Annotated in this window: 68 protein-coding genes and 1 pseudogene (1 of these 69 running past the window's edge); 43 read left to right on the forward strand and 26 right to left on the reverse strand. The window is 62.1% G+C overall.

Going from position 1 to position 53,352, the window contains the following annotated elements:
* The 8 genes from GTP44_RS03905 to GTP44_RS03940 all read right to left on the reverse strand — a co-directional run.
* Positions 1-76 carry the 5' portion of a hypothetical protein gene (locus GTP44_RS03905; RefSeq protein WP_371867139.1) on the reverse strand. 149 nt of this gene lie to the left of the window's left edge, so the window shows 76 of its 225 coding nt (coding positions 1-76); the start codon lies at positions 74-76; its stop codon lies beyond the left edge, outside the window.
* Positions 73-897, reverse strand: coding sequence for an ATP-binding protein (locus GTP44_RS03910; RefSeq protein ID WP_229256767.1), 825 nt, complete (start codon positions 895-897; stop codon positions 73-75). Before GTP44_RS03910 ends, GTP44_RS03905 begins: the two co-directional genes overlap by 4 nt.
* Complete coding sequence (locus GTP44_RS27390; RefSeq protein ID WP_161018401.1) at positions 839-1,687, reverse strand: YdaU family protein; 849 nt, start codon at positions 1,685-1,687, stop codon at positions 839-841. Before GTP44_RS27390 ends, GTP44_RS03910 begins: the two co-directional genes overlap by 59 nt.
* Entirely contained in the window at positions 1,684-1,869 is a 186-nt protein-coding gene (locus GTP44_RS03920; protein WP_160990294.1) for a hypothetical protein, read from the reverse strand. The genes GTP44_RS27390 and GTP44_RS03920 overlap by 4 nt, the downstream gene beginning before the upstream one ends.
* Positions 1,870-2,029: 160 nt before the next feature.
* Positions 2,030-4,672 (reverse strand): DNA methyltransferase, encoded by a 2,643-nt coding sequence (locus GTP44_RS03925; RefSeq protein ID WP_161018402.1) that lies wholly within the window; start codon positions 4,670-4,672, stop codon positions 2,030-2,032.
* A gap of 33 nt (positions 4,673-4,705) precedes the next feature.
* Positions 4,706-5,401, reverse strand: coding sequence for a recombination protein NinG (locus GTP44_RS03930; RefSeq protein ID WP_202423968.1), 696 nt, complete (start codon positions 5,399-5,401; stop codon positions 4,706-4,708).
* Positions 5,398-5,790 (reverse strand): hypothetical protein, encoded by a 393-nt coding sequence (locus GTP44_RS03935; RefSeq protein ID WP_161018403.1) that lies wholly within the window; start codon positions 5,788-5,790, stop codon positions 5,398-5,400. Before GTP44_RS03935 ends, GTP44_RS03930 begins: the two co-directional genes overlap by 4 nt.
* Positions 5,787-7,016: a phosphoadenosine phosphosulfate reductase domain-containing protein gene (locus tag GTP44_RS03940; protein ID WP_161018404.1), complete on the reverse strand. Its 1,230-nt coding sequence runs from the start codon at positions 7,014-7,016 to the stop codon at positions 5,787-5,789. Before GTP44_RS03940 ends, GTP44_RS03935 begins: the two co-directional genes overlap by 4 nt.
* Before the next feature lie 35 nt (positions 7,017-7,051).
* Here GTP44_RS03940 and GTP44_RS27130 point away from each other — a divergent pair, with 35 nt between their 5' ends.
* Positions 7,052-7,219 (forward strand): hypothetical protein, encoded by a 168-nt coding sequence (locus GTP44_RS27130; protein ID WP_202423969.1) that lies wholly within the window; start codon positions 7,052-7,054, stop codon positions 7,217-7,219.
* Between the two features lie 14 nt (positions 7,220-7,233).
* Here the strand turns inward: GTP44_RS27130 and GTP44_RS03945 are convergent, their stop codons facing one another.
* From GTP44_RS03945 to GTP44_RS03990, 10 genes are all read right to left on the reverse strand, one after another.
* Positions 7,234-7,671, reverse strand: coding sequence for a hypothetical protein (locus tag GTP44_RS03945; protein ID WP_161018405.1), 438 nt, complete (start codon positions 7,669-7,671; stop codon positions 7,234-7,236).
* A gap of 267 nt (positions 7,672-7,938) precedes the next feature.
* The gene (locus tag GTP44_RS03950; RefSeq protein ID WP_161018406.1) at positions 7,939-11,406 is read right to left on the reverse strand and encodes a hypothetical protein; all 3,468 of its coding nucleotides are present in this window, start codon (positions 11,404-11,406) and stop codon (positions 7,939-7,941) included.
* On the reverse strand, positions 11,403-11,612 hold the full coding sequence (locus tag GTP44_RS03955) for a hypothetical protein (protein WP_160990287.1): 210 nt from the start codon (positions 11,610-11,612) through the stop codon (positions 11,403-11,405). Before GTP44_RS03955 ends, GTP44_RS03950 begins: the two co-directional genes overlap by 4 nt.
* 47 nt (positions 11,613-11,659) lie before the next feature.
* Complete coding sequence (locus tag GTP44_RS03960; RefSeq protein ID WP_161018407.1) at positions 11,660-11,806, reverse strand: hypothetical protein; 147 nt, start codon at positions 11,804-11,806, stop codon at positions 11,660-11,662.
* Positions 11,803-12,051 carry a hypothetical protein gene (locus GTP44_RS03965; protein WP_161018408.1) on the reverse strand — a complete coding sequence of 83 codons (249 nt, stop codon included), beginning with the start codon at positions 12,049-12,051 and terminating at the stop codon, positions 11,803-11,805. The genes GTP44_RS03960 and GTP44_RS03965 overlap by 4 nt, the downstream gene beginning before the upstream one ends.
* Before the next feature lie 53 nt (positions 12,052-12,104).
* On the reverse strand, positions 12,105-12,866 hold the full coding sequence (locus tag GTP44_RS03970; RefSeq protein ID WP_202423970.1) for a KilA-N domain-containing protein: 762 nt from the start codon (positions 12,864-12,866) through the stop codon (positions 12,105-12,107).
* A gap of 49 nt (positions 12,867-12,915) precedes the next feature.
* On the reverse strand, positions 12,916-13,203 hold the full coding sequence (locus GTP44_RS03975) for a hypothetical protein (RefSeq protein ID WP_161018409.1): 288 nt from the start codon (positions 13,201-13,203) through the stop codon (positions 12,916-12,918).
* Between the two features lie 79 nt (positions 13,204-13,282).
* Positions 13,283-13,624, reverse strand: coding sequence for a hypothetical protein (locus GTP44_RS03980; protein WP_161018410.1), 342 nt, complete (start codon positions 13,622-13,624; stop codon positions 13,283-13,285).
* A 272-nt stretch (positions 13,625-13,896) separates the two neighbouring features.
* Positions 13,897-14,445, reverse strand: coding sequence for a hypothetical protein (locus tag GTP44_RS03985; protein WP_161018411.1), 549 nt, complete (start codon positions 14,443-14,445; stop codon positions 13,897-13,899).
* Entirely contained in the window at positions 14,432-14,671 is a 240-nt protein-coding gene (locus tag GTP44_RS03990) for a transcriptional regulator (protein ID WP_161018412.1), read from the reverse strand. The genes GTP44_RS03985 and GTP44_RS03990 overlap by 14 nt, the downstream gene beginning before the upstream one ends.
* Before the next feature lie 81 nt (positions 14,672-14,752).
* Between GTP44_RS03990 and GTP44_RS03995 the strand changes: the two genes are divergently transcribed.
* The 31 genes and pseudogenes from GTP44_RS03995 to infA all read left to right on the forward strand — a co-directional run bounded on the left by GTP44_RS03995 (position 14,753) and on the right by infA (position 34,426).
* Positions 14,753-15,436 carry a S24 family peptidase gene (locus GTP44_RS03995; RefSeq protein WP_161018413.1) on the forward strand — a complete coding sequence of 228 codons (684 nt, stop codon included), beginning with the start codon at positions 14,753-14,755 and terminating at the stop codon, positions 15,434-15,436.
* 344 nt (positions 15,437-15,780) lie between these two features.
* On the forward strand, positions 15,781-16,182 hold the full coding sequence (locus tag GTP44_RS04000; RefSeq protein ID WP_161018414.1) for a hypothetical protein: 402 nt from the start codon (positions 15,781-15,783) through the stop codon (positions 16,180-16,182).
* An 83-nt stretch (positions 16,183-16,265) separates the two neighbouring features.
* Complete coding sequence (locus GTP44_RS04005; RefSeq protein ID WP_161018415.1) at positions 16,266-17,003, forward strand: hypothetical protein; 738 nt, start codon at positions 16,266-16,268, stop codon at positions 17,001-17,003.
* 336 nt (positions 17,004-17,339) lie between these two features.
* Complete coding sequence (locus GTP44_RS04010) at positions 17,340-17,819, forward strand: hypothetical protein (RefSeq protein WP_161018416.1); 480 nt, start codon at positions 17,340-17,342, stop codon at positions 17,817-17,819.
* 175 nt (positions 17,820-17,994) lie between these two features.
* Complete coding sequence (locus GTP44_RS04015; RefSeq protein WP_161018417.1) at positions 17,995-18,276, forward strand: hypothetical protein; 282 nt, start codon at positions 17,995-17,997, stop codon at positions 18,274-18,276.
* A gap of 217 nt (positions 18,277-18,493) precedes the next feature.
* Entirely contained in the window at positions 18,494-18,838 is a 345-nt protein-coding gene (locus GTP44_RS04020) for a hypothetical protein (RefSeq protein WP_161018418.1), read from the forward strand.
* The gene (locus GTP44_RS04025) at positions 18,835-19,239 is read left to right on the forward strand and encodes a hypothetical protein (RefSeq protein ID WP_161018419.1); all 405 of its coding nucleotides are present in this window, start codon (positions 18,835-18,837) and stop codon (positions 19,237-19,239) included. Before GTP44_RS04020 ends, GTP44_RS04025 begins: the two co-directional genes overlap by 4 nt.
* Before the next feature lie 157 nt (positions 19,240-19,396).
* On the forward strand, positions 19,397-19,573 hold the full coding sequence (locus tag GTP44_RS04030; protein WP_161018420.1) for a hypothetical protein: 177 nt from the start codon (positions 19,397-19,399) through the stop codon (positions 19,571-19,573).
* A 286-nt stretch (positions 19,574-19,859) separates the two neighbouring features.
* Positions 19,860-20,306: a hypothetical protein gene (locus GTP44_RS04035; protein ID WP_161018421.1), complete on the forward strand. Its 447-nt coding sequence runs from the start codon at positions 19,860-19,862 to the stop codon at positions 20,304-20,306.
* The gene (locus tag GTP44_RS04040) at positions 20,303-20,659 is read left to right on the forward strand and encodes a hypothetical protein (protein ID WP_161018422.1); all 357 of its coding nucleotides are present in this window, start codon (positions 20,303-20,305) and stop codon (positions 20,657-20,659) included. Before GTP44_RS04035 ends, GTP44_RS04040 begins: the two co-directional genes overlap by 4 nt.
* 29 nt (positions 20,660-20,688) lie before the next feature.
* Complete coding sequence (locus GTP44_RS04045; RefSeq protein WP_161018423.1) at positions 20,689-20,997, forward strand: hypothetical protein; 309 nt, start codon at positions 20,689-20,691, stop codon at positions 20,995-20,997.
* Positions 20,994-21,128: a hypothetical protein gene (locus tag GTP44_RS27805; protein ID WP_267875220.1), complete on the forward strand. Its 135-nt coding sequence runs from the start codon at positions 20,994-20,996 to the stop codon at positions 21,126-21,128. The genes GTP44_RS04045 and GTP44_RS27805 overlap by 4 nt, the downstream gene beginning before the upstream one ends.
* 130 nt (positions 21,129-21,258) lie before the next feature.
* A complete protein-coding gene (locus GTP44_RS04050) occupies positions 21,259-22,092 on the forward strand; it encodes an ERF family protein (protein ID WP_161018424.1) in 834 nt (277 codons plus the stop codon).
* A gap of 26 nt (positions 22,093-22,118) precedes the next feature.
* On the forward strand, positions 22,119-23,993 hold the full coding sequence (locus GTP44_RS04055; protein ID WP_161018425.1) for a YqaJ viral recombinase family protein: 1,875 nt from the start codon (positions 22,119-22,121) through the stop codon (positions 23,991-23,993).
* A gap of 24 nt (positions 23,994-24,017) precedes the next feature.
* A complete protein-coding gene (locus tag GTP44_RS04060; RefSeq protein ID WP_161018426.1) occupies positions 24,018-24,731 on the forward strand; it encodes a KTSC domain-containing protein in 714 nt (237 codons plus the stop codon).
* Positions 24,728-24,967, forward strand: a complete 240-nt coding sequence (locus tag GTP44_RS04065; RefSeq protein WP_161018427.1) for a hypothetical protein — start codon at positions 24,728-24,730, stop codon at positions 24,965-24,967. The genes GTP44_RS04060 and GTP44_RS04065 overlap by 4 nt, the downstream gene beginning before the upstream one ends.
* Positions 24,964-25,662: a hypothetical protein gene (locus tag GTP44_RS04070; RefSeq protein ID WP_161018428.1), complete on the forward strand. Its 699-nt coding sequence runs from the start codon at positions 24,964-24,966 to the stop codon at positions 25,660-25,662. The genes GTP44_RS04065 and GTP44_RS04070 overlap by 4 nt, the downstream gene beginning before the upstream one ends.
* Before the next feature lie 28 nt (positions 25,663-25,690).
* A complete protein-coding gene (locus GTP44_RS04075) occupies positions 25,691-26,152 on the forward strand; it encodes a DUF1367 family protein (RefSeq protein WP_229256768.1) in 462 nt (153 codons plus the stop codon).
* Positions 26,149-26,541: a hypothetical protein gene (locus tag GTP44_RS04080; protein WP_161018429.1), complete on the forward strand. Its 393-nt coding sequence runs from the start codon at positions 26,149-26,151 to the stop codon at positions 26,539-26,541. Before GTP44_RS04075 ends, GTP44_RS04080 begins: the two co-directional genes overlap by 4 nt.
* 27 nt (positions 26,542-26,568) lie before the next feature.
* Positions 26,569-27,459 (forward strand): annotated as a pseudogene (locus GTP44_RS04085) (recombination-associated protein RdgC); the annotation flags it as partial.
* Positions 27,460-27,777, forward strand: coding sequence for a DNA translocase FtsK (locus tag GTP44_RS27990; RefSeq protein WP_308494310.1), 318 nt, complete (start codon positions 27,460-27,462; stop codon positions 27,775-27,777). It begins immediately after the preceding pseudogene.
* Positions 27,774-28,472 (forward strand): hypothetical protein, encoded by a 699-nt coding sequence (locus GTP44_RS04090; protein ID WP_161018431.1) that lies wholly within the window; start codon positions 27,774-27,776, stop codon positions 28,470-28,472. The genes GTP44_RS27990 and GTP44_RS04090 overlap by 4 nt, the downstream gene beginning before the upstream one ends.
* On the forward strand, positions 28,465-29,181 hold the full coding sequence (locus GTP44_RS04095; protein ID WP_161018432.1) for an ASCH domain-containing protein: 717 nt from the start codon (positions 28,465-28,467) through the stop codon (positions 29,179-29,181). The genes GTP44_RS04090 and GTP44_RS04095 overlap by 8 nt, the downstream gene beginning before the upstream one ends.
* Entirely contained in the window at positions 29,178-29,618 is a 441-nt protein-coding gene (locus GTP44_RS04100; protein WP_161018433.1) for a hypothetical protein, read from the forward strand. Before GTP44_RS04095 ends, GTP44_RS04100 begins: the two co-directional genes overlap by 4 nt.
* Before the next feature lie 388 nt (positions 29,619-30,006).
* Positions 30,007-30,249, forward strand: coding sequence for a hypothetical protein (locus GTP44_RS04105; RefSeq protein WP_161018434.1), 243 nt, complete (start codon positions 30,007-30,009; stop codon positions 30,247-30,249).
* Entirely contained in the window at positions 30,246-31,400 is a 1,155-nt protein-coding gene (locus GTP44_RS27400) for a hypothetical protein (protein ID WP_229256769.1), read from the forward strand. The genes GTP44_RS04105 and GTP44_RS27400 overlap by 4 nt, the downstream gene beginning before the upstream one ends.
* On the forward strand, positions 31,397-31,891 hold the full coding sequence (locus GTP44_RS27135) for a hypothetical protein (RefSeq protein ID WP_202423971.1): 495 nt from the start codon (positions 31,397-31,399) through the stop codon (positions 31,889-31,891). The genes GTP44_RS27400 and GTP44_RS27135 overlap by 4 nt, the downstream gene beginning before the upstream one ends.
* Complete coding sequence (locus tag GTP44_RS04120) at positions 31,891-32,142, forward strand: hypothetical protein (RefSeq protein WP_161018435.1); 252 nt, start codon at positions 31,891-31,893, stop codon at positions 32,140-32,142. Before GTP44_RS27135 ends, GTP44_RS04120 begins: the two co-directional genes overlap by 1 nt.
* 2 nt (positions 32,143-32,144) lie before the next feature.
* Entirely contained in the window at positions 32,145-32,474 is a 330-nt protein-coding gene (gene xisR, locus GTP44_RS27140; protein ID WP_503826637.1) for an excisionase family protein, read from the forward strand.
* 5 nt (positions 32,475-32,479) lie between these two features.
* Positions 32,480-33,586, forward strand: coding sequence for a site-specific integrase (locus tag GTP44_RS04130; protein WP_229256770.1), 1,107 nt, complete (start codon positions 32,480-32,482; stop codon positions 33,584-33,586).
* A 573-nt stretch (positions 33,587-34,159) separates the two neighbouring features.
* Positions 34,160-34,426: a translation initiation factor IF-1 gene (gene infA / locus GTP44_RS04140; RefSeq protein WP_090180237.1), complete on the forward strand. Its 267-nt coding sequence runs from the start codon at positions 34,160-34,162 to the stop codon at positions 34,424-34,426.
* Positions 34,427-34,444: 18 nt separating this feature from the next.
* Here the strand turns inward: infA and GTP44_RS04145 are convergent, their stop codons facing one another.
* A complete protein-coding gene (locus tag GTP44_RS04145) occupies positions 34,445-36,094 on the reverse strand; it encodes an alpha-L-fucosidase (protein ID WP_161018437.1) in 1,650 nt (549 codons plus the stop codon).
* Positions 36,095-36,291: 197 nt separating this feature from the next.
* On the opposite strand from GTP44_RS04145, the gene GTP44_RS04150 reads away from it, so the two are divergent.
* From GTP44_RS04150 to GTP44_RS04180, 7 genes are all read left to right on the forward strand, one after another.
* Entirely contained in the window at positions 36,292-36,768 is a 477-nt protein-coding gene (locus GTP44_RS04150; RefSeq protein ID WP_161018438.1) for a DUF4124 domain-containing protein, read from the forward strand.
* A gap of 63 nt (positions 36,769-36,831) precedes the next feature.
* Positions 36,832-37,860, forward strand: coding sequence for an HTH-type transcriptional regulator GntR (gene gntR, locus GTP44_RS04155; protein ID WP_160990248.1), 1,029 nt, complete (start codon positions 36,832-36,834; stop codon positions 37,858-37,860).
* A gap of 82 nt (positions 37,861-37,942) precedes the next feature.
* Complete coding sequence (locus tag GTP44_RS04160; RefSeq protein WP_229256771.1) at positions 37,943-38,446, forward strand: gluconokinase; 504 nt, start codon at positions 37,943-37,945, stop codon at positions 38,444-38,446.
* A 93-nt stretch (positions 38,447-38,539) separates the two neighbouring features.
* The gene (locus GTP44_RS04165) at positions 38,540-39,883 is read left to right on the forward strand and encodes an MFS transporter (RefSeq protein WP_229256772.1); all 1,344 of its coding nucleotides are present in this window, start codon (positions 38,540-38,542) and stop codon (positions 39,881-39,883) included.
* An 11-nt stretch (positions 39,884-39,894) separates the two neighbouring features.
* The gene (locus GTP44_RS04170; protein WP_161018440.1) at positions 39,895-42,264 is read left to right on the forward strand and encodes a GH36-type glycosyl hydrolase domain-containing protein; all 2,370 of its coding nucleotides are present in this window, start codon (positions 39,895-39,897) and stop codon (positions 42,262-42,264) included.
* A gap of 35 nt (positions 42,265-42,299) precedes the next feature.
* Positions 42,300-44,558 carry a beta-glucosidase gene (locus GTP44_RS04175; protein WP_161018441.1) on the forward strand — a complete coding sequence of 753 codons (2,259 nt, stop codon included), beginning with the start codon at positions 42,300-42,302 and terminating at the stop codon, positions 44,556-44,558.
* A gap of 132 nt (positions 44,559-44,690) precedes the next feature.
* A complete protein-coding gene (locus tag GTP44_RS04180) occupies positions 44,691-45,911 on the forward strand; it encodes an esterase/lipase family protein (RefSeq protein ID WP_161018442.1) in 1,221 nt (406 codons plus the stop codon).
* Here GTP44_RS04180 and GTP44_RS04185 read toward each other — a convergent pair.
* Positions 45,892-46,185, reverse strand: a complete 294-nt coding sequence (locus GTP44_RS04185) for an RnfH family protein (protein WP_161018443.1) — start codon at positions 46,183-46,185, stop codon at positions 45,892-45,894. The genes GTP44_RS04180 and GTP44_RS04185 overlap by 20 nt on opposite strands.
* A complete protein-coding gene (locus tag GTP44_RS04190; protein WP_160990242.1) occupies positions 46,175-46,609 on the reverse strand; it encodes a type II toxin-antitoxin system RatA family toxin in 435 nt (144 codons plus the stop codon). The genes GTP44_RS04185 and GTP44_RS04190 overlap by 11 nt, the downstream gene beginning before the upstream one ends.
* Before the next feature lie 75 nt (positions 46,610-46,684).
* Between GTP44_RS04190 and smpB the strand changes: the two genes are divergently transcribed.
* The 3 genes from smpB (at position 46,685) to GTP44_RS04205 (ending at position 48,542) form a co-directional block, all read left to right on the forward strand.
* On the forward strand, positions 46,685-47,134 hold the full coding sequence (gene smpB, locus GTP44_RS04195; protein ID WP_161018444.1) for an SsrA-binding protein SmpB: 450 nt from the start codon (positions 46,685-46,687) through the stop codon (positions 47,132-47,134).
* Positions 47,135-47,295: 161 nt separating this feature from the next.
* Positions 47,296-47,988 (forward strand): hypothetical protein, encoded by a 693-nt coding sequence (locus tag GTP44_RS04200; protein WP_161018445.1) that lies wholly within the window; start codon positions 47,296-47,298, stop codon positions 47,986-47,988.
* The gene (locus GTP44_RS04205) at positions 47,988-48,542 is read left to right on the forward strand and encodes a FlgO family outer membrane protein (RefSeq protein WP_160990239.1); all 555 of its coding nucleotides are present in this window, start codon (positions 47,988-47,990) and stop codon (positions 48,540-48,542) included. Before GTP44_RS04200 ends, GTP44_RS04205 begins: the two co-directional genes overlap by 1 nt.
* Here GTP44_RS04205 and GTP44_RS04210 read toward each other — a convergent pair.
* From GTP44_RS04210 to GTP44_RS04230, 5 genes are all read right to left on the reverse strand, one after another.
* Positions 48,539-49,375, reverse strand: a complete 837-nt coding sequence (locus GTP44_RS04210) for an NAD-dependent protein deacetylase (RefSeq protein WP_161018446.1) — start codon at positions 49,373-49,375, stop codon at positions 48,539-48,541. The two genes, GTP44_RS04205 and GTP44_RS04210, sit on opposite strands and share 4 nt — an antisense overlap.
* A gap of 255 nt (positions 49,376-49,630) precedes the next feature.
* On the reverse strand, positions 49,631-50,326 hold the full coding sequence (locus GTP44_RS04215) for a phage tail protein (RefSeq protein ID WP_161018447.1): 696 nt from the start codon (positions 50,324-50,326) through the stop codon (positions 49,631-49,633).
* 141 nt (positions 50,327-50,467) lie between these two features.
* On the reverse strand, positions 50,468-51,169 hold the full coding sequence (locus tag GTP44_RS04220) for a phage tail protein (protein WP_161018448.1): 702 nt from the start codon (positions 51,167-51,169) through the stop codon (positions 50,468-50,470).
* A gap of 98 nt (positions 51,170-51,267) precedes the next feature.
* Positions 51,268-51,963 carry a phage tail protein gene (locus GTP44_RS04225; protein ID WP_161018449.1) on the reverse strand — a complete coding sequence of 232 codons (696 nt, stop codon included), beginning with the start codon at positions 51,961-51,963 and terminating at the stop codon, positions 51,268-51,270.
* Positions 51,964-52,143: 180 nt separating this feature from the next.
* Positions 52,144-52,629 carry a GNAT family N-acetyltransferase gene (locus GTP44_RS04230; protein ID WP_161018450.1) on the reverse strand — a complete coding sequence of 162 codons (486 nt, stop codon included), beginning with the start codon at positions 52,627-52,629 and terminating at the stop codon, positions 52,144-52,146.
* A gap of 79 nt (positions 52,630-52,708) precedes the next feature.
* Here GTP44_RS04230 and GTP44_RS04235 point away from each other — a divergent pair, with 79 nt between their 5' ends.
* On the forward strand, positions 52,709-53,011 hold the full coding sequence (locus GTP44_RS04235; protein ID WP_161018451.1) for a DUF6916 family protein: 303 nt from the start codon (positions 52,709-52,711) through the stop codon (positions 53,009-53,011).
* Positions 53,012-53,352: the final 341 nt, after the last annotated feature.

Raw genomic sequence — 53,352 nt, forward strand, 5'->3', positions numbered from 1 at the left:
ACTCCGCCCGCCGTGCATCCTTCTCCGCCTGCGGCATCAGCGTCACCACTGCCATGTTGTCGTCTTTGCTGCTCACGCTACCACCTCCCGTCGTCCACGATACGATTCCCAATCGAACACCACAACCTTGCCGCCGCCCTCGCGCAGCCGGTCGACCGCGCGCGCGCCGAGGTACTTCTCCAACTCGCCGATCGCCAGGTTGCTGATGATGATCGTCGGCCGACGCGACTCGTAGCGGCCGTTGATGATCTCGAACAGGATCAGCTTCTCAGCGTCGGTGCCGAACTGCACGCCCACCTCATCGAGGATCAGCAAGTCCGGCTCCACCAAGTCGCGCAGGGCCTGCGCTTCGGTGCGCTCGACGCCCTTGCCGAAGGTTTCCTTCACCGACCGCACGGCGCGGATGACCGAGGTGAACACCGCCTGACCACCCTGCTCCAGCACGGCGTGCGCGATCCCGACGGCCAAGTGCGTCTTGCCGGTCCCGACGTCGCCGCAAAAAATCAGGCAAGCACCCGACCTGCGAACAGCCCCGAAGTTGTCGGCATATCGCTGAGCTACGGAGAGCGCCTGTGTGGCCTCCGGGCAAGTCGGTTGATACGTGGACAGCCTGTGATCCGAAAAGCGCTCTGGAATCGCCGCACGGCCCAGCCTGGCGTCCCACGCACGGGCCGCGAGCTGACCGCGCCATGCAACCTGCGCCGCAGCGGCGTCAGCCATTTCGGCGTCCTTGGCGCAGTCTATGCAGGTCGACCAGTTGCCGGCCACCAGCATCGAAGCGAACTCGCCGTGGCGCTCGCAGTGCTCCAGCAGCGCGCTGAAGTAGCGAGGGCGGCCGTCAGAACGAGCCATCGGCGCCAACCCCTGCGCGGTAATCTTGCGTGGCGAAGTTGTCATGTTTTTGTCCTTTCTGCGGCGTGCCGCGTTTGATCGTCAGTTGGTCCCATTTCTCCCGCAGCTTCGCCGGCGACAGGATGTTCGCGCGCCAGAAGGCGTCCTCCTGCGCCCAGCCAAACAGCTCGCAGATTTCGCGGTGCGCCCGGCCGTCGCGCTCACGCATCAGGCGCACGTCACCAGCCCAGGTGCCGATGTTCGGCGGCTTGTGGTCCGGGTTTCCCTTCCTGATGCGGTCGAACAGCCACTGCGCGCACGCTTCGTCTGCGGGCGTGTGCTTCGGCTTTTTCGCGGCCTTGCCGTTACCCATGTCGGCATCAGCCTGGCTGTCGGGACTTTGTTCCGACGAAGAGGTTTTAATATGGTTATTGGTTATTGGTTTATGGTTAGTTGGAGTGCCGTTCAACGTTTGTTCAACGTCCGTTGCAACGCCCGTTGAACTCGCGTTCAACATTTGCTGCCGTTTTATTTCTCTTTTGGCAGCAGATGCACGCCCAGCGGCCGATTTTTGGCTTGTGTTGGTACGGTAGTCCTCGATCACCTCTTCGCAGCGGAAATGCATCCACCCGCGTTCGGTTTTCGTAAAGAACTCGTTCAACACCTGTTCAACGGCCGTTCGTTCCTCGTTGGTACGGGCGATGATGCGGCGGCACAACGAGTCCACATCGAGCGTCAGCGGGTGCTCGGTGTCGTAGTAGATGTCCATCATGTCGCGGTACACACTTCGCTCCAGCCTAGTTAGGTGCCTGGTCGCGCGGTCGAAGTCCCCAATGTGGTGTGGGTAGTGGTTCACTGCCGCACCTCCGATACTGCGGCCGGATAGGCGGTGCGGCCGGTCAGTGCGTCGCGGACAGTCGAGACTGCGACGCCCAGCTGGCGCGCGACCGACTCGTAACCGGCGCCACGGACACCGGGCTTATACGCCGCGCGCGCGGCGCGGACCTGATCGTCGGTGAGTGCGTGTCGGCGTGTCATGTATTCTCCTTTGACGTGTATCGATATTCTGCTTGGGTCGACCGCGACCGTGGTGTGGTCGAGACCGGCGCGGGGCCGAAAACCGAAGATGCGCCAACGCGCTGCGCTATGGAGTGCGCTGGGAATTCGCCACCCATCTCGTCCGAGAAGGTTTTGGACGTCATTGCTCATTCTCCTGATCAAGCGCCGCCAGATCGAACAACGTAGGCATACTGACCTCGCGCTCCGCCAGCTGCAGGTAGTGCACCTGGTCGCGGAAATAGCCGGTGTTGAGCTCGGAGCCGGCGCCGTAGCGGCCGAGCTTCACGGCGCGCACGCCGACGGTGCCGAGGCCGTGGAACGGATCGTAGACCGTTTCGCCCGGATTCGTGTAGCGGTTGATCAGGCGGTCAACGACTTGAATCTGGAAGGGGCAAACATGTTTCTCCACGGCGCGCGCCGACTGCTCGCCATTGAGCGTCTGCATGCGCACGATGTCGTGCCAGACCATCGGGCTTTTGCTACCCGGCGCCAGACTGAGGTAGTCGGCCGGCAGCGCCTTGTTCGCCAGCATATGCTCGCCGACAGAAACGTGGAACTCGTAGTCGTAGACGTTCTGGAGTGACTGCTCGGTGAACAGTTTGGCGAGCTTCTTAGGCCCGTAGCTGGCCAACTCAGCGGCGCCAACCAGGCGGTTGCCGTCGGTGGGCCAGAAGGCGTGCGCATCGACCTGCCAGCGCGCGACGCTGTAGCCGGTGCCGGGGATGGGTGGCAATTTGCGGTCGAACGGCACGGCGGCGCCGGCCTCGTCAAGGCACAGCGGCTTCGCCTTGGTCACCGGCACGTCGGCGTAGCCCTTGCTGCGGTCCGTCTGCGGCTTATGGAACAGCAGCACGTACTCCGGCATGCCGACGCCCATCTTCGTGCCGTCCTTGCACACCTCCGAGTAGCCCAGGCGGTAGGTCTGATTATTCTCGCGCACGACGTCGGTCACGATGGTGATCATGCCCATGTAATCGAAGCCGTGCTCACGCGCGTGGAAGATCGCCTCAGCGTGGAATGGGCTGACGGTTGGCACGCCGGCACCGGTGACGTTGCCGAACAGGATGCGGTCCTTGACGTGGCAGGCGTAGATGCGGCCGGGCCGCAGGATGCGCAGCAGTTGTGGCGTCAGGAAGTCCATCTGGGCCCAGAAGTGCTTGTTGTCCTGCGTGTGGCCGAAATCGTTGTAGCTCGGCGAATACTCGTAATGGTTGGCGAACGGGATCGACGTCAGGATCATGTCCACCGAGTTGTCGGGCTGCTCCAGCGCTTCCAGCACGCAGTCGTTGTTCGCAACGGTGAAATGCTCGCCGACGGCGACCTGGCGCTGCACGCCGATGGTGCGCGCCAGCGAATCTTGCATCTGCAGCTGATCCAGCCCGTATTCGCGAATGATCTCGCCCATCATGGCCACTGCACCATCGTGCAGCCGCCATTTTTCCATCAGCGTCGCCAGCACCGCGCGCTCGACCTCAGTGTGGATCAGGTGCACGCTGCAGGTGCCGGCCTGGCCGAACCGGTAGATACGGTGGACGGCCTGGATGAAGTCCGCGAACTTGAAGCCGATGCCGGCGAAGATCATCAGCTGGCACTGTTGCAGGTTCGGGCCGGCGCCGTACATCACCGGCTTCGACAGGAAGATGTCGGTGCGGCGTTCGCGCCAGTCGTCCATCAGTTGCTCGCGCACGTCCTGATCCTGGCTGCCGTCCAGCGACGACAACGTCCAGCCGGCCGCCGCGATGGCCTTCTCCAGCGCGCGCTGCTCGTCGTTCAGGTCGCACCAGACGATGGCCTGCGCGCCGACCGGCCGCTGGTGCAGCAGGTCGACCACCTTGGCGACGCGGTCGGCTAGGCTCTCGCGCTTCTCTCCGGCCGCGGCCGAAAGGCCCATCGCGACGTTCGGGATCAACAGGCCCTGCCCGCTCTTCTCGTTGCCGGCGGCCTGATAGTTGCTGACCAGCTCGTGCACCCGCAGGTCCAGTGGCGGCAGCGTGTAGCACTCATCGGGGTGTCCCAGGTCGCTGGGTTTTTGCAAGTACAGCGCCCAACTGGCCACCCACAACCAAAACTCTTGCACCTTATGGGGATAGAGCGTCAGGTCACCCGCCTTCTCGCTGTTGCGCTGGAAGAAGCGGGTCAGCGCCTGTCCGGTGTCCATAACGCCCAGGAACCCGGCGTAGTGGATCAGCTCCTTCAGGCGGTTCGGGCTCGGCGTGGCCGTATAGACGAACTTGAACTCGATACCCTCAAAGATGTGCAGGAACTCTTGGAAGGTCTTGCTGCCGTAGCTGCGCAGCACTGCTGCCTCGTCCAGCGCCACCGCGCCGAACAGCTTCGGATCGATCTTGCCGTCGCGGACTGGCTCGTAGTTCGTCACGTAGATCACGTCATCGCGGTCAACCTCGCTGCTCGACTTGATGAACTTCAGCTCGATGGCCTGATCGCCGGTGAAGCGCTGGCGCACCTCGCGCGCGAACTCTTGGCGCACGCCCAGCGGCATGATGATCAGGCGGCGCACGCCGGCGCGGTGGACGCCGATCTGGCGCATGACCTCCAGATTGGTGGCGGTCTTGTGCAAACCAAAGCTGGCGAAGATGGCGCGCTGGCCACCAGCGAGCGCCCAGCGCACGATATCGCGCGTGTGGGGCTTCAGGTGCGGGTTAATCTGCGCAAGCGGCACATCGAAGCCTCTCTTCGGTGCCAGCTTGATCTTCTGGCGCAGGAATTCACCGTATTCGGCCTGCACCAGCAATTTCAGTTCTTCAGGGCTAAATGCGCTCATTGTTTCTCCGTTTCAGTAGTTATGGACCGGCCGTCAGGCGGCGGCCGCTTTCAGTTCTTTCAGTTTTTTCTTGTAGTGCGCCGTCAGGGCGATCAGTTGGTCGACCGTGTAGTGGCGTGGCTCTTGATCACGCTCCAGGGCCTCCACGCGCGCTAGGCCGATCCGCGCGATCAAACCAATGCGGTAATCGACCGCCCGGCCGGCGCCGTACCGGTTGCAGACGGTCAGTTGGCGGTGCGCGTTGTCTTCGTGGAAGCGCAGGTGCGGCGCGCTGCCGGTGCTGCGGTAGTGGCCGCAATCCCAGTTGGTGCCGGTGAGGTACTGCTTTTCCGACGTGCGGTCGCAGCAGATGCACGGCAGGTGCGCGTCGCGGGCGCGGATATAGGCGTTGAAGGCGACCTGAGCCAGCTTGACGTAGTCGCGCTTGGTGCGCAGCTTGATCAGCTGCTCGCGGTGATTCTTGCGTTCGGCGGCAGCCGTGGCCTGCCTCTGCTTCTCCAGCTTCGCCATGGCCAGCACCGTGCCGCATTCCGGCGAGCACCAGGTGACGAACGGCGCCAGCCGGACGAACTCGGCGCGGCAGGTGCGGACGGCGCACTTGTGCTTCTTTTCGCGCGCGGCCTTGGTCTTGATCTTGCTGACCTCGCGGTCCTCGATGCGGGCGGCGCGGGCGAAGCCGCCCTGCTTCATCGGCTTGGTGCCGGGCTTGAGGGGTGTGCGGCGCATCATGGCTTCACCGCGCTCGCAGAACCGTTGATCTCCAGCATCAGGCCGACCATGGCGCGGGCGCGCGCCTGCGCCGGCGTAGCGCCGCTGCCGCCGGCCATTTCCATGTGCGAATCGGAGATCGCCCATGCATGACACTGAGCTGGCAGGCCGGCGATGTCCAGCCGATACGCTTCGTAGCTTTCGTTGAAGCGAATATCGGCCGGCACCGGAACGCCGGCACCGTATTGGCTCAGCAGCGTAGCGCGGTGCCGCAGAAGCAATGCACGAATGAATCCAGCGCGGCCAGTCGACCACTCTGGAAAGTGTCCCAGTGAGTCATCGATCGCAGCTAGATCCTCCGTTGTGCACGCCGGCGCCAGCTGCTCGATCCAGTCGAGTTGCACCGTCATAATTCGCTCTCCGAAAACAGCCTCGGCTGCACGGCGCCGTTCGCATATACTGTGTCCATCACTGTCGTGGCCAGCGGCTCATCACCATCCCATCCATCCGGCCAAGTTTCCAGTGCGATCAGCTCGCGAATGCGCGCTTCCTCCTCGGCGTTGATCAGGTCGACCTCTGGCCTGCGCTGGACGCGCGCGGCGGCATTCACCTCAGCCTGGATGCTGAGGATGGTTTCAAGGCCCATGAGGCGCGCCTCGAACGTCAGCGGCCCCATCCGCTGAGGGTTGGCCGCCGCCTTGCCGCTTCTCAGGATCTCCAGGCCAGCCTTGCGTAGACGGTGCTGTGGTAGCCGCAGCTCTCGCCACAGCGGCTTGATGCGCTTCAGCGGTGCCAGGTAGGCCCAATGCGGGTTCGTCAGCAGGTTGTCGAGCGCCATGTCGCTGTCGACCAGCGGACACCCGGTACAGCCTGTGCGCGCGTTGATTTCTTCAGCCTCATCGCCACCGTAGGCTTCGGCGATCGCCGCCGTGCTCCAGTCGCCAAATTCAGCTTCCGGCGCCCAGTGGCGCAGCCATTCCCACACATGGCAGACGCGCCAGTGCAGTAGCGGCGCCAGAGTGGCGAGTCGGCCGCGCAGGCCTTTGGCCTCCGGCAGCACCTTCTGATACCAGCCCTGCCCGCACTCGGCGCCGTCCTTGCTACAGCTCATTTCGATGCGCTGGTCGCGGATAGCGCTCTCGCCCTGCCGCACGCCGGTGATCATCAGCACCTGGCCGTCCAGCTCGGCCAGGCGCTGCTCCAGCGCGTGCTGCATCGGGTCAATCTTGATCTGGCGCGTGCACCAGCGCAGCGTGTTGTTATTCGGAGGTGGCACGCCACGGCCGAGAATGTAGACCATGAAGCGCTTGTCGAGAGGCGCCGTCACCACCTGCACGTCGATGCCGCGCTCGCGCAGCTCGTCCATGATCTGGTGGGCGGCGTGCGCCAGCGGCAGCAGCTCTTGTCGGGTATCGGCGTAAAACACCGTCAGGGTCTTGGGGCGTGGCACGCGGTCGGTGTCGAGCAGCCACATCACGAGCGTGAGCGTCGCGCTGCTGTCCTTACCGCCAGACCAGGCAATTCCCCAGTGATCGTGCGAGGCGCCGTAGGCGATCAGCGACTGCGCGGTCATTTCGATGGCGTCGGTCATTTGCAGGCGCCTGGCGCCGGCTGCGAAGATGTCGATCTGGTTCATGCTACGATTGCCTTCTCTGCCATTAGGAGGTGAACATGTGGACTTGCAAACGCTGCACGATCAACCTGAAGTTCCCCGAGTGCGAACCGGCAATCGACCATTTCGGCGTCTACTTCCTCTGCCCTCGATGCGGCTATCGCAACAAGCTGGCCAACGCTGGTAAGCCGGGCGGCCCAGTCGAGTTGGTACAAGTCGGCGAATAAATTAAACAGCCGCGTCATGGTCGAGCTACCAGCGACAGCGCCACTGCGGTGCGCTTTGCCGACAAGCCGGCCAGCTTGCAACCAGCGGAAGTGACATGGAAGTACTGCAGTTGCAGCAGATGATTGCCAGCGAGAACGAATCCGGCTGCGGCCAGGCGCTCCAGTGATGCACGGTCGCGGCGGTTCACCAGATACTCGTTGCGGAAGCCCCAGCGCACTTGCGCATGGTGCGGCGTCGCGCCCAGCATGTGGTGCAGGATCTCCAGATCCTCCGGCAGCAGCGCGGCGGCGCGGTCGGTGGACTGGCAGGCCTCGCATTTGCCGTGCTGGGCAAGTTGTTTGGCGAAAGCCTTTTTGCCACAGGCGCAGCGCTTCGATTGGAGCACTGGGGCGGGCTTTTCGTTGACGATGGCGCGGTGCTGGCGCTCCGGGCGGCTCAAGTCATTCATCATGGTAACATTTCCTTTTGTTTAATATTGGGCAGCCATGAAAAATCCAATCACGCATCGCGGATTCGTAATATGGGCGAAGCTTTGTGCGACGCAGGAGAATGGGGAAGATCGATTTCACTGCGAGGTAATCGTGCAAAGCAACGCCACAAGCCGAAGCGAAACTTTTGATTCGCAACCACCAGTACCGACGCAAGAGGAAGCGATTGAGCAAGGCCTGACATATGGGAAATGGCGCGTTGATCAGAAGCTCGACGGCTAATTCGCATGTCATGCAGCCACCATCCCTATCTCACGCTCGTGCGTGAAGTTGGCGCGGATCAGCGCTTCCGATAGTGGCGGGCAGACGCTGTTCCCGCACATGCGCACCTGGGCTGACTTCGTCAGCGGCACGCGCGGCAGCAGCAGTGGATCGCCGGCGGCTTGCTCACCATCCTTGAACAGCACCGCCGGGTCGGGGATTTCTTTGATGACGTAGTCGGCCGGGAAGCCTTGGGCGCGGTACAGCTCGGGCGGCTCCAGCATGCGCAAGCCGATATCGACAATCTGGTAGTCGATACCTTCGATGGTCACCAGGCCGTAACGATCCTTGGTGGTGACGGTGTGTAGCGGCTCTTCGAGGCGCGGGTCTTGGTCGGTGCCGTAGTACTTCACCAGAAAGGCGCGGACCTCGGCGTGATGCTGACCGCCGGCGCTGACCGTGTGCAGCGGCTCATCCATGCCGGCCGTGCTGCTGGTGCCGCGCAACTTGACGAGGCTACTGGCCACCAGTGCCGATTTTCCACCGCCGCCGGCCATCACCGTGCCCAGCGGCGCGTCGGCGGCGTGACCTGTGCTTTGACCCATGTCGCGCTGAATGTGCGCAGTCACGATGCCCAACGCGTGCGGGCAGCCTGCTGGATTCTCTTTCGGTCCGGCGGTGATTGTCGGCAGCGGATCGGCCATATCACTGCCGGTGGCGCCGGTGCGGAACTTGGTGATGTGCGCAACTGCGATAGCCTGATTTCCGCCGCTCGCCGTAACCGTGTTCAAGGGAACCGTCACGGATTTGGCGCCCTGCCCCCATCGCTTAACTCCCGACGGCGACACCTCGCCGTGAGCGGCATCGACCATTACGGCCGTAACTAACGCGGTGTCGCCCTTTGCGGTGATCGTGGCGGCCGGCTCATCGGCGCCGCGCGGTCGGCTTTCACCAGCGCGGCCACCGACGCCCACCAAGGTGGCCGACACGGCGCTAAAGTGGCCGCCCGGCACCTGGGCGCAGATCGTGCGCAGCGGCTCGTCAATGGGCATCACTCGCTGATTACTGGCATTGGCGTGCTCGTTCAGAAACGCCGTCACCAGCGCCGCCTTTGCGCTGCCAGCTACCACAGTGCCGAGCGGCTTCTCGATGTCGAGCGTGCGAGGTTCTTGAGCGGCTGAAAGCTGAAAGACCTGCTCCTCCTCGCCGCACGCAGGGCATTCTGCCGGCGCAAGCCCGCCAGCGCCTGTGGCGTGTTTGTCCTCGAAGACTTCGCTGCAGGCGCCGCACTTGTAGCGCGCCTGCCGCTCCCCGTAGCCAACCTGCACCATGGTGGCGGTGGCCAGCGCTTTCTCACCGCGCTGCGCGCCGGTGATGGTACGGAACGGCTCGTGTACCGATTCGCTGCGGTCAGCACCTTGGTGCGTAACCGGGACTATGCTCGGCACGACGACGGCACGGTGGTTCTCCGTGGTCATGGTGCCGAATGGCTGGTCGGCCGACACCGGTTTGCCGGAATAGATCGGACCGCCCTGCCCCACGATGAATGGCGACGCCGAGTCCACCACGTAGCGCATGATGCCTTTGGCGATGCGGCGCAGCGTCGCGTCAGCCAAAGGGCGCTTGCGCTCAAAGATGCTTGGGCATGGAATGGACCAGTCGATGCACTCGGCGGCCGTCCGCCACGGTGCCAGCTTGCCGGCGATGACGGCCGGCGACGTGGGCGCGCCGTTGGTGGCTTCAGGCCACTGGATCGGCAGACCGTCGCGGCGCGCTATCATGAACAGCCGTTTGCGGATCGTTGGAGTGCCGTAGTCGCAGGCGCGCAGCTCGCGGAACTCCACGATGTAGCCCAGGCCCTTCACCAGCGCCTCGCGCGGCACGCTCTCGCCCAGCACGTCGCAAATCTCTTCCAGATCCGGATGGTCTGCTGGAATGCCGGTCGACAGCGCGGCCTTAAACGCTTCGAACAGACGCCCCTTGAATTCGGGATCGGGATACATGTTGCCGTCGGCGCCGACCTTGAGCGGGCCCCAAGTCCGGAACTCTTCGACGTTTTCCAGCAGGATCGCGCGCGGCTTGGTCAGATAGCCCCAGCGCAAGCCGACCCATGCGAGGCCACGGATGTTCTTGTTGACGGGTGTGCCGCCCTTCGCCTTACTGAAGTGCTTGCAGTTGTGGACAATAATGCCCTCAACCACGTAGCTTTCGTCTTCCTCCACACCGATGTTGAATACCTCTGCTGATTCGCTGGCGGCGGACTGTTCGCGGACCGGGCACCATTCGATTTCATCTTCGATGTACGTCTGGGTGTGCTCGGCGTGCACTGCGTGGCGCCACCGCACTTTGAACAGGTCGCGTGCATTGACTTCACGCCCCTGGATAACGTTGGAATTCGGTCGGCAATAAACCGCAACGGTTTTACCCAGGCTATTGGCCAACGCCTTGATGCCGAAAGCAAGCGACTTGGACACGGTATGCGCTTCGACAAAATCATCGAACTTATGCCCGTCGGCGCTCAGATACCCTTCCAGCAGGGCCTCGCGAGCAGCGCGCGACAGACCGAGCGCCCATGCCGGAACGCCTTTCGCTTCCGCACGATGGCCAAAGTGTTCACGCAGCCACTCAACCAGGCCCCGATGATTGGTGGTGAACTGATACGCGGTGCTGGTGGTGCGCTCATGCCATTCCAGTTCGTTGGAGCCAGCGCGGCCGCCGGCGCGCGGCCAGCGATTAAGCAAAGGGCGAAGGCGCTCGATTTCATGCTTCCCACATGTGATCACCAATTCGGCCCGGGTATCGGTCAGGCGCGTCCAACCATCACCCAGATAGCGACCGGCCAGCCAAAGCAACTCGTCAGAAATATCGATGCCGCGACCAGCCACTCCCGGCACGACAGATTCAGGGAATTTGCACGGCGCCGCCCAATACAGACCTTTTTGCACCGCCGATGCCGGCATCCATTCCGGCGCACTTAACGCGTGGTCGTAGCTGCGCCGCTCGTTATTCCATGTGCGGAACTGTGCCCGGGCATAAATCGGGTGCTCAGGGCTGACCAGTAGACCAGGATGGCCGTGCCCACGGATTTCGATCAGCGGCCGGACGGCTGAAGAGCATTCCGTCACCGCGCGCCAACGCAACTTATGAGTCAGCACCATGTCTCCGACCTTGATCGTTTCGATAGCGCGGTAGCCTTTGCTGGTCAGCACCAGGGTGCCAGCCGGGAAGCAGTCAGGACTTAGCCAAACCAGCGCCACCGGCTGGTTGTTGGTGACTTTGATGGGGTCGACGTCCCAAACGCTCTCGCACAGATGCTTCGTGTGAGGGTGATTGATGGCATGCATAGCCAGCGCCTCGGGATCGTGATTGATCGCGATATCGACCGGGCGGCCGAACGCGGCCTCAAGGCCGGTACTGGTGCCGCCTCCACCAGCGAAGTTGTCGATGATGAGCTCGTGCGGGAACGGCAGTTCGAATGTGATGGCGTCGCGCTTCATGGCTGGCCAGCCTTCGCATTCAGATTATCGGCGGCGCCGCGCAGATCCTGGCGCGCGCGGTACTCGGCGCGCTGGGCGTCGCGATCAGCTTTTTGCGCCAGGTGCGCACGGTCTTTTTCGCGCCAATCGCCTAATTTGCGCAAGGCGGTGGCCTCCGGCGTGCCAGGCTGTGCTGGCGCCGGTCCTTGTTGTAGAATCGTGGACATGGATTTCCTCTGGTAGTTGAACGGGCTGCGCTCCAACGCAGCCTTTTCTATTTCTGCTGCTGTTTTTCGAGTTCGCGCAGCATCTGCTCGTAGTGCTCCCGTGCCCGGTGCTTCTCGCGCGTCATGACGTGCGCCGGCTCGACGGCCATTGGCTCGTCGTCTGCGTCGGGCTGCTGCTGATGCTGCGTCGTCATGGATTCAGAGCCCCGCCAGCCAGAAAGTTGCGGATAGCCTTCACGGTGAAGTTGTACTTCTCGTGGGCCTTCAGGATCATGCTGTCGCCGAATGGAATCTTGTCGTGACGGATTTTGCTGATGACCGGCGGCGCCACGTCGAAGGCGCGGGCCAGCGCGGCGTCGTTCGGCAGCTTCAGTTGCGCGGCCAGGTGGTTGAGCAGGTGTGCGGCGGCGCCAGGCGCCTGTTGCGGTAATTTGGACATTGGTTTCTCCATCGTGTTATTCGCCGCGCGCGACGGGGCGCGGCATCCCGTATTCACAAAGCGATTTCTGCCAGAACGGAATCAACCCACTTCACCTGCTGGATCGGCGTGCCGTTGCCATGCGCCTTGCCGGTGTCGAGCACGACAGCGTGCTGGCGCCCCTTCTCGGTCGGAACCCAGTGGCCGCCGATGTACTCTTGCAGGCCGGCATCGGCCAGGCGGCGATTAAATGTGATGGCGCTTTGGCAGAAGCGCTTGCCCAGCTCGGTCGGCGTGAAGCAGATTTGCTGGGAAGGTGTTGGCAGATGCGAATGGCCGGCCATGGCCAAGAGGTTGACGCCAGTCTGCGCGGCGGCGATCTGGTTGGCGCTGATCACGGCCGCGTTCTTGTCGATGCCGCAGGCGCGCAGCGCGCGAAGCACTGGCGGGATCATGGCGGCGGCTTCCAGCACTGGCGGCTTTGGCGCCCTGGTTTTGCTTGGTGCTGGCGCGAGCTTGCCGGTGGCGACCGCATCGAAAGTGCGGATCACCTGTAGGTGGAACTTCGGGCTGATCCACATCGCGTAGGCGTAGACCAGCTCCTTGCTGACGAACGTGCCGGGCGAGCGGCCGCCGTTGATGGTCACTATGGGATTCCCCATACCGCCCTGCTCCTCGGCTAATTCCTCGACAAGCGCGCCGGTGGAATCGAGGCGCAAGAATTGCGCGGGCTGGTGGCGCGCTTCGGCGCCGGCCGCCTTGTGTAAATCGTTCAGGGAGAAGCGGTCATGTTCATCAGTGCGAATTTGCACGTCAGCGATCATCAGGTGGTTCATCGGTTCGTCCTTTCTTGGTGCGGCGGTTGGAGCGCAGCGAGCCATCAATTCACGAGCGCATCGGGCGCAGCGCACCGCGGGAAACACGACGCACACCCTGACCTGGGAACGAGAAGGCCCGGCGCAGGCCTGCACCGGCCCCTTCTTGCCGCCCTGGGAAGCGGTTAATCTGCTGGTGCGCTGTCGCGATGCGAATGCCGGCTTGGCGCAGGAACGCGCTGACGCTGGTATCGCTGGCGTGGCAGTGACTTTGCAGGGTGGCATGCTCTTCGTCGCCGAGGTACACCTTGACGACGTTCAAGCGGGGATTGGGCTTTCGGTTATTGGCGGTGTTCATGGTTTTTCCTATTAAAAGTGATTCAGGCTTTCAAGTGATGCGGATGATTCTGGTGGTGCGATTTGCTGGAGTGGCGCCGTCAGCCAGGCATGCCGGATGCGGTGGCGCCGGTGGCGGGCTCGACACCCATGAAGCTGCGGAACAGGCGGTTGTGCTTCCTGCGGTCTTCGGCGGCAGCCTGTCGCTCAGCGCGGATCTCGCAAATCAGGTTGCGCACCTCGTCGATCAGTTCAGCGGTGCCGGCCGGGGCGGCCAGTTCAGCAACCAGTTCGCCGACCACAGGCGCCGGGCCCCGCACGGCATCTGCGAACGCCAGCAGCACCGTGGCGGCGGCGCCAGCGACGACGGCGGGTTCAGCGCTATCGGTGTCCAGGTTGAAAACGGCCAGCAGCGTGGCGGTCAGGGCTTCATGGTTGCTCATCAGGCTTCCTTTCAAATATTCGGGCGGGAGATTCCCATCGTGTTAAATTGCTATTCCCCAACAACAATTTACGAAGGGATCTCCCATGGCAGACGACACTATTTCGTACAAGGTCCAACTTCAAATCGACGACAAGCCAACATCATTCTGGCCACTGAAGGCCCCGACACCATGCGTCGGAGACCTCATCACGTATGCAGATGGTCGAGTAGCAGAAGTTCAGTCGCGGCTATGGGACATCCAAGAAATGCCCGGCCTGACGATCTACATGCTCACGATCCGGGCTCGCACTCGACCAGGCGTTCAACCTGGACGAACTTCGGTAGAGCCGCTTCGAATTTGATGGATGCTGATCTTGGTCCTGTCACGTTGACCAGGTATTGCACCGAACCTGCTCGCGGAAACAGCTTGATGTGGATCGCGTCTTCGCCAGGCAGCACCTCAAACGTCGATGCGAAAGGATTCGCAGCGAACCGCTGCTCGGCAGCAGCCACTAGATTAGGCGCGGCAGCTTCGAACCTAGCGGCAGTCAATTCTTCTGCCGGCCGGGTGAGATGTGCGCCGTTCTCAGCAAGCGGCTTAAGCATCTCGGCTTGCATGAATGCTTTGGTTGCGATGGTCGCCGCAAGGCCCGCGCGCGAAGCTGCCACCTCCGCTGCCTCGGATGCAACCCTCATCTGCTCAAGCAGTTTGAGCGCCGGCTTCACCTGGCTATCGTCCACCTCGATCTTCAGCGAGGCGACGACCAGTTCGGATTTTCCTGGCGCGCGGGCGTATCCAAGCTTCGCCATGAAGGCGTCCAGGTGCTTACGAATGTTCATGGGGTTCTCCGGTGGTGGCGAGTTCGGGCCAGATGTTTTGCCAGTCGTATGGGCGCAGATCTTTGCGCGTAACCTTGCATGCTGTAGCGCGCTCGATGGCGAGGCAGTGTTCGACCGGCACACCGCGAACGCGCCAATTACCGATACGCGCCGAGCTGGCACCGATTTTTTCGGCCAGATTCGACAGGCCGCCGCAGAGCTGAATAGCTTTGTCTAGTGAGTTCATACGACCACTCTACACAACTCGTGTATTTCAGTCAAACTTTTTGTGTAACACGTTTTGTGAATAGCCCGTTATCCTTCGCGCATGAATAAAAGAGCCAACATCCCTTGGGCACGTATTGAGGCCCGTTTAGTGGAGCTTGATAAAGATCAAGCGTGGCTACGCACGACCCTGGAGGTTGAGCCGAACGTAATCACAAACTGGAAATCGCGAGGTGCGCCTGCAAGCAAAGCCGTATCAATTGCGCTGGCCCTTGGTCTTTCAACTGACCAGCTGCTTGGCTCGCCAGTTGACTTATCCGATGTCCCGGGAGCAATGCGAGTGGTGGTAGCCGAGCCAGGCGATCCGAATTTCTACCAGATCAAGAAGGTCAAACTTCAGCTGCGTGCGGGAGTGACGGGTTTCCAAACTGTCCCCGATATTTATGATGGTGACACGATTAGCCTGCGCAAGAATTGGGTAGATCGTAAGGGCATACATCCTTCTACGCTGCTCGCATTGACTGTGGCCGGAGATAGTATGGAGCCGAACCTATACGAAGGCGATGTCGTCGTCATTGATACTGCGGACAAGGTGATGAAGGATGGAGCAGTCTACGCCTTTAATTACGATGGCGAATCTGTGATTAAACGCTTGGTGAAAGAGCGCGGCGACTGGTGGCTATTCTCGGACAATCCGGACCAGGCGCGTCATCGGCCGAAGGGCTGCCGTAGCGGCGACTGCGGAATTATTGGCCGCGTCGTGAAGCGCGAGACAGACCACATTTAAAGCACGGGAAAAGCATGACTGGACTGCTAAAATTTCTGAACAAGACGCTACTTGTAGCTGCTAAGCCAGCACCAGCAAAAAAGCAAGTCGGAAGGTCGGCGCCGACGGCCCCGTCAAAGTCGATGGTCATGAGTTCTAGCGATCCGGTGGGTGCCCTTCGATCAAATTCCGACATCCTGGGCGGGCTAATATTTTCTGCAACAATGCAACCCCGCATATCCGCAGATGGCAAAAATCGAAGATTGACCGTACCGCGACGCGCCTGGACTGCGTTGTTCGGTAGCAATATTCCGTGAGATTTCCAGTTATGGATTTTTATATAATTCAGCCTTCACCTTGGAGTAATGATGACGACCGAATCTCTCACTGCAACCGCACCTGGCCCCATTCGCCTAGAAGTAATTGATCGCGCGTCGGTGCGAGCCCTAGTCGAGTCGGAAGGACAGTATTTAGCGGCGGTCGCAAAAGCGGGTGAAAATGTTCACCAGGTTGCGCTGGATCGGCAGGATGAGATTGCTAAATTTGCGGCTGCTCTACCTGCCGAGGATATCGGCAATTTCTATGCACTGTACAACGAAGAGGTCGCTGCAGCAGCACGAGCAAGCTCAGATCGCATCTTGTCGCAAAACGCCGCAGAGACTGCGAAGTTGATGCAGCGCGCGCAGGACTCCAGCAATCTGAGCACCTGGGTTTCGATAATGGTGTTCTTCATCATCCTGATCACCGCCATCGGAATGTTCAAGTAGGTTTGGTCGAAGTGTTCGACGATCACTGGAAGGCTATTTGCGAGAGAGGGTAAGATCAATTGGCTTATGAAATAAAACGCCCTATGGGTTCGACCACTTCACACGGAGAGTCTCCAGAACCCTTTTTATCGACGTTCGCTAAAAATGTACAGGACATCGAATCCTGGCTTAAAGAGGTCGAGATAATTCTCGAAACAAGCGCACCCGATGGGCGGCTACTTAAGCTCAAGAACAATGACATTTTACCAGTCTTCGACGAGGCAATGCGTCAGCTGAAGCTGGAACCAAACAGTGAGCTCGCCAAACAATACCGGAGCATCATCCCGAGACTGCAACAATATATCGCCCGGTGCGACGCTGCTATCAAGTCTTGGGATGCCTTAAGGGCTTCCGAAACACCAGCGGTTGACACAAACGAAATACAACCGCATGATGAAGCCATGACTACCCCGACCCGCGAAGAAATCGACGCCAAGCTAGAACTCATCGAAACCCGGATGGACGGGCGAGTTTTATCTATTGAAAATTTGGTGCGATCCTCGATTGCTGAGTCGCAGGAGACCAGGCGAGACATCAAGAGCCTGAAGTGGACAATCCTGTTCACCGCCGTCGCAACCGTTGTTGCTCTATGGGGTGTCAATGCTGCCATCTTCTCGAACATGGTCGCCTCGTTCGAATCCGGAAAGAACACGGCCACAGGCCAAGCTGACGTGAAAAAACAGACTGAGGAGACGGCCGCGCTGATCAGAAAAATGCAAGAGCAGCTTGATGCGCAGCCGGCCGCCGACCGCAAAGACGCCAAGCCCGCCGATAAGAAGTGAGTTGGCGGCTCGTTCCTGGCCAATGTGTTCTAGCGCCTGAGCGGGAGCATTTGCAACCCATAGCAAAGTAACCGGGTGCCCGCCTGATTGCTGAAGCGCAATGCTACTTCCCTATCGCTCCATAACCACCAACCTTCTCAGCAGCCCCATTTAGTATGATGTGGCGGCGAGCCCGCGTCGTGCTTCTTGCCGGGGATCGATAGAACCTGCGGATGTTGCTCTGGTTGCCATTGCCCTCCGCTAAACAAAGACGTCGTGAGGCCGCGAATGGCGCGCAACTACGTCGGCGCTCTCGCGGCCTGTTGCACGACTACACTTATCACTTCAGGAGAAAAAATGAGAATCACTCAAAATTCATTGCCAACCTATGCGCCCACAACGCGCAACACGAATGCAAGCAGCTCCACCACATCCTTTGCAGCGGTAATGAACGAGACAATCAACCGGGCCGAGAGCAGCAACGGTGCCGATAACAAAGCTGCCGTGGCCACACGCCGCGACACCTCGTCGATGACGCCGGCTGAGATGCGCACTTTCGCCAAGGAGCTATACAACTCCGGGAAGATCGACCAGGAAGCTCTGATGAGCCTAACCATTGTCGGCCCGATTGGCAAAGCCGGCCCGAATGGTGAATTCATTCCGTTCACTGAAAGCGAGAGGGCAGTCATCGACAATACGCCAGTGAACTATAACCAGATTGCCAATATGAGCATCGCACGCATCGAATCTGATGGCCGGGCGCTCGACCCGACATCAGGCTATCAGACTTGGTTGGCGATCAGGACTGCCCTGAACCAATATCAGCAAGGCGCCTAAGAAACAGCACATCACATGGACACTGAATTGCAAGAGGCGCTCAATTCTGCCCACGCCGTACACTGACGGCTTCCGGCACTGCTTCAGGCGCCACTAGCTTCAAACAAAGCCCCGCCAGTCGGGGCTTTTTAACGACTGAGGGTCGGGCCAGCGACATCTGCGGCATAATGCCTGCATGCAATATCTTTCAGCTGTAATAGTCCTCAACCACCTCACCCTCGCAGCGATCCTGGTCGATCCCGATCAGACCTATCCTGAACCGGGCGCGCGCCTGATCGCCGAGGCGCAACCCTACTTCCCTACCCTGCCCATCATCCTGGTGTCGCCGCGCATCGGCGGCTTCTCGCGCAGCTTTGCGCACTTCGACACCACCAACATCATCAAGCACATCAATACGGATGCGATTGACTGGCGGCCGGCGGTGCCACCGGTCGAGGCGGGCGAGCTGCCGTTCTAACAGCGCGCTCACACGGACATCGCCGATGTCGGATCACCGCTACACAAAAAGAAAAATTAAATACACAAATCGTTTGATCTAAATACACGTATTGTGTATTATCTTTCCATCGACGCACAGACACGATGGAAAACACGATGAGCCCAAAAGAACTCGCAGCACTGGCCGAAGCAACCCGCCGCGGTGACGCCGCTTTCGCCGCAAAGCAGGTGGCGAAATGATCGCCCTGATCGTTGGCCTGCCGTCCGCCGCCGGCCTGAACGTTGTGCAGCTGGCCGCCGACCACCTTGCCGCACCGCGCAGCCACCTGCAACTGGTGAAGTCGCTGCCGGTCGCCAAGGGCGAGAACGGCATGCAGACGGTGGCCGAGTTGTGCGCTGCGCGCGGTGTGCAACTGTCGATCGCCGACATGAACCGCATCGGCCGCCGCGCCGCCAGCCTCTCGCGCAAGCAGGACTTGCAGCCAGTGAAGGTCGCATGCCAGCTGTTCGGTGAAGTGAATTCGTACCGCGCCGACATTCTGGCGCTGGCCTGGGACCAAATCGAGGCTGAGCCGAAATGAACGCACCAATCTCCGCCGCCCTGCTCCAGCTACGCGCCGGCAACGTCGCCGCGTCGGCAGCCAAAGCAGACGGGCAACTACGCGCCGTGCAGGTCGTCACGCAGCCGATGGTGCCAACCGATGTTCGCCTTCTGCGCTCCGGCTACGAGCATGATGGCCTGCGCCTCGACCTGTACGGCACGCTCGATGCGGCCGGCTATGAAGTCGAGAGTGCCGCACTCAGCGGCGCCACCGAGAAAATCGACGTCACCGTCTGGCTGACCCGCGAGCAGCTGCGCCAGATGAGCGACTGGTGCGACCGCCACCTACCAAGCGCACATGAACTGGGCCTGGTCTCGCAACAGGAGGCGCGCGCCGACCTGGCCATGTGGATGCGCAGCTGCGGCGCCGAGCCACCTTGAACCGAATCCGAAGCGCGCTGCCTCGGAGTGCAACGCAGCGATAGCCGTTGGTCAGGCGATAGAAATGCGCCCAGTGGGATCTGAAATGCCCCGACTTCGCCGCGCGGTCGGCCCATCCCGGGCAAGCGCGGCACCAACCAAAGAAAGGAAGTATCACATGGCGGCATTCAAAAAAGGCGCAGCGGTGAAAGCTAAGAGCGCGAAGAGCGGCAAGGTCTCCGACGGCAAGTTCGTGCAGGAGCGCCCGGCCGGCAAGGGCGTGTTCTACGACGTGGACCTGGGCGAGGCCGGCGGCGTCAAGTCCTTCCGTCCATCGCAGGTGACCGCGGCCTGATTGTCCAGCGGCCCGGCCGCCAGTGGCACCCGTCCCGCGCCGGGTAAGCGCGGGAACCACATGGCTGCCGGTTGGTGGTCGAGGAAGTCCTGCGACGTGGGCGGCAAGCCAGGTGCGCGCAGCAAACTCTCGGCATGCTGGCCAGCGGTCAGCCGGCAGCCATGTGGTATAGCGCCGAAATGGGAGAAAGACGGCCCTTGAATCCCATGTAAAAACAATAGCAGCTGTAGCTGGGCCTAGCCGGGGCAGAACCGGCCCAAACAACGAAGTCAACAGGGAGAGCGCGATGCGCGAGGTCAAAGTGTTTAAGTGGGAGCAAAAGGAAATCGACGGCAAGTGGGCCAACGTGAAGGTCTTCGACTTCGTCGCTCTGTTTCACCAGTTTGCGCAGGAAGCTGACGGTGAAGGTCAAACGAATCCAGTCGCGATCATTGAGCGCGCCGATGGCCGGGTTGAGACTGTGTTTGCGCCGATGCTTCAGTTCTGCGCAGCTGAGGTTCCGAAGCAGCGCTTCGCACCACACCAGCCGCCGAGGGCCGTACTTGCTGCCGCGCCCGCACTGCTGCACGAACTGGAGTGCGCCGACGATATCATCAAAGTAATGCTCAGCGCCATGACGCTGGAGCAGAAATCGAAGTGCGCCGCGCAGCTGGAGCGCGAAGGTGTCTCGCCGGACGGTATGACCCGCGCCCACGAGCGCGCCGCCGCACTGGCCGCAGCAGGCGCCGCATGAGCACCATCACCCACATCACCGCTGGCAAAGCCTCGCGCCTCGCGGTATCCGCCCTGCTCGCCTTCGCCTATCAGGATTCCGGATTCGAGGATGCGCTGACCAGCGGCAACCTGGACGCTGCTGAGCAGACGCCGGCCGGCAGCCACGTCAGCCGCTATCAGATCGCTGGCGGTCGCCGCAACAGCGTGGCGCCGCAGCTGGCCGCGCGCGAGTTCGGCCTGGTCTACACGATCACTGTGAGGGATGACGACGACCGGCCACGCAGCTACGCCGCCATCGGCGACCCGCGCGCACTGCAAGATGCAGCCTACGACGCCGGCGCCATGGGCGTAACCATCATGGTGCGGCAATGAGTGATCACCGGGGCACCTTGGAGGCAATCATGCGCGAGTGCGCGAACTCGCGGACGTACACCCGCCGTGTGCAGGTCATCAATACCATCGCGATGAAAGCGCTGGGCATGACGGCCGGTCAACGGCATGTAGTGCACCTGCGGATTATGGAGCGAATCGGCGACGAGCCTATGAAGGCGCGCTACCTGGAGCGACGGGCCAAGGCAGATGCGCGGATGTCGCAGTTCATGCGCGACACGCACGGCATCGAACTTGAACCAATTGCTCACTCCGGTCTGCTCGATGCGGCGCAGCGTGAGGATGCGCATAGCGCCTATCACCTGGATGGTGCCGCGTGAAGCTGCGCGACTGGCTCACCATTGCCCTGCTGTGCTTACTGATCGGCAGCGCCTACGCCTTCATGCAGCGCGCCGACGAAGAAAGTGCAGCGCGCGAGCTGGCCGTCGCGCACGGGAAGCCGGATAAGTGACTGCCCTCGCCTACGTCGCCGGCGCCACGCTGCGCAAACTGCGCGCTGGCCACCGCCCTGCACATGCGCTGCGCCTGGCGCTACTGAATAACGAAGCAAATAACCTGAACCGGAGAATGAAATGGGAAGCATGAGCGAAGTGCTGGAAATGGAGCAGCCTGCCGAGACGCAGCGCACGGTCGCCGCGCCAACATCGCAAGCAATCTCAGTAATCCCGACTACGCCTTTTGAGTTGGTCGCCCACGCGGCGGCGCGCGGCGCCTCGATGGACGAGCTGCGCGCCTTCATTGAACTGCAAGAGCGCCTGGAGGCGAATCAGGCTCGCAAGGCATACGTAGCCGCGATGGCCGAGTTCAAGCGCAGCCCGCCGCAAATTATGAAGGATAAAGCCGTCGGGTACTACAACAAGGACGGCAGCTTCACCGGCTACCGGCACTCGACGCTGGGCGCGGTGTGCGGCGCCGTCGTCGAGGCGCTGGGCACACACGGCTTCTCGCATCGCTGGGACACCGAGCAACCGGACAGCGGCTTGGTCGCCGTCACCTGCTCGATCACCCATGCGATGGGTCACTGCGAAACGACGCGGATGGTTGCGCCTCCGGACAACTCGGGCAAGAAGAACGCGATTCAGCAAGTCGCTTCGACTATCACTTACCTACAGCGCTACACGCTGCTGGCGGCCTGCGGCCTTGCCACCAACGAGCAATTGGACGATGACGGGCGCGGCGGCCAGGACGAAGACGCGACCCGCGTCAGCTCCGCGCAAACCAACGACAGCGGCGCCACCGAGCAGGCAACTGGCCTTTCCCAGTACACACCGGAGCAGTTCGCCGAGAAGTCGCCGGAATGGCAAAAGCTGGTTCTGGACGGACGAAAAACTCCCGACGCCATGATCCGTTTCCTCAGCACCAAAGCATCGCTGTCGGAAGAACAGCAAAAGACCATCCGCTCCTGGGCGAAGTAATCCCGGAACCACAACAAGGAACCAATATGCAACGCGATCCAAACATCCACCGCGAGATTCATGACCTTCTGCCAGGTACGCCGGAATGGCACGCCTTCCGGGCCGACCACTACGGTGCCAGCGAGGCGCCGGCCATGATCGGCTGCTCGCCATACAAAACCCGCACGGAGCTGATCCGCGAGCGCGCCACCGGCATTAAGCCCGAGGTCGATGCCTTCGCACAGAAGCGATTCGACGATGGTCACAAGTTCGAAGCGCTGGCGCGCCCGCTGGCAGAGACCATCATCGGCATGGACCTGTATCCGGTCACCGCGTCGCTGGGCAAGATGTCGGCTTCGTTCGACGGCCTGACCATGTGCGAAACGGTCGTGTGGGAGCACAAGACCCTGAACGACCAGATCCGGGCCTGCGAGACCGCTGCCGATCTGCCGCTGGTCTACCGCGTGCAGATGGAACAGCAAGTCGGCATCGTCTCGGCCGAAAAAGCGCTGTTCTCGGCTACTCGCTGGGACGATGCCGGCAACCTGCTGGAGGAAAAGCACATGTGGTACGCGCCGGACCTGGCGCTGCGCGCCAAGATCATTGCCGGATGGGAGCAGTTCGAGATCGACGTGGCGAACTACACGCCGGCCGAGCCGGAAGTGAAGCACGTCGCGGCGCCGGCACTCGCCCTACCCGCCTTGGTAATCCGCGCTCGCGGCGAAGTGGTCCAGAGCAACCTGCCAGCGTTCAAGGCTGGGGCAGAACAGTTCCTAGCCAACATTAAGACGGTACTCGAAACCGACGAAGACTTTATTGAAGCCGACCAGGCAGTCAAAGACTGCGAGAAGGCCGAGGCAAACATCGAGCAGGCCAAGAAAGCGGTTATCGCGGAAATGGCCAGCGTCGACGACGTGCTGCGCGTTGCGGATCAAGTGAAAGAGCTAATCCGTGCCCGTCGCCTAACGCTGACCAGTCTGATTGACGCGGAAAAGAAGAATCGCCGAGAAACCATCGTCAACGAAGGCAAGCGCGATTTCCTCGCGCACGTCGCGAAGTTGGATGCCGAGATTGCGCCGCTCCGCCTGCCGCACCAGGTGCCCGACTTCGCCGGCGCCGCCAAGGGCAAGCGCACCATCAAGGGATTACAGGATGCGGTCAGCACCACGCTGGCAAACGGCAAGGTCGCCGCCAGCCAGACCGTCGCCGACATCCGCGCCAAGCTGGCATGGTTCAGCGCCAACGTGGGCGAGCATCGCGGCCTGTTTTCCGACCTGCAGCAGATCATCGTCAAGGCCAGTGAAGACTTCCAGTTGATCGTGACAAGCCGCATCGATAAAAAGAAGGCCGACGACAAAGCCAAAGAAGATGCGCTGCGCGAGCAGATCGCTGCCCAGGAGCAGGCCAAGGCGGAAGCCGCCGCTGCTGCGAAGCTGGCCGCCGAGCGCCAGGCTGACGCTGACCGCGCCGCTGCTGCCGCGCAAGCCGAACGTGAGCGCGTCGCCGCAGCCGAAAAAGCCGAGCGCGACCGGGTCGCTGCCGCGACGAAGGCTCAGTTGGAACAAAAAGCAGCTGCGGCCGGCACCGCGCGCCAACACACCGTGGAATCCGCGCTGGCCGCTGCCAACCGTCTGGCAGCGCAGGACCGCGCCGGCACGCCGGCACCGGCCGCCAGCGGCAGCGCCGACGTGCAGCGCACCGCGAGCTTCTACAACGACCAGCCGCTGCGCGCCGCGCCGGTGCCGGCCGCCGCCACGACCTCGGACGGCCTGTTCGACGCCGCCGACCGCGAGACCCAACAGGATATCGAGTTCCTGACCTCGCTGGCAAGCGCCGCCGGCCTGCCGCTAGCCGTCCTGCTCGACCGCCTGGTCGTCATCGATATCGCAACCCTGCGCGCTGAACTGCGCGCCGCAGCATAACCAGCACCCACAACGGAGAACACCATGCACACCGCAAATTCCATCCCGCTGATGAAAGTCGCTTCCAGCAAGATTGCCGCCATCGGCCACGACGCCGCCACGAACACGCTGGCCGTCCAGTTCCTGAGCAAGGGCCAGCCGGGCAACGTTTATCACTACAGCGAATTTTCGTCCGCCGACTACGACGCATTCTCCGGCGCGGAGTCGATCGGCAAGCACTTCATCGCCCATATCCAACCGGCCAAGGACAAATATCCTTACGTGAACATGGGCGTGCCGTCGGCGGCGCAAGTGGCCGCTACGCCGGCACTGACCAAGGAGCTGCTGGCCGTGGCGCTACACGGCCGCGAATACCCATTCCTCTTGCCCCCGGAGGAGCAGGCGCTAGCCACAGCCGCTGGCCTGGTTGTGATCTACGGTAACAGCGATGATTCCTTCGAAGCGCGCGGCGCCATCATCGGCCAGCAGTACGTCTACGGCCACGGCGCCATCCTGATCGACGGAAAGGGCTTGCTGCCGGTGCGCGACAACATTGACGACGACGCCGAGCTGCGCGATTTCTTCACTCGTGAGCCGCTGGCCAAGAAGGTGCGGGCAATCTTCGGCGGCGTGGCGCCGGAACCGAGCTGGACCTACACCACCTCCCTGCCGCATGCCACCTTCGACATCATGGAAGACGGCATTGTGTACTGCCGCGGCATCGTCATCAGCATGGCTGACCTGGGCGGTGCAGCGTGAGCCGCCGTCCACCATCGGCCGAGCAGCTGCAGGCGGCATGCGACAAGTTCAGCGCCGCGCACCGGGTGGGCGCCGCCGTCACCGTGCAACTGGATGGCGGCGAAGTCCGCGAGACGATCACCACCAGCGAAGCTCAGGTGCTGAGCGGCCACAGCGCAGTGATCTGGTTGGAGGGCATCAGCGGCTGCTACCTGCTGGACCGCGTGACGCCGGTGGCGGCCAAGGCGGCAGCATGACCCACGAATGCACCGAAGAGCGCTTCCTGCGCGACGTGGCCGACCACAAGATGATCGTGATCCGCGATGAGGGCGTGAATCGTCACATCCGGTTCAAGGAGTCGAGCACGAATAATCAGTATTTCGACCTGATCACCTGGCCAGGCCACCTCTGCTACACCGGCGACATGGGCACCTACGTTTTCCAGCGCACCGAGGATATGTTCAGCTTCTTCCGCACGGATCGCGACTACAACCGCCAGCGCGGTCGGCGCATCGCCATCAACCCGCACTACTGGACCGAGAAGCTGATTGCGGTGCACGGCGGCCGCGATGGAGGCAAGGCGATGGAGTACGACGAGGCGCAGTTCCGCCGCGTGATCAATCAGTACCGCGTCGACTGGATGCGCGGCGCCAAGGCCGAGGGCCTGCTCGACGCCGATGGCCGCCGCGCGCTTTGGGAGGCGGTCGATGATGAGGTGTTCGGCGCGTTGGAGGATGGCGGTGTTGACCGCGCGCTGTGGGCTGCGCACGAGTTCAGCTACCGCGATGGCGATAGCACCGGCTCGCGCGACAGCTGGCACTTCGAGGAATTATGGGAGCACCGGATGAAGGATTACACCTTCGGCATGGTCTGGTGCCTGTACGCGCTGGCATGGGGCATCGAGCAGTACGACATGGCCAAGCAGCCGGCGGCCGAGGCGGTGCCGGCATGACCATCGCACGCTTCGCGGGAGCACCGCCTTGACCGACATCGTGCTGATGAAGGTCTCCAACATCCTCGTGCCACACGACGAGGCGGCGGCGGCCTTCATCCAGAAAATGAAAGCTGGCGAACTGACCCACGCCGATTTTAAACGGGTCCGAAATTATCGTTTCCACAAGAAGTACTTCGCGCTGCTGGATTTCGCTTTCGAGCAGTGGGAACCACGCGACGGCCTGACCTACCAAGGTATGCCGGTCGCGAAGAACAAGGAGCGATTCCGCAAGGATCTGATCATCCTGGCCGGCTTTTACGAGTCGACGGTGAACCTGCGGAGCGAGGTCAGGCTAGAGGCGAAAAGCATCAGCTTCGGCCTGATGGATGAGGTGGAATTTGAGCAGCTGTACAACGCGACCGTGGACGTGGTGCTGAGGCGCATTTTGACCAGATACACCAGGCAGGACCTGGACGAAGTAGTCAACCAACTTTTGAGGTTCACATGAATAGCCAAACCGAAAACAAAACCTTGCCGGCAGCAGAGGAATGCTGGTCCGTCGACGAGGAAAACTTCAACGCGCGCTCACTGGGCGACCTCATTGACAGCCACGAATTGGAAGTCGGCGCGGTGGTGTTTCGCGCTGAAGCAATTCACCCAGAGCCAAAGGAACTGATCGACGCGGAAGACATCATCGAGACGATGGGCGAGCGCGCTTACGACATCGCTGGCGAATACGGCGAGGACTATCCAAACGTCAGCGACGAGGCACTGCAGGAACTCAGCGACTTCCTCGTTGCCTGGGTCTCCAAACACGCCGCGCCAACCTTCTACACCGTCAACAACGTCCAGCGCTACACCATCACCGTCGACGACCTCGCGCCGCGCGCGGAATAACTGGCACGCCACACACAAGGATTTACGATGTTCAAGAACCTTCAAATATACCGCTTGCCTGCCCCATGGGCAATGACCGCCGACGCGCTGGCCAGCATGCTCGCGTCGCAGGCATTCACGCCGCCGAGCAGCAACGAACTGCTGCGCCAGGGCTGGGACGCGCCGCGCCCGGGCGGCGGCCTAGTGCACACCGTCAACAAACAGATGCTGCTGTTGCTGCGCACCGAGAAGAAACTGCTGCCGGCCACCGTGGTCAACCAGGTTACGAAGGCACGCGCCGCCGATTTGGAGGAAGCACAGGGCTTCGCGCCGGGCAAGAAGGCGATGAAGGAACTGAAGGAGCGCGTAGCCGACGAGCTGCTGCCGCGCGCGTTCAGCATTCAGTCCACCACGCCGGTGTGGATTGATCCGGTGAACGGTTGGCTGGTCGTGGACGCGGCCAGCCCGGCCAAGGCGGACGAAGTCATCAAGCTGCTGCTGAAGGCGGTCGACCGCATGCCACTGGAAAGCCTGCGCGTGCAGCGCTCGCCGGTGGGCGTGATGACCGAATGGCTGCAAACAGACGAAGCGCCGGCTGGCTTCACGGTCGACCAGGACGCCACGCTGCGCGCCACCGGCGAGAGCAAGGCGCAGGTCGGATACAAGCACCACTCCCTCGATCCGGAGGAAATCCGCCGCCACATCGCAGCCGGCAAGCAGTGCACGCGCCTGGCCATGACGTGGGACAGCAAGATTTCGTTTGTGCTGGACGAATCGCTGGCCATCAAGTCCATCAAGCCGCTGGACGTGCTGACCGAAGAATCGCGCGGTTCGATCCGCAACGACGACGAACGCTTCGACGGCGACTTCATGCTGATGACCGGCGAGCTGGCCAAAATGATGGCCGACCTGGTGGATGCGCTCGGCGGCGAGGCCACGATGGACGTACCGGGCGAGCAGAATGTGTCGGCGCCGCGTGCGGAGGTCAAGGGCGACGAGCCGGTGCGCGAGCAACGCGTGGTTGGCGCTGCGGGCGACGTGCCGGCCGGCGACGGCAGCGCCAGCGACCCGCTGTACGAACAGGCCGTGGGCGTGGTCCAGACCAACCGGCGCGCGTCGATATCGCTGGTGCAGCGCCACCTGCGGATCGGTTACAACCGGGCGGCGCGGCTGCTGGAGGCGATGGAAGGCTCCGTGGTAGGGCCGATGCAATCGAATGGCAACCGCGCCGTGCTGGCGCAAGGCGGTGCAGCATGAGTGACTACGCTACCGCAGGCCTCTTGACCGTCCAAGACTTCAAAACAGGTTGCGACTTGGCGCGCGCGGACGGCGTGGCGATCGCCATCGAGCTGAGTCACCAAGACGCAAGGCGGCTCGCTGCTTCCTGGAATGCACTAATAGGCTTGCCTACGGAGGTCATTGAAAACTATGCCGATGCTATGGGGCATATCGTTGACCAAGACGAGGAAGCATACCTAGCCATCTCAACTAAGCGCGACCAGTTGCGCTCGACTTTGACCAGCGCCGAGAAGCTGCTGGCCGAACGCGACAAGACCATTGCAGCGTTGGAGCGCCAGGAGGGCACCATCGCCAAGATCATGAATGACCTGCTGGTCGGCAATCAGTCTGCATGGATCGAATGGCAGCACGGCAAGGGTGCGGAAGCAGCAATGGAATGGGTGGAGAACAGCCTCGCTGGCTGCGGCACTCCCGCAGAAGATGCGCCATGGTCCAAGGACGCGCAGGCCTGGTACAGCGCCAACAAGGCCGATCCGTTCCCGACCTGCTTCTGCGGCCGGCCGTCGAACCACCTGTGGATGGGCAAAGGCTTCTACTCCGATGCCCACTACGACCAGGCGCGCGCCAAGGCGGCCGCCGAGGCCACTGGAAAGACAGGCCTGCCGATCTTCGACGGCAGCTCGCCTGACACCGAGGGAGGTAGCTGTGACTGAGCGCCCTATTCTCTTCAGCGCGCCGATGGTGCGCGCCCTGCTTGATGGCAAGAAGACGCAGACGCGGCGGGCATTTAGCACCCGCATGATCGACCTGATGTATGTGGCTGCTCACGCTGGCGAGGTATCGTACTTCGTCGATCAGGGCTTCATGGAACCCAACGACGCCAGCTATGTGATTGACTTCTGCCCGCACGGCCAGGCTGGCGACCGCCTGTGGGTGCGCGAGACATGGGGCGTGATCAGCCATGTCTTGGACCAAGCCTGCAACCTGATCGACTGGGTTCCCGATCGCCCAGCCGCTGCAATCAGCGAAATGCCATTCGGTCAAGGCTACTACTCCGGCTATGTCATCTATGCCGCCGACGGCAGCTATGAGTGGGCTGGCAATGACGATGGCGATGGTGAGCCGCGCAGCGCATGGCATCCATCAATCCATATGCCACGCGCGGCCAGCCGCATCCTGCTGGAAATCGTCAGCGTGCGCGTGGAGCGGTTGAAGGCCATCACGGAGGCCGATGCGCGCGCCGAAGGTGTGAGCGCCACCGGCTGGCAGCCAAGCTACAGCAACCCTGATAATGCCGGCGGTGATGAAAGCATGTCGGCAGTAGATGCGTTCTGTGAACTATGGGAATCCATCAACGGCGCCGATAGTTGGGTGGCCAATCCTTGGGTTTGGGTGGTCGAATTTAAGCGGGTGACGCCTTGAACCCGCGCATCTACAAGAAGCAGGCGAGGCGCGCGGTGGAGCTGCTGCGTAGCCATGACGGCGTCACCGACTATGCACCGACCGGCGAACCAGGTGTCATTGATCCGCCCCACTCATATGCGCGCAGCACTTGGCTGCGCCGGCACCGTCCTGCTGAATACGGCATGTGGCAGCGCATCAGCGGCATTCCTGAATTCCATCACCAGAGCGGATTCGATGGCGAGTGGGACGGCTACGACGCGCGCGAAGGATGGCGCCAGCATTTTGAGCATGCCGTGCTGCCACCGGATTTCTTCGAAGGGCCGGAATGGGAAGACGGCTGTGGCAAGCCGTGGCCGCGCCTGACGACAAAGCAGCGCATGAACATGTGGCGCTTCAACCAGATCGCGCCAGGCTGGCGATGGCGCGGCGGCCGTGCCGTGCGAGTGCATCGATGACGCTGCTACCAGCCAACCGCCCAGCCTTCAACGGCGTAGCTCTTGTCATGACTGTGCGTCCACTTAGTGCCGCAGGCGCCGCACTCGTGATGCTCGACGCACTTCGACTCCTCGCCGGAGCCAACAAGGACGGCTTCGGCTTCGCCGACGGTACGGAGCGATGGGCGAGGATTGGAGCCGTGCATGTGCCGCTCCATCGTTTGGCAGTCGTTGCACTTGTTCATCACAGTCTCACGGAATTGCAAGGGGAGAAATCTTATCATTAATAGCAATGAAAACCTGCAAGCCCCGTCCCCAGCGACCCGCACGGCCGGCGCCGCGCCTGTCGGCTAATCGCCCTGCTCTACGGCATGGCGGCGGCAATCAACCTCTACGCATGGTGGCAGGCATGAACGCCCGCGCCACAACGGTAGAGACCAAGCAGCCGACCGCGCGCGATCTGGCCGACCAGCACGACATGCGAATCCACCGCGCCAAGCAACTGGGCCGCCCGATCCGGCACGCCGGAGTCAAGAAGTTCATCGCCGGCTTTTGCCACCACAAGGGCGACGCGGAAATGGTGGTCTATCTGGAAGGCAGCGCCGAGCCGGTGCGACCGTGTGACATAACGATTATTGAGGAAGCAACATGAATGAAAAAATTCGCAAAGCACTGATGATGGCCGCGATCGATTGTGGCCACACCATCACCGATGACGCCATCACTTTGCACCGGCGATGGACCGCTCCCGGCAATGCGCTGGCACAACTCAGCGACCGGCTGGTCGCCGCTTGCCCTCAAGCCGAGCAGCCCGGCTTCCAGCAGCGCGTGCAGCCGTGGATGCTGGCCTGCTTCGGCGAAATGATCGCCGGCGACCGCGAGGAGCGCAACCACCGCTTCCTGGAAGAGGCGCTGGAGCTGGTGCAGTCGACTGGATGCACGGCCAGCGAAGCGCATCAGCTGGTGGATTACGTTTACGGCCGTCCGGTCGGCGAGCCGGCGCAGGAAGTCGGCGGCGTGATGGTAACGCTGGCAGCCCTGTGCCTGGCAAACAAGCTCGACATGCACGCGGACGCCGAGGCTGAGCTGGCGCGCATCTGGACCAAAGTCGACCAGATCCGCGCCAAGCAGGCGGCGAAACCGAGGTACTCACCCTTGCCGCAGCATGCGGCCGCCCAGCCCACTACTGGCGTGGGGCGCTCGGGATGGATCGACTTCGACACCGCAACTCCAGCAGAAGGCCAGTACGTCGTGATATGCGGCATCATACCTCCCGACGTCAAATCGGACCGCAAAGGCTGGCGCACCTGCGCTCGCTACGTCGATGGAAGTCTTCTGGATGGCAACGGCTGCACTCGCAACAGTGCCACGCACTGGATGCCAATGGCGGAAAGCGTCGCTGACGGCGGCCCGCTCCATCCCCCAGCAGATGCAGCGTCAGTAGATGCGGAACAAGCAGCCCGCAGCAAGTGGACCGTCAAGCAATGGTATGAGCATGTAGGTGCATGGGAGAACGCACAAGGCGAGGTCTGCTTTGGTAGCGTAATGGCACTGGGCGCGATGCTCAAGCTGATGGCAAAAGCACGTCATGCCACCCAGCCAGCACCCGCTCCGGCTGATGCCGCGCAAGAGCAACCGGTGCATGGTGAGGAGTTGAGCGATCCGGAGATTTTGGCGGAGTGGGAAATTGTGCGGGATGCCGGGAATTTTGTGACCATGCTTCCTGCCACCGACAAGGCTATCATCGCCTTCGCCCACGCCATTCTTGCTGCCCACCGCCAGCAGAAAGGCGGCGCAGCGTGAGCCTTTATAACTTCCTGATGACCTGGCCGCGCGAGCGGCTGGTGAAGGAGCTGCAAGGCCAGGCGCGCGACAACGCCGCGTTGCAGCGCCGGGTGCTTGAGCTGGAGGTCGAGGTCTTCTGGATGAAGGTTGCCGACGGCGTGCGGCAGCAGCCCGCCAGCGGCCTGCTGGGCTGCGGCATCATCGGCTCTGGCGCGCGGGTTGGCGCCGCGCCCATCGGATCGGGTTTCGCGATCACCCCGACCGCCGCATGCGCTGCCGCTTTTGGTCTGACTGCGGTACGTCAACGCACGCCGGCTGAGCTAGCGTGCTGGTGTGAAACCTGCCGCCCGATCACCCTGGACGACTGCCGCATGGTGCTGTGCCCGACCTGCCGCAACAAGCGCTGTCCGCGCGCAGCCGACCATCGGAACGCATGCAGCGGAAGTAACGAACCTGGCCAGCACGGTAGCTCTTATCCGGTCCAGCCTGTGACAAAAGGAGGTGCGTGATGCCGCACCCAGATCAAAGACCCGCCGCTTCGGCAGCGGATCACCGCGCCATGCTGAGCCTGGTCACGCGGCACGAACCGCCCATCGCCGACGTGCTGCACGCCATCGAAGCGCTGGCGACCAAGGTCGACCGCCTGCATGCCCTGCTCTCACCGCGGCAATCGGCGCTAACGCTCGATCCGGACGAGATTGCACGAACCATGGCCCAGTTGCGCCAAGCGCGGCCACTACCGAAGGAGACGCCACCGTGAACATGGGGGAATACAAGATGATCGAGGCGCTGGTCCAGCGGCTGGAGGCGGCCGCGCGGGATGTAGCCACGAAGACGGCGGCGGCGCACTACCCCGTTGAATGGGTAAAGCTCGATCGATACATCGAGCTGTCGGGCGACACGATGGATGCGGTGCAGGCGCGCCGCAAGACCGGGAAGTGGCAAGACGGCGAACAGTGCAAAATGGTAGATGGCCGGCTGTGGATCAGCTTGCCCGCAGTAGACAAATGGATAGAAGAATGGGAACAGAGAAGTCCAGCCCGAGTGGCATTGAGCTCCGCAAAGGCCTCAAAACAGAATCGATCAGGATAAAGTTCATGTACAAGGGCATAGAGTGTCGCGAATCGCTCAAGCTCGCGCACACGAAGGCCAACATCAAATTCGCCGAGCGGCTGCGCGGCGAAATCCTGAATGCGATCCAGTTGCAAACCTTCGACTACGCGAAATATTTCCCGGACTCGCCCTTCCTACAAAAGATAGGCGTTCCGCGCAGGCGCAACACGCAAACGGTTGGCGACCTGATGGACCAGCAGTTCGCCATCTATGAGCGCACGCTGTCGCCGAGCACGATGACCTCTTATAAGCGGAATCGCCGTGTTCACCTGCAGCCTCAGTGGGGCAGCGTATTGGTGGCGGAGGTGACGCCGGCGATGCTTCGCGCTTGGATCGCCCCACTCGAAATGAAAGCGCGGTCACTACGGCAAATCCTCATCCCACTGCGCGGCGCGTTCGATCTGGCCGTCAATGACGATCTGATCGAGGACAACCCGCTCGACCGCGTCAAGCTCAAGAAAATCTTGACGCGTGAGGCCTATGACAACGACTTCGAGCCCGATCCGCTCAACGCTCAGGAAATTACTGCCATCCTGTCCCGTCTCGATGGCCAGGTGAGGAATGTCTTTCAGTTCGCGTTTTGCACCGGCATGCGGCCGTCTGAATACATAGCGCTGAGGTGGTCTGAGGTCGACTTTGATCAAATGCTGGTCCGGGTCGAGCGGAGCCGCGTCGATGGAATTAGCCGCGATGAGCTGAAAACTAAATCTGGCCGGCGCACGATAGATCTTCGGTGCGGCGCCCACGAGGCGTTGCTAAATCAGCAGCAATACAGCGCCGAGGGCAATGACCTCGTCTTTCTTGACCCCGCAACAGGCAAGGGCTGGGACCGATCATCGCGGCTGGCCTTGCACTGGGTGCCGGCACTTCGGCGTCTAGAGCTTCGCCACCGCAACCTATATCAGACCCGCCACACCTTCGCATCCACGCTGCTCTCCGCGAACGTAAATCCCCTGTATGTTGCAAAGCAAATGGGGCACAAGGACACGACCATGATTACGCGATCCTACGGCCGGTGGATTGAGCAGCATGACAACGCACTCCCAGCCTTGTTCGAGAGGTCGAAAGACCGGCAAAACTCCAAAGCCTAATTTTTCGCCCAAATTTCGCCCAAATTTTAATGCGAATTGAAGTAGCCCTTGTATCTATTGGGCTTCTTCCATTCAAAGCAGTTTATACAGAAAACGGGCTTTTTTGTCTGCAACTTCCATAAACCACCCCACACACTGATCAGCTTTGCAATCAGCTCGCCGTTTGTCTTGACAAGCGCCGCGCACCTGATTAGGTCAATGCCGGCTTTTGCTGTACACTGGTGCTCCCACCTCGGTAGTTTGCCCCCGTCCTGTTTCCTTCCTGTTTAGGCCTCGCCCATTCCTGTCTGATTCTCGACCTGTGGCTCTGCTTTTGAGTTGGGCTCATTCGTCTACAGCCAGGAGCAACATATCAGTACACATACAGGAACTATTCATTGGTTTAGCAGGTTAAAAGGCATCGGCCAGATCCGGCCGGATACCGGCGGCTATGACATCATGGCCAACATCAGCGATTTCGTTGAGACACAGCCGGCGGGTTCGCTTGAGCATAAGATGGTCTCGTACAAGCTCGCCAAGTCAGAGTTCGGCGGGCAAGCTCGACAAATCAATCTCGTACGGAGCGTCTAAGTCATGGCAAAAGAAGAACTCATCGAAATGCAAGGCGTTGTCCAAGACATTCTGCCTGACAGCCGTTTCCGCGTCGAATTAGAAAACGGCCACAATCTAATCGCCTACACCGCAGGCCGAATGAAGAAAAATTTCATTCGCATCCTTGCTGGCGATCGCGTCACCCTGGAACTGTCGGCATACGACTTAAGCAAGGGCCGCATTACTTTCCGTCATATCGATTCGCCTAGAGCGGCGAACTCGCGCCCGGCTTTCCGCAATAGGCGCTGAGTCCGGTCTAGTCATCGGTCAAACGATCTTCAACGCGAATGCGTAGTGCGTTTCAGGCTTCTCGCGGGGCAGCGTCACTTCCAGGCCCCGCTCGCTGCGCGTGAATTTCAACGGCGCGCCGCCACACAGGCTGACCGCCTGAATCGGCTGCGGGCGTAGTGGATTGTTGGTGGCCAGCGAACGCACGAGGACTTTGCCGTCTTCCGGCCAGCCGAGCACGATGGCATACAATACCTCGCCCTTGGTGGTGAACCGGATGTCGGCGGGACCAAACGGCTTGCCCTTGCCCTCGTTGAAGCCCTGCTTGCTCAAGGGGGCCGCGTTTTCCTGAGCGGGACCTTCACCAAAGATCTTCCACGGACGCGTAGCGAAAATACTTTCGCTGTTCAGCGCCATCCATTTGGCGATCCCCTCCACCACCGCGACCTCGTCGCTATCGATCGAGCCGTCGCCGCGCACGGGCACGCTGAGCAGCAGGTTGCCGTTCTTGCTAACCACGTCGGCCAGCGTATGGACGACGGTTTGCGCACTCTTGTAGCGGTGGTCCTCATAGACGCTGCGGTTGTAATGCCAGTCGCCGATGCAGGTACAGGTCTGCCACACCTGCGGTTCGATCTTGTCACTCTGGCCGCGCTCGATATCCCACACCAGGCATTTGCGCTGCTGCTCGTTCAGGATCTTGCCATTGATGACCACCTCGACCTTGCCGTTCTTCGCCAGGCTCTTGTTGTAGTAGTGCGCGGCAACCTTCAGTCCGACCGTGCTGGCCGGCCAAAGCGGCAAGGCGGTGTCGTCGAAGTAGATCAGGTCGGGATCGTATTTGTTGATCAGGTCCACGGTCCGGTTGTAGAACTTGCGGTGATACGCCGCATCCGGCAGGCTGGCGCCATCGCCCCAGTCCCATTGGCCATGCAGGGCGTTGTTATCGTCGCTCTGCTTGCTCAGCGGGTGGTTTTGCGCATACAGGTCCTGCGGGTCCAGCCCCTCCCACCAAGTCCCCTTCCCTTGTGCGGCGCGCAAGTTGCCGTCGTAGGGAACGCCCTTCAACGGCCCCTTGCGATCGGCGCGCTGCGCGGTTTCCATCCAGGTCCAGGCGTGCGATGCGTGCACGCTGACGCCGAAACGCAAGCCGTGGTGGCGAGCGGCCTTGGCCCAGCCGCCGATCAAATCCTTGCGCGGACCAATACGGGTCGAGTTCCACGGCTGGTAGGCGCTATCGTAGTTGTCGAAATTGTCGTGATGGTTGGCCAGCGCCACGAAGTACTGCGCCCCGGCGCGCTTGTACAGCGCCACCAGAGCGTCCGGGTCCCATTTTTCCGCCTTCCAGTCGTGGATGACTTCCTTGAAGCCCACCTTCGATGGGTGACCATACTTCTTCAGATGATAGTTGTACTGGCGACCGCCTTCCTCGTACATGCCGCGCGCATACCAGTCACCGGCCTCGGCCTGGCACTGCGGGCCCCAGTGGGCCCAGATGCCGAACTTGGCGTCGCCGTACCAGTCCGGCACGGCGTACTGTTCCAGCGATTTCCAGTCGGGGTTGAACGGGCCTGCGGCCATCGGCTCGGTTGCCGGCTGACGCGCAAGCTGTTCCGCGGCCTGCAATGGCTTTTCCGCCATGAGCAGCGGCAGCAAGCCGGCTGCGCTCAGTAGGTGTCTCCGTTTCATTCTTTTCCTTTTTTGGGTGAGTTGCTTGCGATACTGTTCCGGGCGCTTGGTTGACGATATTGGCTGAACACGCTTCACGTTTCAAATAGTTATTTAAAACTATGCAATATCGAAATGATATATATCTCCCGCACCGCGCGATTGACAGTCGCAGCGCATCATGGCGAAATCTAGGCATCTGCCACCGGAGCGCCAGCATGTATCGCCATCCCCTTCTTGCCGTCATATTATTAGCGAGCTCCTCCATGGCGGCGGCGCAATACATCTGGCTGGACGAGCACGGCGTCAAACAACTCTCGGACCGCCCGCCACCGCCCAATGTTCCTCGGCAGCGCATCGTCAAAATGCCGAGCAAAACGGTCTTCAATCCCTACGCCGAGCCTGAGGTCGCCGCCAAAGACGCCACGCAGCCGCCCTCCGTCGCCGAGCGCAATGCCGCGTTCAACCAGCGCCAGCGCGACGCCGCGCAGCAAGCCAGCCAAGCGGCAGACGACGCAACGCGCCATGCCGACCAGCGCGCCAACTGCGACGCCGCCCGCCACAACCAGATGGCACTGGATCAGGGTTTGCGGCTGAGCACATTCGACAAAACCGGCCAACGCGCCTATATGAGCGATGCCGAACGCGAAGAATTACGTAAAAATGCGCAAAAAGTGTTGGCCGATTGCAAATAGAGACTGATACTTTCGGCGGAGCTGCCGTATGATATCGCTATCAACATTCATTAAGCTGCATCAATGACGAAGACTCAAGCGGGCAAGAGCCGCGCCAGCGGCCGCATCACCCTGGCGATGGTGGCGGAAAAGGCCGGCGTGGCGACCATGACCGCCTCGCGCGCGATCACCCAGCCGGACATGGTGTCCCAGGCGCTGCGCGACCGCGTGGAAAAAGCCGTGGCCGAACTCGGCTATGTGCCCAATCGCGCCGCCCGCGCGCTCGCTTCGTCACAATCGAAGGTCATCGCGGTGCTGGTGCCGTCGCTGTCGAACGCGGTATTCACCGAGGTGCTGGCCGGCATCCAGGATGCGCTGGACGCCGACGATTACCAGATCCTGATCGGCAACACCCGCTATTCCGACAAGGAAGAGGAAAAGCTGATCGGCACCTATCTGCAATCGGCGCCGGACGGCATGCTGCTGTCCGGCCTGTCGCACAGCCCCAGGGTGCAGCAAATCCTGACCACCTCGCGCGTGCCGGTGGTGTCGATGATGGACATGTCCACCGATCCCGAGCAGCTGACAGTGGGCTTCTCGCAATCCCAGGCCGGCCACGCGATGACGCGCTATCTGCTGGACAAGGGCCACCGGCGCGTCGGCTTCATCGGCGCGCAGCTGGACGAGCGCACCCTGCGCCGCGCCGAGGGTTACCGCAAGGCGATGCAGGAAGCCGGCCTGGCAGATCCAAGACTAGAGGTGATGGTCGGCGAACCGTCCACCATCGCGCTGGGCGCCGAACTGGTGGGACGCATGCTGGCGCAGGCGCCGGATTGCGACGCCATCTTCTGCTGCAACGACGACCTGGCGCACGGCGCCATCTACCAGTGCCAGCGACGCGGCATCGCCGTGCCGGCGCAACTGGCCATCTGCGGTTTCAACGACCTGCCGGCCTCCGCCTGGATGAATCCGTCGCTGACCACCATCGGCACGCCGCGCTACCGCATCGGCTACGAGGCGGCGACGCTGCTGCGCGCCGTCATCAAGGGCGAAAATCCGCCGACCCGTCAGATCGACCTGGGCTTCACGCTGATGGCGCGCGAAAGCGCTTGACCTGCTGCGCCGCAGCATCGATAGTTCTTTACAAATTTTTCAATCGGTCTAAACTCAGCAAACTGTTAGCGCTATCATTCCTATGCAAAAAAGCAAACAACAACGGTGGGTCATCATGGGCGTCAGCGGCTGTGGCAAGAGTTCGGTAGGCCTGCAACTGGCGAGCGCACTCGACATTCCCTTTCTCGAAGGCGACACCTATCACCCCTACGCCAACGTCGCCAAGATGACGGCCGGCGTGCCGCTCACCGACGCCGACCGCGCCGACTGGCTGACGGCCCTGCACAAGGAAATCCGCGACGCCCGCCTCAAGCAAAGCGGGCTGGTGCTGTCCTGCTCGTCGCTGAAACGCCGCTACCGCGACCTGCTGCGCAGCGCCGATCCCGAGCTGCGCTTCGTCCACCTGGCCGGCCCGCGCGAACTGATCGCCGAACGCATGGCCGCGCGCCAGGATCACTACATGCCGCCCGCCCTGCTCGACAGCCAGCTGGCCACGCTGGAGCCCCTGCAAGAGGACGAGGCCGGCATGGTGCTGGACATCGCCCACCCGCCCGCGCAACTGGTGCAGCAGATTTTAAGAACATGATGGCCGCCGCCATCACAACCTGGCTCTCCCCGGAACTGCAGTGGGTTCCGTTCAGGCAGTGATACGCTGCCTGCTTTTACAAGCGTAATGACGATGACCGTGAACACACAACTGCGCTGGCGCGAGAAGATCAGCTACGGCATTGCCGACATGGGCTTCAATTTTTACTGGACCAATGTCGCCACCTTCCTGCTGATCTTCTACACCGACGTGTTCGGCATTTCCGCCGCCGCCGCCGCGTCCATGATGTTCACGATCAAAATCATCAACGCCTTCACCGACCCGATGATCGGCGGTCTGGCCGACCGCACCAACACGCGCTGGGGCAAGTTCCGCCCCTACCTGATCTGGGTGCCGCTGCCGCTGGCCTGCGCCGCCTTCCTCACCTACACCACACCGGACCTGTCCGAGGACGGCAAGATCGTCTGGGCCTACGGCACCTATCTGGCGATGATGGTGTGCTACACCGGCATCAACATCCCTTACAACGCCTTGTCCGGCGTGCTGTCGCCCGATCCGCAGGAGCGCTCCATCGTCAATGGCCTGCGCTTCATCTTCGCCTTCGCCGGCGGCACCATCGTCACGGCGGCCACACCGTCGCTGGTGCACTGGCTGGGTGGCGGCAACGATAAACTGGGCTGGCAACTGACGATGCTGGTGTGGAGCGGGTTCGCCTCCGTGCTGTTCGTGTTCACCTTCCTCAACACGCGCGAGCGCGTGGCGCCGCCGCCAGAGCAGAAGACCAACGTCTGGCAGGACATCCGCGACTTGTCGCAGAACCGGCCGTGGGTGGCGCTGTTCTTTCTGGCGCTGATCATCATGATCACCATCACACTGCGCACCAGCAGCGCGGCCTATTACTTCAAGTATGTGGTCAACCGCCCCGACCTGATGGCGGCCTTCGTGCCGGCCTATATGCTGGCCGCCGCCGCCGGCGCCTCGCTGACACCGGTGATGACGCGCTTCGTCGACAAGAAGAAGCTGATGATCATCCTGATGAGCATCACCGCCGTGCTGTCGTCGGCCTTCTTCTTCGTGCCCAGGGACCAGATCTGGCTAATGTTCACGCTGCAGATCGGCATGGGCCTGGCGCTCGGCCCCAAGTCGCCGCTGGCCTTCTCGATGTACGCCGACACCGCCGACTACAACGAATGGCGCACAGGCCGCCGCGCCACCGCGATGACCTTCGCCGCCGCCACCTTCTCGCAAAAGCTGGGCACCGCGATCGCGGTGGCGGTGATCGGCTGGTTGTTCACGCAACTGGGCTACGTCGCCAACGCCGCGCAGAACGCCGGCTCGCAGGCCGGCATCGTGTGGCTGATGTCCTTTATTCCGGCCTTCTTCGCGCTGATCGCGGTGGCCGTCATGTTCATGTACGACCTTGATAACAACAAGCTGCTGCAGATTCAAAAAGATCTGGAAGCCCGCAAGTCCTGATGGAGATTTCTATGCTACGCCCGACCCACAATGGTGACCGCTATGAACTGACCAGCGCCACGGCCATGCCGCAGGCGGCCGGTTTCCTGTGGAATCAAAAGATGATGATACAGATCACCTGCCGCGGCTACGCCACCGCGCAGTACATGCAGCCGGAGCCGGCCAAGTACGCGTATGCGCCCAACCTGGAGGCCAAGACCTTCATGCAGCCGGAGCAGAACTACTACGCGCATCATCCGGGCCGCTTCTTCTACATCAAGGACGAGGAGACCGGCGAGTTGTTTTCCGCGCCCTATGAGCCGGTGCGCGCGAAGGTCGACCGCTTCAACTTCTCGGTCGGCAAAAGCGATCTGCGATGGCGCGTCGAACACCTGGGCATCCGCGTTGAACTGACGCTTGGCCTGCCGGTGGCGGACGTGGTGGAACTGTGGTCGCTGCGCGTGACCAACATCTCCGGCCGCGCTCGCAAGATCAGCGTCTACCCTTACTTCCCGATCGGCTACATGTCGTGGATGAACCAGTCCGGCGAATACCGTCCGGACCTGGGCGGCGTGGTGGCCAGCAGCGTTACGCCATACCAGAAGGTGTCCGACTACTTCAAGCAGAAGGACTTCAAGGACAAGACCTACTTCCTGTGCGAGCAGGCACCGGATGCGTGGGAGGTGCGCCAGTCCGCCTTCGAGGGCGAAGGCTCGCTGAACCGCCCCGCCGCCATCGACGCCGAAACGCTGGGCGGCAGCGACGCCCGCTACGAAACGCCGACCGCCGCCGTCCAGTATCGGCTGTCGCTGGCCGATGGCGAGGCGCGCGATTACCGCTTCATCTTCGGCCCGGCGTTTGACGACGCCGAGATCCGCGCCGTGCGCGCCAAGTATCTGAGCGCGGCAGCCTTCAAGGCCAGCGCGGACGAGTATGCGGCCTACGTCGCCGGCGGCGAGGGCTGCCTGCGCATCGAAACGCCGGACGCGGACCTCGACAACTTCGTCAACCACTGGCTGCCGCGCCAGGTGTTCTACCACGGCGACGTCAATCGTCTGAGCACCGACCCGCAAACCCGCAACTACCTGCAGGACAACATGGGCATGAGCTTCATCAAGCCCGGCGTGATGCGTGCGGCCTTCCTGCACGCGCTGTCGCAGCAGGAGGCCAGCGGCGCCATGCCGGACGGGATACTGCTGGCCGAAGGCGCGGAACTCAAATACATCAACCAGGTGCCGCACACCGACCATTGCGTGTGGCTGCCGGTGGCGCTCAAGGTCTATCTCGACGAAACCGGCGACTACGACATCCTTAACGAAGATGTCATCGGCAAGGAAACCGGCGTCGCCCTCACCGTCTCCGAGCGCGTGAGCAGCGCCATGGACTGGCTGCTGCAGGCGCGCGACAAGCGGGGCCTGAGCTACATCGCCCAGGGCGACTGGTGCGATCCGATGAACATGGTCGGCTACAAGGGCCGCGGCGTATCCGGCTGGCTGACCGTGGCCACCGCCTACGCGCTCAATCTCTGGGCGGAAATCTGCGAGACCACCGGCGCCAGTTCCTCGCTGGCCGAAAGCGCCAGGCATTTCCGCGCCGGCGCGCGCGCCGTCAACCGCGTCGCCAACGAACACCTGTGGGATGGCGACTGGTTCGCGCGCGGCATCACCGACGATGATGTCAGCTTCGGTACCCGCAAGGACAAGGAAGGCCGCATCTGGCTCAACCCGCAGGCGTGGGCGATCCTCGGCGGCGCCGCCAATGCCGGCCAGCGCGCCTCGATGATCGCGCAGGTCGACGAGCATCTGGTCACTCCCTACGGCGTGCAGATGTTCGCGCCGCCGTACAGCGCCATGCGCGACGATGTCGGCCGCGTGACGCAGAAGCATCCGGGTTCGGCGGAGAATGGCGCGGTGTACAACCACGCCGCCGTGTTCTACATCTACAGCCTGTACACCGTCAACGAGAGCGACCGCGCCTACGATCTGCTGCGCCGCATGCTGCCCGGCCCGAGCGAGGAAGACTACCTCCAGCGCGGCCAGCTGCCGGTGTTCATCCCGAACTACTATCGCGGCGCCTGGCGCGAATGCCCGCGCACCGCCGGCCGCTCCAGCCAGTTGTTCAACACCGGCACCGTGTCGTGGGTCTATCAGTGCTTTGTCGAGGGCCTGTGTGGCCTGAAGGGCACCGCCCAGGGACTGAGCATCAAGCCGCAATTGCCCTCGCACTGGAACGGCATCAAGGTCGTGCGCAAGTTCCGGCATGCCACCTTCAATGTGTCGATCGAGCGGGCGGATGTCGATGCCATACAGGTCTGGGACGGGGAGAATCGTTTGACTGAAAACGTTTTCACCGGTATCGTTGCAGGCGGAGCATATGCGCTGAAGGTTCTGATTCCGCGCTGAAGATCAACTTAAAACTATAAGGACACTGTAATCGTATGAAGAAACGTCTCTGGCTGTCGCTCGCACTGGCTTATCCTGTGATGCTGTCGTTTACCTACAGCGGCGCCGCACACGCCGCGGACGCAAATAAACCTTGGCTGGACGCGAAGCAGTCGCCAGACGCGCGCGCCGACCAACTGGTCAAGGCGATGACGCTGGACGAAAAAATTCAGACAGTGTTCGCCTTCTTCTCAACCGATTTCGCACCGAAGAAACACGAGCAGCCGAAGGAAGGCCGTCCGGATTCGGCCGGCTTCGTGCCTGGCATCGAACGCCTTGGCCTGCCGCCGCAGTGGCAGACCGACGCCGGCGTCGGCGTCGCCACCCAGGCCGTGTCGAAAAAACCGTATCAACGCACTTCCCTGCCGGCCGGTATCGCCACCGCCGCCACCTGGAACACCAAGCTGGCCTACGCCGGCGGCGCCATGATCGGCGCCGAGGCGCGCGCCTCGGGCTTCAATGTGCAACTGGCCGGCGGCGTCAATCTGCAGCGCGAGCCGCGCAATGGCCGTAACTTCGAATACGGCGGCGAAGATCCGCTGCTGGCAGGTGTCATGGTCGGCGAGCAGATTCGCGGCATCCAGTCGAACCACATCATTTCGACCGTCAAGCATTACGCCTTCAACGATCAGGAAACCAACCGCAATCACGTCAACGTCGTCGTCGACGACAAGAACGGCCGCATGTCGGACCTGTTGGCGATGCAGTTCGCGATCGAGCGTGGCCAGCCTGGTTCGGTCATGTGCGCGTATAACCGCGTCAACGGCGACTACGCCTGCGAAAACGACTACCTGCTCAACGAAGTGCTGAAGAAGGACTGGAAGTACACCGGCTACGTGATGTCCGACTGGGGCGCGGTCCACTCGACGATTCCCGCCGCGCTGCGCGGCCTGGACCAGCAGTCCGGCTATCCGTTCGATAAATCCGACTACTTCAACGGCCCGCTGAAGGAGGCGGTGGTCAACCGCCACGTACCGCAAGCGCGCCTGGACGACATGGTCAAGCGCATCACCCGCACCATGTTCGCGCATGGTCTGGTCGAGCATCCGGTTTCCAAACCGAAGAGCGACGACGCCGGCATCGACTTCGCCGCCCACGGCAAAATCAGCCAGGCCGACGCCGAGGAAGCCATCGTCCTGCTGAAGAACGATAACAACCTGCTGCCGCTGGCGGCCAATGTGCGCAGCATCGCCGTCATCGGCGGCCACGCGGACAAGGGCGTGCTGTCGGGTGGCGGCTCGGCGCAGGTGTATCCGATCGGCCTGTCGCCGGTGCCAAACGAAGGCCCGGCGTACTTCCCTGGCCCGATCGTCTATCACCGCTCGTCGCCGATGGGTGAACTGGCCAAGCTGACCAAGGCCAAGCTGACCTACAACGACGGCAAGGACGTCGCCGCCGCCGCCAAGCTGGCAGCGGGCGCCGATGTGGTCATCGTGTTCGCCAACCAGTGGATGGCCGAGAGCTTTGACGCCGACGACCTGTCGCTGCCGCACAAGCAGGACGACCTGATCGCCGCCGTGGCCAAGGCCAATTCGAAAACCGTGGTGGTGCTGCAAACCGGTAACCCGGTCGTCATGCCATGGCTGAACAACGTCGGCGCAGTGCTGGAAGCCTGGTATCCAGGCACCAACGGCGGCGCGGCGATCGCCCGCGTGCTGAATGGCGAGGTCAATCCGTCGGGCCGCCTGCCGGCGACCTTCCCTGCTTCGGTGGATCAACTGCCACGTCCAAAAATCGATGGCGATGCCAAGACCAAGGACGAGAACATCATCGAGAAGATCACCACCAACTACAACATCGAAGGTGCGGCGGTTGGCTACAAGTGGTTCGATCTGAAAGGCCACAAGCCACTGTTCCCGTTCGGTTACGGCCTGTCGTACAGCACCTTCGCTTACGGCGACCTGAGCGCCAAGCCTGCGGGCAGCGGCATCGAAGTCACGTTCAGCATCAAGAACACCGGCAAGCGCGATGGCAAGTCGGTGGGCCAGGTGTACGTGTCGCCGGTGGCCGGCGGCTGGGAAGCGCCTAAGCGTCTGGGCGGCTGGGACAAGCTGGATCTGAAGGCCGGCGCCAGCGGCAAGGCGACGGTAAAGATTGATCCGCGTCTGCTGGGCGTGTACGACAGCGCCAGCAAGACCTGGAAGATCGCCGCCGGCGAGTACCTGGTAACGCTGGCCGATTCGGCTGGCGCGCAACCGGCGGCCAGCGTCAAGGTCAAGCTGGACGCGGTCACCGTCGACGTCAACGGCCGCTGATTGACGCCGGGCCGACGCCACGTCGGCCCTTAGCCAGCAGTCGCGCAACGCGGCTGCTGGCGTTCTATGGATTCCCACGTTCGTGGGAATGACGGCGGTTGAAAGTGGTCCCGCATCGGGTACACTGTCCGCATGCAACTCACTCCAGACAAGCAAGCAGAACTCCTGCGCGCCTTGCAGGACGCGTTGGATGATCGCGCCCTGGCGGCGGCGATGCCGGATCTGGCGCCGCTGGCCGATACGCCGCCGTTGCCCGCCACACTGATCGCTGACGCGAAGCTGCATGTGGTGCGCCACAAGGACAGCGGCTGCGTGCAGTTCGTGTTTCCCGGCGATGTCACACCACCGTCGCCCGCATTGGCGCCGCAGGGCTGGGACTGGATCGTGCAAGCCTCACTGCGCGCCGGCGAGCGCATGACGCAGGCGATGATCAACAAGATCGAGGCGCACAACAAACCTGAGCGATTGCTGGCCCTCGGCCGTGGCCGTGGCCACGGTCAGCCGGTGATGCCGGTGATGCCGGAAGACCTGGCCGCCGCGCGCGGACGCAAGGTGCTGCTGCTGGTGCACGGCGTGTTCAGTTCAGTGGAGGGCGCGTTTGCCGCATTGGACTTGCAGCCGCTGCTGCAACGCTACGAGGGCCGCGTGTTCGGCTACGACCATTGGACCATCGCCAAGACACCGCAACAGAACGCGCTGAATCTGCTGCAGCGCCTGCCATCCAATGCCGGTTGGGACGTCGACATCCTGTGTCACAGCCGGGGCGGACTGGTGGTCCGCTCGCTGCTGACCGAAGGCATGGCCGACATCGCGCAAGCCCGCGCCGGACGCATCGCCAACGTCGGCAAAGTCATCTTCGTGGCCGCCGCCAATCAGGGCTCGCCCTTGGCGTCCGCCGACGATATCAAACAGTTTTTGAATGTGGCGGCCATGCTGGCCTCGTTCAGTCCCGGCATGGCGCTGGACCTGGTGATCGGGTTGGCGCGGATGGTGGTGTCGCTGGGATTTGGCCGGCCCAGCGTGCAGGCCCTGGCCAGCGGCTCGGCGCTGATCGAGCAACTGGAGCGCTCGGGCACGCTGCTGACGGCCGCCAACAGCTACTACGCCCGCGCCAACTTCGCCTATGGCGACTCGCTGCTGGAACGCACCGGGGCCCTGCTCAGCAAGGCGCTGATCGACAGCGCCAATGACCTGGTGGTCCCCTACGGCAATGTGCTGCTGCCGCAGGCCGCGCCGGACGCCGGCCACATTCTCAACTTCGGCAGCGCCGAACACAAACAAACGGAAGTCTGGCATACCGGCTTCTTCCAGCATCCCGCCACGCGCGACTTCATCACTCGGCAGCTGGCCTAGCCTTGCGACGGCGGCGGGCGTGCTTGGGATCGGCGATCAACGGGCGATACAGTTCGATACGGTCGCGGGCCCGCAGGACGGTGTCGAGCGGCCTCTTCTTGGCGTAGATGCCGGTTTGCAGCTGATTCAGATCCAGGCCCGGCACCTCGTCCAGTACGCCGCTCAGGCCGATCGCCTGTTCCAGCGTGGTGCCGGCCGGCACTTGCAGCGCGCGCAGGAACTGCAGCGCGTCGCTGGCGTAGCAGACCTGAATGGTGAAGGTGTCAGCCGCCATACACCGTTTCCGCCCGTTTGCAGAAGGAGTCCACCATGCTGTTGGCGATCATGCCAAACACCGGCCCGACCAGCTTGTCCAGCAGCGCGCTGGAAAACTCGTAACGCAGGTCGAGGTCGATCTTGCAGGCGTCATCGCGCAGGGCCTTGAAGGTCCACACGCCGTCCAGACACTTGAAAGGGCCGTCCACCAGCTTCATCTTGATTTCGGTGGGCGCGTGGTTCTCGTTGGCGGTGGTAAAGCTCTGCTTGACGCCGTGGTAGTTGATGCCCACGCTGGCGACCACCGTAGTGCCGTTGCGCTCCTTGATTTCCACACCACCGCACCACGGCAGAAATTTGGGATAGTCGTCGATCGCCGCCACCAGATCGAACATTTGCTGGGCGCTGTAACCGAGGAAAACTGATTTGTGCACTACTGCCATTGTCTAACCATTTGCTATGATGTTGAATTATTCGCGTCTGACGACGCGCAGCAGTAGTTTAACCGATACCACCCCATGACCATAGCCGATAACAAAAAAGCCTTTTTTGACTACTTCATCGAGGACCGCTACGAAGCCGGCGTCATGCTCGAAGGCTGGGAAGTCAAAGCCATCCGCGACGGCCGTGTGCAGATCAAGGAAGCCTACGTCACCATCAAGGGCGACGAGCTGTACCTGTTCGGCGCCCACATCAGCGCGCTGCCCACCGCCTCCACCCACATCACGCCGGACATGGTGCGCACCCGCAAGCTGCTGCTGCACCGCCAGGAGATCGACAAGCTGATCGGCAAGGTCACGCGCGCCGGCTACACGCTGGTGCCGCTCAACCTGCACTTCAAGGGCGGCCGCGTCAAATGTGAAGTCGGCCTGGCGAAAGGCAAGAAACAGCACGATAAACGTGCCACCGAGAAAGATCGTGACGGCAAACGCGAAGTGGCGCTGGCGCTGAAAACCAACAAGCGCTAAAACTGTTGCGCGCGCTGTACAGAACCCGGTCCCGCACCGGGTTTTTTATCGCCGGGATAATTTCTAACTAGAAACATCCATGCTAAACTGCTCGCAGGATGATTTTACATTCGTGGCCCTTGTGTTGCCGCGAATCGGACAATATTGACGACGAGGCAATCATGGCGCTGAAAACTGCAATGGCTCTGGCCGCCGGCATGCTGCTGGCAGGCTGCGCGGCGCGCTACACGCCGACGCCGATACCCGCCAACTTCGCCGCCACCAAGCAAGCCAAGCTGCAGGCGGCGCAGCACTGGGGCGTAATCGCCGACAACATCGAAAAGCAGCTGGCGGCGGAACTGCGCAAGAGCCCGCCCCGCCCGGTGTACCTGAACGAGCCGAAAGACCCGAACCCATTCCAGCGCGCGCTGGCCGCGCAGCTGACCACCTCGCTGGTGAATGACGGCTACGTGGTCTCGCGCAGCCCGGCCGGCTCGCTGCGGGTGGAGCTGGACGTGCAGACGCTGACCTTCGCCGCCGACCGTCCGCAGTACCGTTACTACGGCGAGAAAACCGCGCTGGCCGGCGGCGTGCTGGCGCTGAGCGTGATCGACGCCGGCGTGGCGTTCAACGCCGCCACCGGCGTCGGCGCGGTGGACGCGCACCAGTGGCTCAACTCCCAGTTCGCGCCGGGCGAGACGCCCAAGACCGAGATCATCGTCACCGTCTCGGTGTCCGACCAGTACCGCTATCTGGCGCGCGCCACCTCGGCCTACTACGTCGCCGACACCGATCGCGTGCTGTACGGCATCGTCGATCCCAAGCCTGAAGAACCAAAAATAACCCGCACCTTCCAGGTGCGCGGAGATATCTGATGCCGATGCCATCCTTGGTCCGAATTTCCCTGCTGTCGCTGGCGTTGCTGGTGGGCGGCTGCGCCTCGACGCCGAAAGAGGAGGAAGGCAACTACGCCACGATCTCCTCCAACCAGTTCATCAACGCCAACTACAAGGCCGCCGACGCGCTGCTGGCGCAGCTGAACGGCAAGGTGGTGGTGGGCAAGCCGCTGATCATGGCCACCGTGGTCAACATCGACGCGCTGGAGCAGACCACCACGCTGGGCCGGCTGGTCTCCGAACAGCTGTCGACACGCCTCGCGCAAGGCGGCATGAGCATGTTGGAAATGAAGCTGCGCAACAGCGTCTACCTGAAACGCAATCAGGGCGAGCTGATGCTGACGCGTGAAATCGGCGAAGTGGCCACCACCCACAACGCGCAGGCGATCGTGGTGGGCTCGTATGCCGAGACCAGCGACATGGTGTTCATCAACGTCAAAGTGATCCAGCCGAACACCAACTTCGTGCTGGCCGGTCACGACTACGTGCTGGCCAAGGAAGCCATCGTCCGCTCGATGCTGCAGCGGAACTAGAGCAGCAGCGGCAGCACCTCCACCGCCGACGCCTCCACCTTCAAGCCGATCAAGTCATCTGCCCGGGTTTTACCCAGGTTGATGGCAGCGATCGGCTTGTTTGATTGCGCCGCCAGCTTGGCGAAGCGGAAGCCGGAAAACACCATCAGCGACGAGCCGACCACCAGCACGGCGTCGGCCTCGTCGGCCCATTGCAGTGCCTCGGCGGTGCGCTGCGGCGGGATGTTGTCGCCGAAAAAGATCACATCGGGCTGCAGAACGCCGCCACAATCGCCGCACACCGGCAGCCGGAAATCCTGGAATTCGTCCAGTTCGACTTCGGCATCGCCGTCCGGCCGCGCTTCGGGCACCACCTCGCCGGCCGGACCGGCCGGCACCAGCGTCGGGTTAGCCTCGGCCAGCCACTGCTGGATGTCGGCGCGCGGATGGATCTTGCGGCACGCCAGGCAGACCACGCCGTGGATATTGCCGTGCAACTCGATCAGCTTGCGGCTGCCGGCCGCCGTGTGCAGGCCATCGACATTTTGGGTGATGAGGCTGTGGATGCGGCCGGCCCGTTCCAGTTCGGCCAGCGCGCGGTGGCCGGCGTTCGGCGCGGCGCCGGCCAGGGTCGGATAGCCAGCCATGCTGCGCGCCCAGTAGCGCCGGCGTACCGCCTCGGACTGGCGGAAATCCGGCCCCTGGATCGGGTTGCGACCGCGCCGCATACCATCCTTGTCGCGGTAGTCGGGAATGCCGGAGGCCGTGCTCAGACCGGCGCCGGTCAGCACCAGCACGCGCTCGTGGCGCTGCAGAAAGGTGTTCAAGTGGTGGATTTGCTGGTTCAGGTTCATCTGCGCATGGTAGCCTAAAAATCATTTCTCGATTTATTGAACCGTTTGCTCCAGATGACAACTGCCGGGCAGAATGGCCGCCGGGACCGGCACGCCTTCAGAACGCTGTATCGTGCGTATTGGCGCCGGCTGTCGCGCTTGGCCGGTCGAGTGACGCGCAATCCGGCGCTGACAGAGGACGGGCCCCATGACAACAAGAGCCGCAGCGCGTATACGGGCACCGGCGCGGGGCCCGCAACGGGCAAACGGCATGCTTTACGGCCGGGTCGGGTACAAGCCGTTCACGCAGATGATGTAATTGAGGGCAAGCGAAGGCTGCATAGGAAACAGAGCAGCAGACGGCGCCATGACGAGCGGTGCGGTGATCGGGGTGCCTGCCCCAAGGGAGGCCGACAACGTGGCACTGCCGCCGAGCACGGTTCCGACGCTGGACGCGTCCATCGCCACCGCCGGCGGCGGCGTGGCGGGGGTGGGGTTGACGTAGTACACGGCGCCCGAGGTGCCGGTGCTGCTCAGCATGGCCCCGGCGCTGGGCTTATTCGCAGCCGGCGTCGCCCCCGGTCCGGCACTGGTCGCATACAAGGTCGATCGCGCGGTCATGCTGGCGCCACTGACGGTACCGCTGACCGTCACGCGCGGCAGGTTATTGTTCGAGATGGTGGCGCTGACAGAGCCGGTGGTGACGGGCGCCGCAGGCGGATCGCCGACCACCTTCCCCAATGCCACCGTCGGCGCCGGTGCCGGAGCGGTCCCCATGGCGCCGATGGCCGTCCGCCCACACAGGTCGGGAAGGCGGAAGTCTTTAATGCCGTCACCGCCATAGCGCGTCCCCAGCACCGCAAACAACACTTGATATTGCGATACAGAAAGAAGTTGCCCATTGCACAACGCCCAGTTCTCCGGTGCATAGGGAAATACCACCGGGACAATTGTTCCAACAAATGCATCCATGTTCGCTTCCTTTTATAGTAACTATATGGTCAGGTTTCGCAGTCAAAACCGCATGCTGCGACGGCTGGTCAGCTTGCCAGGTGCTTGACGTCAGCGTTCTGCCTGTGCGGTAGCGCACGCAATGCGCTGGCGACGCCCGGCTCAGGGTCGTACCGGGTAGTCGCCCTGCCAGCAAATGATATACGTCATGCCCAGCGAAGGCTGCATGGTCGGCACCTGCGCGGTCGATGCCACGGGGATAGTCGACAATGGCGTCCCGCTACCGAGCGCCCCAGTCGTGAAGGTAGCCGCCCCATCAACGCTGGACTGCACGCTGGCGCTGTTGAGCGCCACCAACGGCAATGGCGTGGACGGCGTCGGGTTGGTGTAATAGATGGCGGCGGCGCCGGCGCCGGTGCCGCTGGCGGACAACCTGGCGCCCGCCGCCGGCGCCGTCGCGCCAGGTCCGCTGGTGGTCGCGGACAAGATCGACGTGGCGGTCAGTCCCGTCGTATTGAGTGCGCCGCCGATTGCAACCGCAGGCAGGTTGGCGCTGCCGATGGTGAGCGTGGCCGCGCCTTGGGTGTTCAGGTCGAGGCTGTTGGCGCCGACTGACGTTGCCAGCGCGACAGGCGGCATGGTTCGCCCCGGCGTTGCCGATACGCCCGAACCGATCACCGCATAGCCGCGCAAATCGGGCAGCGCGAAGGTTTGATTAATTACGCCGCCATAGGTATTTCCCAGCAACGCATACAGTGCCTGGTACTGCGAGACCTGTACCAGCTGCCCATTGCATGGCAGCCAGCCGACTGGCGCGTAGTCGTATGCCACCGCCATGATCGTTCCGATAAATGCATCTTCCATACCGATTCCTTTTTTATCCACTGTGATGAGGCATGAAACCCGGGCGCGGCCGGCGTCACCGCCAGATGCAAGGGCGCCAGACCCGGATAGGGTGCGATTTAATCTCTTGGAGGGTAATATCCGTTGGTGCAAATGATATAGGTCAGGCCCAGCGACGGCTGTACCACCGACATCGTGGTGCTGGTGCTGCTCTTCACCTCCAGCGGCGCCGGCGCGGCGGAGCCGATCTGGGCGCCTCCGAAACTGGCCGTGCCGCCGATGACCGTCTTGACACTGTCATCGCTCAGCGGCACTGCCGGCAACGCCACGGCCGGCGTCGGATTGGTGTAGTAAATGGCGGCCGATGTCGGCCCTGCGCCGCTGCCGGACAGCACCGCGCCACTGCTCGGCGGAATGGTCGCCCCCGGTCCGCTGGTAGTCGCGTACAGGGTCGAAGTGGCGCTGACGCCGTTAATCTTGGCCACGCCGCTGACCGTCTTCGGCAGGTTGGCGATGTCGACCACGATCGAAGTGCTGCCCGTCGCCGTCACCGTGACGGACTGCACCCCGACCGCTTTGCCCCTCCCGACTGCGGTAATACCGGGTTTCGGTGGCGCTTGCGAACCGACTATGGTGCGACCGCGCAGGTCGGGAAGCGCAAAGGTGGTCTTGCCGTCGCCGCCATAAGTCGTGCCCAACAACGCATACAAGGCCTGATTGCTCTGGATTTGCAGCACTTGTCCATTACATAGCGCCCAACCTTGCGGCGCGTAATCAAATGCAACGGTCATAATCGTACCGATCATTGTTTCCATGCAGATTCCTTTTTAGCCAGTGTGGAAATATAAAAGTCAGACCCGACATCGCCCGACATTAGCGTCATCAATGGCCGGATCGCCATATTTTGATAAATCATCGGCGCGCCAGGTCGGAATCGAACGGCAGGCGCAGGTAGCGCGTGGCTTGCGGCACCGGCGGTGCCCGCGTCCTGGTTGTTAGCATGGGCATTGCCATAGCATCTGCTGGCGCAGCGCGTCGCTGGCCTGCGGCTGGAACCCGGCCGCCGCGTAAAGGCGCCGCGCGCCATCGTTCCCGTGCGCCACGGCCAGGCTGATGGCCGCCCGCTGCCCGGCGGCGCGCCGCTGCAACGCCCGCAGCACGGCGCCGGCCACCCCCTGGCGCCGCGCCGCCGGCGCAATGGCGATATCGACCAGCCGCCATTCGGCGCCGCTCATGTCGAACACCACCCGGCCGACGGCTTCGTCGTGGTATTCCACGATCCAGTGTTGGGCACGGGGGAAAGCGTTGCGTTGCCCGTCCTCGTGTATTTTCTGCTGCATGGAAATGAGGTTGTCGATGAACTGCGGCGACATCGGCAATTGCCGCAGATCGTCGCGCGTGGCGGCGTACAGGGCCCGTCGGAACGGCGCATCGCCTTCATGACTATTGCGAAGCCGCAAATGCTCAGCTACAGTAAACATGGAGTTTTTTAAAAAATAACGTTTTTTTATAATGCCCAGTTTATCGGATGAATGCAAGTGTTATTGAAAAGGATAATAAATGCGAATCACGTTGGACCAGCTTGCGCCGCTGACAGGGAAAGAATTGATGGTAAAGACGTCACACGGCAGCGTCGCTTTGTCGCTGGTGGCCGTGACTGAACTGCCCCGGCGCGGCTTGCCCGCGCAGTTCACCACCCCGCTATCGCTCATGCTCCACGGCCCGTCCAACATCAGGCTGGCGCAGGACAATTATTATATTGATCATCCGTTGTTTGAGGGTCAGCCATGCTGCATCGTGCCGATCGCCCCGTCGGCAACCGCTGCGCCGCCACTGCCGCGTTATCAAATTATCTTTAATTGAGCGGAAGTGACACCATCAAACACAAGAGCGAAGCCTGCTCGTGAAATGAATAATGGTTAACCCGAGTAACAATGGACGACCATTACAACCAATATTAAAATGACTAGATCTTTTAAAAATCTGCGACAATTGGATAGAATCTAACTCCATCCCCCCTGTATTATGTGCTGTGATTCTGCACCAAAAGAAATCATCGCATGTTAATAGAAAAAATTAGCCTTCATTGCACGCATCCGCCAGCGGCACCAAGCGCCCGGCGCCCTGCGGCCATGGGCGCAGGGCGCACCGAAGCACCGCGCCGCCCGATCGGCCCGGTGCGCTGCCGGCCCGCCGAGTGCGCG

Source organism: Duganella lactea, assembly GCF_009857505.1.
Taxonomy (GTDB): Bacteria; Pseudomonadota; Gammaproteobacteria; order Burkholderiales; family Burkholderiaceae_D; genus Rugamonas; species Rugamonas lactea.

Bases quoted from the DNA above. Each gene is read 5' to 3' on its own strand.
- GTP44_RS03975 (WP_161018409.1), bottom strand. From the start codon at position 13,203: ATGAACACCGCCAATAACCGAAAGCCCAATCCCCGCTTGAACGTCGTC.
- GTP44_RS04145 (WP_161018437.1), bottom strand. From the start codon at position 36,094: ATGAAACGGAGACACCTACTGAGCGCAGCCGGCTTGCTGCCGCTGCTC.
- GTP44_RS04050 (WP_161018424.1), top strand. From the start codon at position 21,259: ATGAGCGAAGTGCTGGAAATGGAGCAGCCTGCCGAGACGCAGCGCACG.
- GTP44_RS04220 (WP_161018448.1), bottom strand. From the start codon at position 51,169: ATGGAAGATGCATTTATCGGAACGATCATGGCGGTGGCATACGACTAC.
- GTP44_RS03910 (WP_229256767.1), bottom strand. From the start codon at position 897: ATGACAACTTCGCCACGCAAGATTACCGCGCAGGGGTTGGCGCCGATG.
- GTP44_RS03965 (WP_161018408.1), bottom strand. From the start codon at position 12,051: ATGTCCAAATTACCGCAACAGGCGCCTGGCGCCGCCGCACACCTGCTC.
- GTP44_RS04170 (WP_161018440.1), top strand. From the start codon at position 39,895: ATGCTACGCCCGACCCACAATGGTGACCGCTATGAACTGACCAGCGCC.
- GTP44_RS04040 (WP_161018422.1), top strand. From the start codon at position 20,303: ATGAGCACCATCACCCACATCACCGCTGGCAAAGCCTCGCGCCTCGCG.
- GTP44_RS04020 (WP_161018418.1), top strand. From the start codon at position 18,494: ATGATCGCCCTGATCGTTGGCCTGCCGTCCGCCGCCGGCCTGAACGTT.
- GTP44_RS04210 (WP_161018446.1), bottom strand. From the start codon at position 49,375: ATGAACCTGAACCAGCAAATCCACCACTTGAACACCTTTCTGCAGCGC.
- GTP44_RS04180 (WP_161018442.1), top strand. From the start codon at position 44,691: ATGCAACTCACTCCAGACAAGCAAGCAGAACTCCTGCGCGCCTTGCAG.
- GTP44_RS03950 (WP_161018406.1), bottom strand. From the start codon at position 11,406: ATGAAGCGCGACGCCATCACATTCGAACTGCCGTTCCCGCACGAGCTC.
- GTP44_RS03920 (WP_160990294.1), bottom strand. From the start codon at position 1,869: ATGACACGCCGACACGCACTCACCGACGATCAGGTCCGCGCCGCGCGC.
- GTP44_RS03995 (WP_161018413.1), top strand. From the start codon at position 14,753: ATGAATAAAAGAGCCAACATCCCTTGGGCACGTATTGAGGCCCGTTTA.
- GTP44_RS04235 (WP_161018451.1), top strand. From the start codon at position 52,709: ATGCGAATCACGTTGGACCAGCTTGCGCCGCTGACAGGGAAAGAATTG.
- GTP44_RS04215 (WP_161018447.1), bottom strand. From the start codon at position 50,326: ATGGATGCATTTGTTGGAACAATTGTCCCGGTGGTATTTCCCTATGCA.
- GTP44_RS04160 (WP_229256771.1), top strand. From the start codon at position 37,943: ATGCAAAAAAGCAAACAACAACGGTGGGTCATCATGGGCGTCAGCGGC.
- GTP44_RS04045 (WP_161018423.1), top strand. From the start codon at position 20,689: ATGCGCGAGTGCGCGAACTCGCGGACGTACACCCGCCGTGTGCAGGTC.
- GTP44_RS04120 (WP_161018435.1), top strand. From the start codon at position 31,891: ATGCCGCACCCAGATCAAAGACCCGCCGCTTCGGCAGCGGATCACCGC.
- GTP44_RS03960 (WP_161018407.1), bottom strand. From the start codon at position 11,806: ATGACGACGCAGCATCAGCAGCAGCCCGACGCAGACGACGAGCCAATG.
- GTP44_RS04000 (WP_161018414.1), top strand. From the start codon at position 15,781: ATGATGACGACCGAATCTCTCACTGCAACCGCACCTGGCCCCATTCGC.
- smpB (WP_161018444.1), top strand. From the start codon at position 46,685: ATGACCATAGCCGATAACAAAAAAGCCTTTTTTGACTACTTCATCGAG.
- GTP44_RS04080 (WP_161018429.1), top strand. From the start codon at position 26,149: ATGAATAGCCAAACCGAAAACAAAACCTTGCCGGCAGCAGAGGAATGC.
- GTP44_RS04230 (WP_161018450.1), bottom strand. From the start codon at position 52,629: ATGTTTACTGTAGCTGAGCATTTGCGGCTTCGCAATAGTCATGAAGGC.
- xisR (WP_503826637.1), top strand. From the start codon at position 32,145: ATGGGGGAATACAAGATGATCGAGGCGCTGGTCCAGCGGCTGGAGGCG.
- GTP44_RS04130 (WP_229256770.1), top strand. From the start codon at position 32,480: ATGTACAAGGGCATAGAGTGTCGCGAATCGCTCAAGCTCGCGCACACG.
- GTP44_RS04190 (WP_160990242.1), bottom strand. From the start codon at position 46,609: ATGGCAGTAGTGCACAAATCAGTTTTCCTCGGTTACAGCGCCCAGCAA.
- GTP44_RS04150 (WP_161018438.1), top strand. From the start codon at position 36,292: ATGTATCGCCATCCCCTTCTTGCCGTCATATTATTAGCGAGCTCCTCC.
- GTP44_RS04030 (WP_161018420.1), top strand. From the start codon at position 19,397: ATGGCGGCATTCAAAAAAGGCGCAGCGGTGAAAGCTAAGAGCGCGAAG.
- GTP44_RS04060 (WP_161018426.1), top strand. From the start codon at position 24,018: ATGCACACCGCAAATTCCATCCCGCTGATGAAAGTCGCTTCCAGCAAG.
- GTP44_RS03985 (WP_161018411.1), bottom strand. From the start codon at position 14,445: ATGAACATTCGTAAGCACCTGGACGCCTTCATGGCGAAGCTTGGATAC.
- GTP44_RS04185 (WP_161018443.1), bottom strand. From the start codon at position 46,185: ATGGCGGCTGACACCTTCACCATTCAGGTCTGCTACGCCAGCGACGCG.
- GTP44_RS03955 (WP_160990287.1), bottom strand. From the start codon at position 11,612: ATGTCCACGATTCTACAACAAGGACCGGCGCCAGCACAGCCTGGCACG.
- GTP44_RS03970 (WP_202423970.1), bottom strand. From the start codon at position 12,866: ATGAACCACCTGATGATCGCTGACGTGCAAATTCGCACTGATGAACAT.
- GTP44_RS04105 (WP_161018434.1), top strand. From the start codon at position 30,007: ATGAACGCCCGCGCCACAACGGTAGAGACCAAGCAGCCGACCGCGCGC.
- GTP44_RS27990 (WP_308494310.1), top strand. From the start codon at position 27,460: ATGGACGTACCGGGCGAGCAGAATGTGTCGGCGCCGCGTGCGGAGGTC.
- GTP44_RS27130 (WP_202423969.1), top strand. From the start codon at position 7,052: ATGTGGACTTGCAAACGCTGCACGATCAACCTGAAGTTCCCCGAGTGC.
- GTP44_RS04010 (WP_161018416.1), top strand. From the start codon at position 17,340: ATGAGAATCACTCAAAATTCATTGCCAACCTATGCGCCCACAACGCGC.
- GTP44_RS03990 (WP_161018412.1), bottom strand. From the start codon at position 14,671: ATGAACTCACTAGACAAAGCTATTCAGCTCTGCGGCGGCCTGTCGAAT.
- GTP44_RS04200 (WP_161018445.1), top strand. From the start codon at position 47,296: ATGGCGCTGAAAACTGCAATGGCTCTGGCCGCCGGCATGCTGCTGGCA.
- GTP44_RS04015 (WP_161018417.1), top strand. From the start codon at position 17,995: ATGCAATATCTTTCAGCTGTAATAGTCCTCAACCACCTCACCCTCGCA.
- GTP44_RS04175 (WP_161018441.1), top strand. From the start codon at position 42,300: ATGAAGAAACGTCTCTGGCTGTCGCTCGCACTGGCTTATCCTGTGATG.
- GTP44_RS04025 (WP_161018419.1), top strand. From the start codon at position 18,835: ATGAACGCACCAATCTCCGCCGCCCTGCTCCAGCTACGCGCCGGCAAC.
- GTP44_RS04225 (WP_161018449.1), bottom strand. From the start codon at position 51,963: ATGGAAACAATGATCGGTACGATTATGACCGTTGCATTTGATTACGCG.
- GTP44_RS03930 (WP_202423968.1), bottom strand. From the start codon at position 5,401: ATGATGCGCCGCACACCCCTCAAGCCCGGCACCAAGCCGATGAAGCAG.
- GTP44_RS03980 (WP_161018410.1), bottom strand. From the start codon at position 13,624: ATGAGCAACCATGAAGCCCTGACCGCCACGCTGCTGGCCGTTTTCAAC.
- GTP44_RS04165 (WP_229256772.1), top strand. From the start codon at position 38,540: ATGACCGTGAACACACAACTGCGCTGGCGCGAGAAGATCAGCTACGGC.
- GTP44_RS04090 (WP_161018431.1), top strand. From the start codon at position 27,774: ATGAGTGACTACGCTACCGCAGGCCTCTTGACCGTCCAAGACTTCAAA.
- infA (WP_090180237.1), top strand. From the start codon at position 34,160: ATGGCAAAAGAAGAACTCATCGAAATGCAAGGCGTTGTCCAAGACATT.
- GTP44_RS27400 (WP_229256769.1), top strand. From the start codon at position 30,246: ATGAATGAAAAAATTCGCAAAGCACTGATGATGGCCGCGATCGATTGT.
- GTP44_RS04005 (WP_161018415.1), top strand. From the start codon at position 16,266: ATGGGTTCGACCACTTCACACGGAGAGTCTCCAGAACCCTTTTTATCG.
- GTP44_RS04055 (WP_161018425.1), top strand. From the start codon at position 22,119: ATGCAACGCGATCCAAACATCCACCGCGAGATTCATGACCTTCTGCCA.
- GTP44_RS04205 (WP_160990239.1), top strand. From the start codon at position 47,988: ATGCCGATGCCATCCTTGGTCCGAATTTCCCTGCTGTCGCTGGCGTTG.
- GTP44_RS03935 (WP_161018403.1), bottom strand. From the start codon at position 5,790: ATGACGGTGCAACTCGACTGGATCGAGCAGCTGGCGCCGGCGTGCACA.
- gntR (WP_160990248.1), top strand. From the start codon at position 36,832: ATGACGAAGACTCAAGCGGGCAAGAGCCGCGCCAGCGGCCGCATCACC.
- GTP44_RS04070 (WP_161018428.1), top strand. From the start codon at position 24,964: ATGACCCACGAATGCACCGAAGAGCGCTTCCTGCGCGACGTGGCCGAC.
- GTP44_RS03925 (WP_161018402.1), bottom strand. From the start codon at position 4,672: ATGAGCGCATTTAGCCCTGAAGAACTGAAATTGCTGGTGCAGGCCGAA.
- GTP44_RS03945 (WP_161018405.1), bottom strand. From the start codon at position 7,671: ATGATGAATGACTTGAGCCGCCCGGAGCGCCAGCACCGCGCCATCGTC.
- GTP44_RS03940 (WP_161018404.1), bottom strand. From the start codon at position 7,016: ATGAACCAGATCGACATCTTCGCAGCCGGCGCCAGGCGCCTGCAAATG.
- GTP44_RS04035 (WP_161018421.1), top strand. From the start codon at position 19,860: ATGCGCGAGGTCAAAGTGTTTAAGTGGGAGCAAAAGGAAATCGACGGC.